46 protein-coding genes and 1 pseudogene (1 of these 47 only partly in view) are annotated in these 57,671 nt (G+C 70.7%); 27 read left to right on the top strand and 20 right to left on the bottom strand.

From position 1 onward, the window contains the following. From ABD355_RS39675 to ABD355_RS39660, 4 genes are all read left to right on the top strand, one after another. On the top strand, positions 1-1,110 hold the 3' portion of the coding sequence (locus ABD355_RS39675) for a hypothetical protein (RefSeq protein ID WP_344406007.1). It extends 474 nt beyond the left edge of the window; 1,110 of the gene's 1,584 nt are visible here — the last part of the coding sequence; its start codon lies off the left edge, out of view; it ends in the stop codon at positions 1,108-1,110. An 88-nt stretch (positions 1,111-1,198) separates the two neighbouring features. Next, complete coding sequence (locus ABD355_RS39670) at positions 1,199-1,699, top strand: GNAT family N-acetyltransferase (RefSeq protein WP_344406006.1); 501 nt, start codon at positions 1,199-1,201, stop codon at positions 1,697-1,699. Positions 1,700-1,741: 42 nt separating this feature from the next. Continuing rightward, complete coding sequence (locus ABD355_RS39665) at positions 1,742-2,947, top strand: cytochrome P450 (protein ID WP_344406005.1); 1,206 nt, start codon at positions 1,742-1,744, stop codon at positions 2,945-2,947. A gap of 87 nt (positions 2,948-3,034) precedes the next feature. Beyond that, positions 3,035-3,628 (top strand): Uma2 family endonuclease, encoded by a 594-nt coding sequence (locus ABD355_RS39660; protein ID WP_344406125.1) that lies wholly within the window; start codon positions 3,035-3,037, stop codon positions 3,626-3,628. 10 nt (positions 3,629-3,638) lie between these two features. Here the strand turns inward: ABD355_RS39660 and ABD355_RS39655 are convergent, their stop codons facing one another. Then, positions 3,639-5,207, bottom strand: coding sequence for an ABC transporter permease (locus tag ABD355_RS39655; RefSeq protein ID WP_344406004.1), 1,569 nt, complete (start codon positions 5,205-5,207; stop codon positions 3,639-3,641). After that, a complete protein-coding gene (locus ABD355_RS39650; protein ID WP_344406003.1) occupies positions 5,204-6,103 on the bottom strand; it encodes an ABC transporter ATP-binding protein in 900 nt (299 codons plus the stop codon). Before ABD355_RS39650 ends, ABD355_RS39655 begins: the two co-directional genes overlap by 4 nt. Before the next feature lie 84 nt (positions 6,104-6,187). On the opposite strand from ABD355_RS39650, the gene ABD355_RS39645 reads away from it, so the two are divergent. Continuing rightward, entirely contained in the window at positions 6,188-6,685 is a 498-nt protein-coding gene (locus tag ABD355_RS39645) for a GbsR/MarR family transcriptional regulator (protein ID WP_344406002.1), read from the top strand. Here the strand turns inward: ABD355_RS39645 and ABD355_RS39640 are convergent, their stop codons facing one another. Then, on the bottom strand, positions 6,686-8,197 hold the full coding sequence (locus ABD355_RS39640; protein ID WP_344406001.1) for an APC family permease: 1,512 nt from the start codon (positions 8,195-8,197) through the stop codon (positions 6,686-6,688). It lies immediately after the preceding gene. Between the two features lie 149 nt (positions 8,198-8,346). Between ABD355_RS39640 and ABD355_RS39635 the strand changes: the two genes are divergently transcribed. From ABD355_RS39635 to ABD355_RS39625, 3 genes are read left to right on the top strand one after another with little or no spacing between them, the layout of a single operon-like run. Beyond that, a complete protein-coding gene (locus ABD355_RS39635; protein ID WP_344406000.1) occupies positions 8,347-9,729 on the top strand; it encodes an ethanolamine ammonia-lyase subunit EutB in 1,383 nt (460 codons plus the stop codon). Then, positions 9,726-10,541: an ethanolamine ammonia-lyase subunit EutC gene (gene eutC / locus ABD355_RS39630; protein ID WP_344405999.1), complete on the top strand. Its 816-nt coding sequence runs from the start codon at positions 9,726-9,728 to the stop codon at positions 10,539-10,541. Before ABD355_RS39635 ends, eutC begins: the two co-directional genes overlap by 4 nt. Then, the gene (locus tag ABD355_RS39625; RefSeq protein WP_344405998.1) at positions 10,525-11,145 is read left to right on the top strand and encodes a Uma2 family endonuclease; all 621 of its coding nucleotides are present in this window, start codon (positions 10,525-10,527) and stop codon (positions 11,143-11,145) included. Before eutC ends, ABD355_RS39625 begins: the two co-directional genes overlap by 17 nt. 101 nt (positions 11,146-11,246) lie before the next feature. On the opposite strand, the gene ABD355_RS39620 is transcribed toward ABD355_RS39625, so the two are convergent. Next, positions 11,247-12,074, bottom strand: coding sequence for a diacylglycerol kinase family protein (locus ABD355_RS39620; protein WP_344405997.1), 828 nt, complete (start codon positions 12,072-12,074; stop codon positions 11,247-11,249). Positions 12,075-12,269: 195 nt separating this feature from the next. Between ABD355_RS39620 and ABD355_RS39615 the strand changes: the two genes are divergently transcribed. After that, positions 12,270-13,553, top strand: a complete 1,284-nt coding sequence (locus ABD355_RS39615) for an adenylosuccinate synthase (protein WP_344405996.1) — start codon at positions 12,270-12,272, stop codon at positions 13,551-13,553. A 216-nt stretch (positions 13,554-13,769) separates the two neighbouring features. Then, positions 13,770-15,602 (top strand): bifunctional metallophosphatase/5'-nucleotidase, encoded by a 1,833-nt coding sequence (locus ABD355_RS39610; RefSeq protein ID WP_344405995.1) that lies wholly within the window; start codon positions 13,770-13,772, stop codon positions 15,600-15,602. Positions 15,603-15,660: 58 nt separating this feature from the next. On the opposite strand, the gene ABD355_RS39605 is transcribed toward ABD355_RS39610, so the two are convergent. Continuing rightward, positions 15,661-16,527, bottom strand: coding sequence for an NAD(P)H-binding protein (locus tag ABD355_RS39605; RefSeq protein WP_344405994.1), 867 nt, complete (start codon positions 16,525-16,527; stop codon positions 15,661-15,663). Between the two features lie 190 nt (positions 16,528-16,717). On the opposite strand from ABD355_RS39605, the gene ABD355_RS39600 reads away from it, so the two are divergent. Further along, positions 16,718-17,008 (top strand): hypothetical protein, encoded by a 291-nt coding sequence (locus ABD355_RS39600; RefSeq protein WP_344405993.1) that lies wholly within the window; start codon positions 16,718-16,720, stop codon positions 17,006-17,008. On the opposite strand, the gene ABD355_RS39595 is transcribed toward ABD355_RS39600, so the two are convergent. The 4 genes from ABD355_RS39595 to ABD355_RS39580 all read right to left on the bottom strand — a co-directional run bounded on the left by ABD355_RS39595 (position 17,005) and on the right by ABD355_RS39580 (position 22,427). Then, complete coding sequence (locus ABD355_RS39595; protein ID WP_344405992.1) at positions 17,005-17,655, bottom strand: hypothetical protein; 651 nt, start codon at positions 17,653-17,655, stop codon at positions 17,005-17,007. The genes ABD355_RS39600 and ABD355_RS39595 overlap by 4 nt on opposite strands. 147 nt (positions 17,656-17,802) lie before the next feature. Then, complete coding sequence (locus ABD355_RS39590; protein ID WP_344405989.1) at positions 17,803-20,235, bottom strand: glycosyltransferase; 2,433 nt, start codon at positions 20,233-20,235, stop codon at positions 17,803-17,805. Continuing rightward, complete coding sequence (locus ABD355_RS39585; RefSeq protein ID WP_344405988.1) at positions 20,232-20,933, bottom strand: GntR family transcriptional regulator; 702 nt, start codon at positions 20,931-20,933, stop codon at positions 20,232-20,234. Before ABD355_RS39585 ends, ABD355_RS39590 begins: the two co-directional genes overlap by 4 nt. 138 nt (positions 20,934-21,071) lie before the next feature. Beyond that, complete coding sequence (locus tag ABD355_RS39580) at positions 21,072-22,427, bottom strand: aspartate aminotransferase family protein (RefSeq protein ID WP_344405987.1); 1,356 nt, start codon at positions 22,425-22,427, stop codon at positions 21,072-21,074. Positions 22,428-22,637: 210 nt separating this feature from the next. Here ABD355_RS39580 and ABD355_RS39575 point away from each other — a divergent pair, with 210 nt between their 5' ends. Then, positions 22,638-24,518 (top strand): serine/threonine-protein kinase, encoded by a 1,881-nt coding sequence (locus ABD355_RS39575; protein ID WP_344405986.1) that lies wholly within the window; start codon positions 22,638-22,640, stop codon positions 24,516-24,518. Between the two features lie 166 nt (positions 24,519-24,684). Here ABD355_RS39575 and ABD355_RS39570 read toward each other — a convergent pair whose 3' ends face one another. Next, positions 24,685-25,437: an SLATT domain-containing protein gene (locus tag ABD355_RS39570; protein WP_344405984.1), complete on the bottom strand. Its 753-nt coding sequence runs from the start codon at positions 25,435-25,437 to the stop codon at positions 24,685-24,687. Between the two features lie 280 nt (positions 25,438-25,717). Between ABD355_RS39570 and ABD355_RS39565 the strand changes: the two genes are divergently transcribed. From ABD355_RS39565 to ABD355_RS39555, 3 genes are read left to right on the top strand one after another with little or no spacing between them, the layout of a single operon-like run. Then, positions 25,718-26,062 carry a YbaB/EbfC family nucleoid-associated protein gene (locus ABD355_RS39565; RefSeq protein WP_030942250.1) on the top strand — a complete coding sequence of 115 codons (345 nt, stop codon included), beginning with the start codon at positions 25,718-25,720 and terminating at the stop codon, positions 26,060-26,062. Between the two features lie 60 nt (positions 26,063-26,122). Further along, positions 26,123-26,722, top strand: a complete 600-nt coding sequence (gene recR / locus ABD355_RS39560) for a recombination mediator RecR (RefSeq protein ID WP_099930378.1) — start codon at positions 26,123-26,125, stop codon at positions 26,720-26,722. Next, entirely contained in the window at positions 26,715-27,377 is a 663-nt protein-coding gene (locus ABD355_RS39555) for a DUF5063 domain-containing protein (RefSeq protein WP_344405983.1), read from the top strand. Before recR ends, ABD355_RS39555 begins: the two co-directional genes overlap by 8 nt. A gap of 18 nt (positions 27,378-27,395) precedes the next feature. On the opposite strand, the gene ABD355_RS39550 is transcribed toward ABD355_RS39555, so the two are convergent. After that, entirely contained in the window at positions 27,396-28,121 is a 726-nt protein-coding gene (locus ABD355_RS39550; RefSeq protein WP_344405981.1) for a sulfite exporter TauE/SafE family protein, read from the bottom strand. Between the two features lie 144 nt (positions 28,122-28,265). Between ABD355_RS39550 and ABD355_RS39545 the strand changes: the two genes are divergently transcribed. Continuing rightward, positions 28,266-28,775, top strand: a complete 510-nt coding sequence (locus ABD355_RS39545) for an SgcJ/EcaC family oxidoreductase (protein ID WP_344405979.1) — start codon at positions 28,266-28,268, stop codon at positions 28,773-28,775. Here ABD355_RS39545 and ABD355_RS39540 read toward each other — a convergent pair. From ABD355_RS39540 to ABD355_RS39525, 4 genes are read right to left on the bottom strand one after another with little or no spacing between them, the layout of a single operon-like run. Further along, on the bottom strand, positions 28,741-30,096 hold the full coding sequence (locus tag ABD355_RS39540) for a sensor histidine kinase (RefSeq protein ID WP_344405977.1): 1,356 nt from the start codon (positions 30,094-30,096) through the stop codon (positions 28,741-28,743). The genes ABD355_RS39545 and ABD355_RS39540 overlap by 35 nt on opposite strands. Then, on the bottom strand, positions 30,093-30,782 hold the full coding sequence (locus tag ABD355_RS39535; protein WP_344405976.1) for a response regulator transcription factor: 690 nt from the start codon (positions 30,780-30,782) through the stop codon (positions 30,093-30,095). The genes ABD355_RS39540 and ABD355_RS39535 overlap by 4 nt, the downstream gene beginning before the upstream one ends. 55 nt (positions 30,783-30,837) lie before the next feature. After that, complete coding sequence (locus ABD355_RS39530) at positions 30,838-32,040, bottom strand: cytochrome P450 (RefSeq protein ID WP_344405975.1); 1,203 nt, start codon at positions 32,038-32,040, stop codon at positions 30,838-30,840. Further along, the gene (locus tag ABD355_RS39525; protein WP_344405973.1) at positions 32,030-32,758 is read right to left on the bottom strand and encodes a cyclodityrosine synthase; all 729 of its coding nucleotides are present in this window, start codon (positions 32,756-32,758) and stop codon (positions 32,030-32,032) included. The genes ABD355_RS39530 and ABD355_RS39525 overlap by 11 nt, the downstream gene beginning before the upstream one ends. A gap of 250 nt (positions 32,759-33,008) precedes the next feature. On the opposite strand from ABD355_RS39525, the gene ABD355_RS39520 reads away from it, so the two are divergent. The 4 genes from ABD355_RS39520 (at position 33,009) to ABD355_RS39505 (ending at position 37,589) form a co-directional block, all read left to right on the top strand. Next, complete coding sequence (locus tag ABD355_RS39520; protein ID WP_344405972.1) at positions 33,009-34,286, top strand: aspartate kinase; 1,278 nt, start codon at positions 33,009-33,011, stop codon at positions 34,284-34,286. Then, the gene (locus ABD355_RS39515) at positions 34,286-35,344 is read left to right on the top strand and encodes an aspartate-semialdehyde dehydrogenase (RefSeq protein ID WP_344405971.1); all 1,059 of its coding nucleotides are present in this window, start codon (positions 34,286-34,288) and stop codon (positions 35,342-35,344) included. The genes ABD355_RS39520 and ABD355_RS39515 overlap by 1 nt, the downstream gene beginning before the upstream one ends. A 485-nt stretch (positions 35,345-35,829) precedes the next feature. After that, entirely contained in the window at positions 35,830-36,435 is a 606-nt protein-coding gene (locus ABD355_RS39510; RefSeq protein WP_123966511.1) for a SigE family RNA polymerase sigma factor, read from the top strand. 113 nt (positions 36,436-36,548) lie between these two features. Further along, positions 36,549-37,589, top strand: coding sequence for a hypothetical protein (locus ABD355_RS39505; protein WP_425585838.1), 1,041 nt, complete (start codon positions 36,549-36,551; stop codon positions 37,587-37,589). 889 nt (positions 37,590-38,478) lie between these two features. Here ABD355_RS39505 and ABD355_RS39500 read toward each other — a convergent pair. Both ABD355_RS39500 and ABD355_RS39495 read right to left on the bottom strand, forming a co-directional pair. After that, positions 38,479-39,258 carry an SURF1 family protein gene (locus ABD355_RS39500; protein ID WP_344405968.1) on the bottom strand — a complete coding sequence of 260 codons (780 nt, stop codon included), beginning with the start codon at positions 39,256-39,258 and terminating at the stop codon, positions 38,479-38,481. Positions 39,259-39,311: 53 nt separating this feature from the next. Next, a pseudogene (locus ABD355_RS39495) lies at positions 39,312-40,157 on the bottom strand (class I SAM-dependent methyltransferase). 114 nt (positions 40,158-40,271) lie between these two features. On the opposite strand from ABD355_RS39495, the gene ABD355_RS39490 reads away from it, so the two are divergent. After that, the gene (locus ABD355_RS39490; protein WP_344405967.1) at positions 40,272-42,086 is read left to right on the top strand and encodes a S9 family peptidase; all 1,815 of its coding nucleotides are present in this window, start codon (positions 40,272-40,274) and stop codon (positions 42,084-42,086) included. A 656-nt stretch (positions 42,087-42,742) separates the two neighbouring features. Here the strand turns inward: ABD355_RS39490 and ABD355_RS39485 are convergent. Continuing rightward, entirely contained in the window at positions 42,743-44,611 is a 1,869-nt protein-coding gene (locus ABD355_RS39485; protein ID WP_344406123.1) for an NAD-binding protein, read from the bottom strand. A 198-nt stretch (positions 44,612-44,809) separates the two neighbouring features. Between ABD355_RS39485 and ABD355_RS39480 the strand changes: the two genes are divergently transcribed. From ABD355_RS39480 to ABD355_RS39470, 3 genes are all read left to right on the top strand, one after another. Continuing rightward, the gene (locus tag ABD355_RS39480) at positions 44,810-45,892 is read left to right on the top strand and encodes a permease (RefSeq protein ID WP_344405966.1); all 1,083 of its coding nucleotides are present in this window, start codon (positions 44,810-44,812) and stop codon (positions 45,890-45,892) included. Beyond that, the gene (locus tag ABD355_RS39475) at positions 45,889-46,638 is read left to right on the top strand and encodes a TIGR03943 family putative permease subunit (protein WP_344405965.1); all 750 of its coding nucleotides are present in this window, start codon (positions 45,889-45,891) and stop codon (positions 46,636-46,638) included. The genes ABD355_RS39480 and ABD355_RS39475 overlap by 4 nt, the downstream gene beginning before the upstream one ends. A 105-nt stretch (positions 46,639-46,743) precedes the next feature. After that, positions 46,744-47,214, top strand: coding sequence for a hypothetical protein (locus ABD355_RS39470; RefSeq protein ID WP_344405964.1), 471 nt, complete (start codon positions 46,744-46,746; stop codon positions 47,212-47,214). Between the two features lie 173 nt (positions 47,215-47,387). On the opposite strand, the gene ABD355_RS39465 is transcribed toward ABD355_RS39470, so the two are convergent. Further along, entirely contained in the window at positions 47,388-51,401 is a 4,014-nt protein-coding gene (locus tag ABD355_RS39465; protein ID WP_344405963.1) for an nSTAND1 domain-containing NTPase, read from the bottom strand. A gap of 503 nt (positions 51,402-51,904) precedes the next feature. Between ABD355_RS39465 and ABD355_RS39460 the strand changes: the two genes are divergently transcribed. From ABD355_RS39460 to ABD355_RS39450, 3 genes are all read left to right on the top strand, one after another. Further along, the gene (locus ABD355_RS39460; protein ID WP_344405962.1) at positions 51,905-53,902 is read left to right on the top strand and encodes an Ig-like domain repeat protein; all 1,998 of its coding nucleotides are present in this window, start codon (positions 51,905-51,907) and stop codon (positions 53,900-53,902) included. Between the two features lie 65 nt (positions 53,903-53,967). Beyond that, the gene (locus ABD355_RS39455; protein WP_344405961.1) at positions 53,968-55,812 is read left to right on the top strand and encodes a trypsin-like serine peptidase; all 1,845 of its coding nucleotides are present in this window, start codon (positions 53,968-53,970) and stop codon (positions 55,810-55,812) included. A gap of 28 nt (positions 55,813-55,840) precedes the next feature. Next, complete coding sequence (locus tag ABD355_RS39450; RefSeq protein WP_344405960.1) at positions 55,841-56,353, top strand: hypothetical protein; 513 nt, start codon at positions 55,841-55,843, stop codon at positions 56,351-56,353. A 527-nt stretch (positions 56,354-56,880) separates the two neighbouring features. On the opposite strand, the gene ABD355_RS39445 is transcribed toward ABD355_RS39450, so the two are convergent. Continuing rightward, on the bottom strand, positions 56,881-57,288 hold the full coding sequence (locus ABD355_RS39445) for an NUDIX hydrolase (RefSeq protein ID WP_344405959.1): 408 nt from the start codon (positions 57,286-57,288) through the stop codon (positions 56,881-56,883). Positions 57,289-57,671: the final 383 nt, after the last annotated feature.

Raw genomic sequence — 57,671 nt, 5'->3', positions numbered from 1 at the left:
GAAGGCGCCCTGTACGCCATCCCGAACTCGTCCAGGCTGCTGCAGTTCGGGTATCTGGCGCAGTGGTCGGGCAACGACAGCTACGTCGCCGTGAAGAACAGCACGGGTATTCCGACCGCGCCTGGTGGGTCGTTCAAGCGGTCGCAGCTGGCGACGATGCGCTTCTCGGTGCGCAGCGGCACCCAGATGGCCGGCCAGAACGACACCGCGCTCCACGCACACCCCAAGACCGACGACTGCACGACCGACCTGATGGCCACGGTCCGCGACGACGACGCGCCGTACAACGCCACCGTCCATGTGACTCCCGGGACCTGGCAGCCGCGTGACGACATCATGGCGGGCAACGGCGACGACGTCGGCGGCGGTTTCCCGAAGCTCAGGACATTGAAGGCGGGGCAGAGCTTCACCCAGTCCTTCGGGCGGGCCGTGTGGAGTCCGATGCACTATCTGCCGCTGCTCGGGGAGAACTCCGTCGCCTTCATGCCGGAGGCCCTGATCGGCGACCCGGACGTCGGCCCGAACGGCGCCGATCCGACGAAGGAAACGGTGGTCCTGTCCAAGGGAAGCACCACGATCAAGAAGAAGTCCCTGACCAACTGGGGCAGCGGTGACGCCGAGTTCTCCGCCGGCATCCGCTCGGCCGGCTGGTACCGCCTGACCGTCGACGCCCAGCGCTACCGTCCGGGCATCACCTTCCCGGCCGGCATGCTGTCCCCGCGCGCCACCCTCGACTGGTACTTCAAGGTGGCCGACCCGGCCCGGGCGATCGTCGCCCCCGTCTTCCTGACCCGCTTCCTGCCCACCGGGCTGAACAGCCACAACCAGGCCGCGGCGAACAGCACCACGACGGTCGACGTGAGCGCCGGGCGCGGCTCACAAGGCCCCGATGTGCAGTTCACCGAGGTGACCGCCAAGTCCGTCCGCGTCTGGTCGTCCGCCGACGGCGGCAGGACCTGGCAGACGGCGACCGTCAAGCACGTCGGCTCGGCCTGGCAGGCGACCGTCCACAACCCCGCCTCCGGCGCCGTCGCCCTGCGCTCCGAGGTGACCGACTCCGCCGGGGACCGCTCGGTGGAGACGGTGTACCGGGCGTACGCCGTCAGCTGAGGCCGTCGCAGACGTCGCACGTTGTCGTCGTGGGCCGCCGGTGGAAAAACCGGTGGCCCCCGCGTACCACCTGAGTAGGGTCGGGCAGATGCCCGAGCTGAAACGGCTGCAGGCCGGTCATGCACCGGCGGTTCTGGCTTTCGAGCTGGCGAACCGCGCCTACTTCGCCGCCTCGATCACCGACCGCGGCGACGCCTACTTCGAGCGGTTCACCGAGCGGTTCGACGCCTTGCTGGCCGAGCAGGAGGCCGGTATCTGCGCCTTCCACGTGCTTGTCGCGGAGGACGGTTCGGTGATCGGCCGGTTCAATCTGGTCGACATCGAAGACCACAGCGCAGAGCTCGGCTACCGGGTAGCGCAGCATGTCGCAGGCCGGGGCGTGGCGACCGCGACCGTGCTGGAGCTGTGCCGGCTGGCGGCGGACCGGCACGGGCTGCGCACGCTGCGGGCGGCCGTAGCCCACCGCAACGTGGCGTCCCAGAAGGTGCTGACCAAGGCCGGTTTCGTCCCGGTCGGCCCGGCCGACCCGGCGCACATCGGCGGTGAGCCGGGCACCTGGTACCGGCGCGACCTCCTGACCAGGGACTGACATCCCTGGTCAGACGGGCGGATGCCGGGTTAGCGTCCGTCCATGACCGCCTTCGACCCCTGGGATCCGGAGTTCCTGGCCGATCCGTACCCCGCCTACGCAGAGCTGCGCGCCAAGGGCCGCGTGCACCACTACGAGCCCACGAACCAGTGGCTCGTCCCGCACCACGCGGACGTCTCCGCGCTGCTGCGCGACCGGCGGCTCGGGCGGACGTACCAGCACCGGTTCACGCACGAGGACTTCGGGCGGACCGCGCCCCCCGCCGAACACGAACCGTTCCACACGCTCAACGACCACGGGATGCTCGACCTGGAGCCGCCGGACCACACCCGGATCCGGCGCCTGGTGTCGAAGGCGTTCACACCTCGGACGGTCGAGCAGCTCAAGCCCTACGTCAGCAACCTCGCCGGGGAGCTGGTGGACCGGCTGGTCGAGAACGGCGGCGGAGACCTGCTCAGCGATGTCGCCGAGCCGCTGCCGGTGGCCGTCATCGCCGAGATGCTGGGCATCCCCGAGGCGGACAGGGCCCCTCTGCGGCCATGGTCGGCCGACATCTGCGGGATGTACGAGCTGAACCCCTCCGAGGACACCGCGAGGAAGGCCGTACAGGCCTCCGTCGAGTTCTCCGACTACCTGCACGACCTGATCGCCGAGCGGCGCAAGCAGCCCGGCGACGACCTCATCTCCGGTCTCATCGCCGCCCACGACGAGGGCGACCGCCTCACCGAGCAGGAGATGATCTCCACCGCCGTCCTGCTCCTCAACGCGGGCCACGAGGCGACCGTCAACGCCACGGTGAACGGCTGGTACGCCCTCTTCCGCAACCCGGAGCAGCTGGCCGCCCTGCGCGCGGACCACTCCCTCGTCCCCACCGCCGTGGAAGAGCTCATGCGCCACGACACCCCGCTCCAGCTCTTCGAGCGGTGGGTGCTGGACGAGATCGAGATCGACGGGACCGTCATCCCGCGCGGCGCCGAGATCGCCATGCTCTTCGGCTCCGCCAACCACGACCCGGAGGCCTTCCGGGACCCCGAGCGGCTCGACCTGACCCGCACGGACAACCCGCACATCTCCTTCAGCGCGGGCATCCACTACTGCATCGGCGCCCCGCTGGCCCGGATCGAACTGGCGGCCTCGATGACGGCGTTGCTGGAGAAGGCCCCGGCACTCGGCCTGGCGGCCGAGCCCAAGAGGAAGCCGAACTTCGTGATCCGGGGGTTGGAGGGGCTGAGTGTCGCGGTGAGGTGATCACCCGTTCGGCTGATCACCGACCGATTCCGGGCGATGGTCGTGAACGCCTCGTCAAGCTGGTGCCTGCCTGCGAAGGGAGGCACCATGACGGTTATGGCAGAACGCGCGTCGTCTCAGTTGTCGGTCGACATGTTCGAGCGGATCGCCGAATTCGCCGAGCGGGAGGACGAGACCGTCAGGTTCGAATTCATCGACGGACGGATCGGGCTCAAGAAGGTGACGAACGGCAACCACGGGACGATCACGATGTGGCTGATCCGTCAGTGCATGCGTGCTCGGCCCGAGCTCGATCTCAATCCGTTGCAAGGCCTGAAGGTGGAGGCTTACCGCAAGGGCCGGGCGCGGCCCGACGGTGTGCTGGCACCAGTCGACCACTTCGTGGGGCAGGGTGACTGGGCTGAACCTCACGGCGTTCTGATGGCGGTCGAGATCACGTCGTACGACTCGGACACCCACAACCGCGACCGTGTGGACAAGCCCCGGGCGTATGCGGAGGCGGGTCTCCCCGTCTACTTGCTGATCGACCGTGACAACCTTTCGGTTCTCGTACACAGCAACCCGCATCCGGAGGTGGGATACCGCGACATCCACGTGTCCCGGCTCGGTGACAAGGTCAGGCTCCCCGACCCGGTCGGCATCAAGCTCGACACCGAGGAACTCAGGCAGTACGTCGACTGAGCGGTTCGCGTCAGGTCGTCATGTCCCGCCGCCGCAGCCCCGTAAGTCCCGCACCCACCAGTACCACCGCCAGCACGGTCAGCAGCGCCACCGGCCCCCACTCCATCCCCCCACCCGGCAGCTTCGGCAGATGCCCGAACGGCGACAGATCCAGCACCACCCGCGGAGCATCCAGCGCCGGACCCACCCAGCCGATCAGCAGGACCGCCCCCGCGACGCCCCACGCCGCCGTCGCCACCCGCGGGAACACGCCGTAGAGCAGGACCGCCACCCCGCCGATCACCCACACCGCGGCCACCTGCACCAGGCACGCCCCGAGGATCGGCCCCGCCTCCTTGCCGTAGCCGACGATGAAGCCCAGCCCGGCGAGCAGCATGATCAGCACCGCCCCGCCGAACGCGACCGCCAAGTGGCCACAGCCCCACCGCAGACGCCCCACGGCATTCGCCAGCACCGGCTCCGCCCGCCCCGACGTCTCCTCGCCGTACAGCCTCAGCACGCTCGACACGATGTAGAGGGCCGCGATCAGGCCCATCATCCCCACCATGGAGGCCAGGAAGGCGTCCGTCAGCCCTTTCTGCCCGCCCATCCGCTCGATGATCTTCCGGGCGTTCTCGTTGCTCCCGACCAGGTCCGTCACCCCGTCCGTGAGGCCGCCGTAGACGACGCCCACGACGAAGAAGGCGATCGACCAGCCGGTGGCGGCGCCCCGTTGCAGCCGCCAGGCCAGCGCGCCCGCCGAGCCCAGGCGGCCGGACGCGGGTCCCGGGCGCGTCGGCAGGAAACTCATGCCGACGTCCCGGCGGCCCGCCAACTCGTAGGCGACGAAGGCCTGTAGTCCCACCACCGCCGCGAACAGCACCAGCACCCACCAGCGTTCGTCGGCGTACGGGCGCAGGTTCTCCAGCCAGCCGAGCGGCGAGAGCCAGGTCAGGGCCGACGAGCCGTCGTCCGTCGCCGCGTCGCCCGCCGCGCGAAGCACGAAGGCCGCGCCCAGGACGCCCGCCGTCAGCGCACGGGCCAGCCGCGCGCTCTCCGTCAGCTGGGCGACGATCGCCGCCATCGTCGCGAAGACCATGCCTTCGGCACCGAGCCCGAGACCGAAGGCCAGCGCCCCCACCGCCCCCTGGCCCGCCAGCCCGGCAGCGACCAGCAGTGCCAGTACGGCATTTGCGACTCCCGCCGCAAGCAGTGCGGCCGTCAGGGAGGCCCGGCGCCCCACCGCTCCGGACGCCACCAGCTCCTGCCGCCCGCTCTCCTCCTCGTCCCGGGTGTGCCGTACGACGATCATCAGGCTCATCGCGGCCGCCAGCGCACCCGCGTACACACCGACGCGCCAGGCCGTCAGCGCGCCGATGGAGGTGTCGAAGACGGGGCCGATCAGGGCACGGAAGGAGGCGTTGGTCGCCACCTGGTGGATCAGGTCGGCGCGTTCGGCGGGGGTGCCGTAGAGGTTCTTCAGGGTGTTCGGCATGGAGAGGACCATCAGCGCGTTCACGCCGACCCAGACCGGGATCATCAGCCGGTCGCGGCGGAGCGAGAAGCGCAGCAGCACGCCCGTGCCCGCGAACGACGTCATCGCGCCGCCACCTCCTCGTCCTGGTAGTGGCGCAGGAACAGCTCCTCCAGCGTGGGCGGGGTCGAGGTCAGCGACCGTACGCCCGACTCGCTCAACTGCCGCAGCACAGCGCCGAGTCGGTCCGTGTCGACCTGCAGCCGTACCCGCCTTCCCTGTACGTCGAGGTCGTGGACGCCGGGCAGATGCGCCAACCCGTCGGGCGGACCGGCGAGTTCGGCCGTCACGCTCGTCCGCGTCAGATGGCGCAGGTCGGCCAGCGAACCGCTCTCCACCGTCCGGCCCTTGCGGATGATGCTCACGCGGTCGCAGAGCTCCTCGACCTCGCTGAGGATGTGCGAGGACAGCAGCACCGTGCGGCCGCGCTCCCGTTCCTCCTCCACGCAGCGCTGGAAGACCTCCTCCATCAGCGGGTCCAGGCCCGACGTCGGCTCGTCCAGGATGAGCAGGTCCACGTCGGAGGCGAAGGCGGCCACCAGGGCGACCTTCTGGCGGTTGCCCTTCGAGTAGGTGCGGCCCTTCTTGGTGGGGTCCAGCTCGAAGCGGTCGATCAGCTCGGCCCGGCGGGACGGGTCCAGCCCGCCGCGCAGACGGCCGTAGAGGTCGATGACCTCGCCGCCCGACAGGTTCCGCCACAGGGTCACGTCCCCGGGGACGTACGCGATCCGGCGGTGCACCTCCACCGCGTCCCGCCACGGGTCGCGGCCCAGCACCTGCGCGGCGCCGGAGTCGGCGCGCAGCAGGCCGAGCAGGACGCGGAGGGTGGTGGACTTGCCGGCGCCGTTCGGGCCGAGGAAGCCGTGGACCTCGCCGGACTCCACCTCCAGGTCGAGGCCGTCCAGGGCCCGGGTACGGCCGAACGACTTGTGGAGGCCGGAGACGCTGATTGCCTTCGTCATGCTTCAGAACGTACGCTTCTTTCAGAAATTTGTGAAGTTAAGGAAACATATAAAGCCTTTGAAGCCCCGGTTAGGGTGGTGACCATGACGGAGTCGAAGGCGGTGGGGCGGGACCCGGAGGCGGTCTCCAAGTTCGTGGAGAGCTTCGCGGCGCAGCTGGTCGAGGCCGGGATGCAGCGGATGCCCGCTCGGGTCTTCGCGGCCCTGCTCTCCTCCGACGAGGGCTCGATGACCTCCGCCGAGCTGGGGGAGCAGCTGCAGATCAGCCCCGCCGCCGTCTCCGGAGCGGTGCGCTATCTGACCATGACGCACATGGTCTCGCGGGAGCGTGAGCCCGGCTCGCGCCGGGAGCGCTACCGGGTGCACGGCGACCAGTGGTACGAGGCCCTCACCAACCGCGAGGCCATCCTCAAGCGCTGGGAGGGGGCCCTGAGGGAGGGCGTCAGCAGCCTGGGCGCCGAGACTCCCGCAGGACGCCGCATGGCCGAGACGCTCGCCTTCTTCGAGTTCGTCGAGGGCGAGGTCGCGGCCATGATGGAGCGGTGGCGGGTGCACCGCCGACAGGTGTTCGGGGACGGGTAGTTACCGCTCCTTGGTCTCCTCGAGGACCGTCCGCCCCAGCAGCGCGTACCGCTCGGGCGCCCGGTGCTTGAGGTACTGGGCATAGCCGATGCCCGTCGCCGCGACCAGGGCCACCAGCCACGGTGTCGCCTTCAGGACCAGCGATCCGGACTCCGCGCCCGCCGCGACGCCCATGTTCGACACCAGCAGGGCGACCACGCCGAGCATCGCGACACCGCCGACGAGCGGGGCGGCGAAGGTCTTGAACCAGTGCCGGCTCTCGGGGTGGTTCTTGCGGAAGTAGACGAGGACCGCGAAGGAGCAGACCGCCTGCACGATCAGGATCGCCATCGTGCCGAGGATGGCCAGCAGCACGTAGAGGGCGTTGTACGGGTCCTTGCCCGCGACCCAGAACGCGCCGATCAGGACGGCGGAGACCACCGTCTGCACCAGGCCCGCTATGTGCGGGGAGCCGTGCCGGGCGTGGGTGCGGCCGATGGTGTTCTTCAGCGACGGCAGGACGCCCTCGCGGCCGAGCGCGTACATGTAGCGGGCGGCGCAGTTGTGGAAGGCCATGCCGCAGGCGAGCGAGCCGGTGATCATCAGCCACTGCATGACGTCGACGGCCCAGTGGCCGACGTAGTGCTCGGTGGGGTTGAAGAAGAGCGCGAGGGGGTTCGCGGACGAGGCCGCCTTCACGGCCTCCGCCTCGCCGTTGCCGATGATGGCCATCCAGGACACGAAGACGTAGAAGACGCCGACGCCCAGGACCGAGATCATCGTCGCCTTGGGGATGATCTTCTTAGGGTCGCGGGACTCCTCGCCGTACATCGCCGTCGACTCGAAGCCGACCCAGGACCAGAAGGCGAAGAAGAGACCGAGGCCCGCCGATGTGCCCTTGAAGGCGTTGACCGGGTTGACCGGGCCGAAGGTGAAGCCGTGCGGGCCGCCGCCGTGCAGGGCGACCGAGATCGCCATGGCCGCGAGGACCGTCACCTCCGTCGCCAGGAGCACGACGAGCAGCTTCTCGGCGACCGAGACGCCGAACCAGGTGCCCATCGCGTTGACGGCGAGCATCAGGATCGCGAACGCCCACCACGGGATGTCAAGGCCCGTCTGATCCTTGAGGGTTGTGGTGGCGAAGGTCGAGAAGATGCCGATCAGGGCCGGCTCGAACACGACGTACGCGAAGGTCGCGAGGAGCCCGGAGGCGAGACCGACGGTGCGGCCGAGACCGTAGGAGATGAAGCCGTAGAAGGCGCCGGTGGAGGTGATGTGCTTCGCCATCGACGTGAAACCGACGGAAAAGATTGCCAGTACGACCATTGCGACGAGATAGCTCGCCGGGGCTCCGATGCCGTTGCCCGCCGAGACCATGAAGGGCACGTTGCCCGTCATCGCGGTGATCGGGGCCGCGGTGGCGACGGCCATGAAGACCACCCCCAGCAGGCCCACGGCGTTGGGCTTGAGCCGGTGAACCGTGCCGTCGCCGTCCGTCTTCGTCGCCGGGGCGACGCCCTCATCCACTGCCATCGGGTGGCCCCTCTCCTGGTGGTCCGTTGCTGTACTGGACCGGAACTCTGTAGCCCGAATGAGTCGGTCAAGGGTGTCGGGGCGTTAAATGTTTGTCAACCAGACCTTTAGAAATCTGGCGGCAACAACGTCCTCGTACGGTCGCCGTCATGAGCACCTACACGGCCACCCTCGGCGGCGAGCGCCACCGCTTCGACTCCCTCGCGCGCCTGCTCGCCGCCGCGAGCCCCGAGCGCTCCGGCGACCGTCTCGCCGGGCTCGCCGCCGGCAGCGCCCGGGAGCGGGTGGCCGCGCGCTGGGCCCTCGCGGAGGTGCCGCTGGCGACCTTCCTGACCGAGCCGGTGATCCCGTACGAGAGCGACGACGTGACCCGGCTGATCCTCGACACGCATGACGCGGCCGCCTTCGCGCCGGTGGCCGGGCTGACGGTCGGAGAGCTGCGGGAGTGGCTGCTGGCGGCGGACGGCCAGGCGCTGACGGCGCTGGCCCCCGGGCTGACGCCGGAGATGGTCGCGGCGGTGTCCAAGCTGATGGGGAACGCGGACCTGGTGGCCGTGGCCCGGAAGGTGCGGGTGGTCACGGCCTTCCGCTCGACGATCGGGCTGCCGGGGCGGCTCGCGACGCGCCTGCAGCCGAACCATCCGACCGACGACCCGGCGGGCGTGGCGGCGGCGCTGCTCGACGGGCTGCTGCTGGGCTCCGGCGACGCGGTGATCGGCATCAACCCGGCGACGGACAGCCCGAAGGCGGTACGGGACCTGCTGGAGCTGCTGGACGGAGTGATCGGCCGGTACGCGATCCCCACCCAGTCCTGCGTCCTGTGCCATGTCACCACGAGCGTGGACCTGATGGAGCGGGGCGCCCCGGTGGACCTGGTCTTCCAGTCCGTCGCGGGCACGCAGGCCGCGAACGCGTCCTTCGGCGTGACGCTGGGCCTGCTCGACGAGGCGTACGAGGCGGCGCTCGCCCTGGACCGCGGGACGGTCGGCCGCAACGTCATGTACTTCGAGACCGGCCAGGGCAGCGCGCTGTCGGCGGACGCGCACCACGGGGTGGACCAGCAGACGGTGGAGGCGCGGGCGTACGCGGTGGCGCGCCGCTACGACCCGCTGCTGGTGAACACGGTGGTGGGCTTCATCGGACCGGAGTACCTGTACGACGGCCGGCAGATCCTCCGCGCGGCCCTGGAGGACCACTTCTGCGGCAAGCTGCTCGGCCTGCCCATGGGCCTGGACATCTGCTACACGAACCACGCGGACGCCGATGACGACGACGTGGCGACCATGCTGACGATGCTCGGCGTCGCGGGCGCCTCCTTCGTGATCTGCACGCCGGGCGGCGACGACATCATGCTCAATTACCAGTCGGCCTCGTACCACGACGCGTTGTACCTCCGCGAGGTCCTCGGACTGCGCCCCGCACCGGAGTTCGAGGCCTGGCTGGAGTCGAGCGGGCTGCTGGACGAGCGGGGCGGGATCCGCGAGGTGGCGTCCCATCCGCTGACGGCGATCGGAAGGGAACTGGCGGCATGACGGACACGCACATCGCTGTACCGCTGGGTGACTTGTGGGTCGCCATGCGCCGGCACACCCAGGCCCGTATCGGACTGGGCCGCGCGGGCTCGGCGCTGCCGACCCGTCACCGCCTCGAACTCCAGACCGCGCACGCGGCGGCACGGGACGCGGTGCACTCGCCGTTCGAGCCGGAGGTGGTCGCGGCGGGGCTGGGCGGGATGCCGACGGTAAGGGTGCGGAGTGCGGCGCGTGACCGGCTGACGTATCTGCAACGGCCCGATCTGGGGCGGCGGTTGGATGCGACGGACCGCGCCCATCTCCCGGCCGGCGACTGGGACGTGGTGTTCGTGGTGGCGGACGGGCTGTCCAGCCGGGCGGTGCACGAGCACGCGGCGGCGGTGCTGCGGGAGACGGTGGCGCGGCTGCCGGGGTGGAGCATCGCACCGGTGGTGCTGGCGGAACAGGCCAGGGTGGCCCTCGGTGACGACATCGCGTCCGCGATGGGCGCGACGATGGTCGTGGTCCTGCTCGGGGAGCGGCCGGGCATGTCGGCGGCGGACTCCCTGGGGGCGTATCTGACGTACCGGCCGGCACCGGGCGTGACCACGGACGCCGACCGCAACTGCCTGAGCAACATCAGGCCGCCGTCGGGGCTGTCGTACGAAGTGGCGGCGGGGAAGTTGGCGGGGTTGATGGGGAGGGGGCGGGAGCTGCAGGTCACCGGGGTGGAGCTGAAAGATGAATCCGATCACGAGCGCGTAAGCGATCAGCTACGTGAGTTGCGGATGGTCTGCATCTGCGGGAGGGCGCATCATGACGATGATGACTGAGCGACTGGCGATAAGCGGCATCGAGCCCGAGAGCTTCGAGGAACTGCTGGACGTCCTCGACGAGCTGAACCTGCGTGACGGCTTCAAGGCGGAGATCTACAGGGGGAAAATCGTCGTGTCGCCGTGGTCGAAGGGGTACTACCACCGCGTGATGGAGCAGGTCTGCGATCAGCTGCGGCCTGGCCTTCCTCTCGACCATCGCCTCAGTATCGGCCCATTCCTGTACGTCTTCCCCGGCGACGAAAGTGCGTACGGGCCGGATATCCACGCAGCCCACCAGCAGGCGTTCGAGACGGTGAGTAATCACCTGGACGGTGAAGCCTTGGTGTTCGTCGCAGAATTGACCTCTCGGGCGACTCGCACCGACGACTTGACCGACAAGGTCGCGGTCTATGGGCGGGCTGGTGTGCCGATCTACCTGCTCCTGGACATGCAGGAGCAGCAGTCGACCGTGTACTGGGCGCCTTCGGCTTCGGGGTACGAGGCACACTGCACCCAGCCGTTCGGCGAGGCACTCCACATCCCCAAGCCCTTCGACTGCACGCTTGACACCACCGGTTTCCGGGTCCCCCAGGGGGGAGCCGACGACCAGCCCGGGACCTGACGCACTCAGCCCGCCATCACCCCCCCGAAGCTCCCCCACCAGCCCCCGCACCATCTCCGCCCACCCCTCGACCTCGCTCCGCTCGCCCGTGGTTTTCCGGCTCACGCCCCGGGCAGCACCAGCCCCAGCGCACCTTCCCGCACCGTCCAGGTCCGCCTCCGTACCGGCCCCCACACGCCCGCGTCCGCCCGGTAGCGGAAGTCCGCCCCCGACACGCTCACGGTGCGCCCCTGGGCCCGTACCGGCGAGGCCTCCGCGCCCACCGACAGGGGCCGTACCTCGACCTCGGCCACCCCCGAGTCACCCGGCGTCACCGACACCGCCTCCACCGGCTGGTCCAGGTCCAGCACGGTGACGCCGTCGACCTCCACCCGCAGACGGGCGGCCCGGGGTGCCGGAACGGTCGTCTCGCGGGCGGGGACCAGGGTGCGTACGAGGGACTGGGCCGTGCGCAGCCAGGGGCGGCCCGCCTCCACCGACGGGGCGTGCCCGGTCACCGGAGGGATGTGCAGCGCGCCAAGCACCACCCCGTCGCTGTCGTCCACCAGCAGGTCCAGGCGCCGCTCGGCCCCGTCCAGGACCGCCCGCGCCGCCGCGACCGCCCCCGTGGGCACCCCCAGGGAACGGGCCACCGACAGCAGGCTGCCCACCGGCACCATCGACAGGGCACATCCGGCCAGCTCCCGCCGCCGGTGCAAAACGGACACCGCCCGGACCAGAGCACGGTCGTCGCCCACCACCACCGGCCGCCGCGATCCCCGGCGGGCCAGTGCCCGGGCGAACTCCTCCGGCCCCTCCGGCAGACACACCTTGGCGTGCGCACCCGCGCTGAGCACGTCTTTTGCGATGCGTACCGACTCCCCGTCCGTCCGCCGGGCGACCGGATCGATGACCACCAACAGCTGATCGGAAGTCGCGGAAGTCACCACCTCGGTCCTGCCTCGCTTCCTCGGGTAGCATCTTTGTGCAAGAGCCCCTTGCGCTATTGCGCCAGGGGCTTCGTCTATTCCGGGGCATCCGGTCCGACGGTTTGCGGCCAACGACGGCCGCGGTGCACGCGGCGGTGAACCTTACGCGTACGCCCCTGACCTTGGACATGCCCCGCCCGGAAGGGGTGTACGCGCGTGCCCGCACTTGTGCTGCTCGGTGCTCAGTGGGGTGACGAAGGCAAGGGAAAGGCGACGGACCTGCTAGGCGGATCCGTCGACTACGTGGTGCGCTACCAGGGCGGCAACAACGCCGGCCACACGGTAGTCGTGGGCGATCAGAAGTACGCCCTCCACCTGCTCCCTTCCGGAATCCTGTCCCCGGGGTGCACCCCGGTCATCGGCAACGGTGTCGTCGTCGACCCGTCGGTCCTGTTCTCCGAGCTGAACGGGCTGAACGAGCGCGGCGTCGACACGTCCAAGCTCCTGATCAGCGGTAACGCTCACATCATCACGCCGTACAACGTGACGGTGGACAAGGTGACCGAGCGCTTCCTCGGAAAGCGAAAGATCGGGACCACCGGACGCGGTATCGGCCCGACCTACGCGGACAAGATCAACCGCGTGGGCATCCGGGTACAGGATCTCTACGACGAGTCCATCCTCACCCAGAAGGTGGAGGCGGCCCTCGACGTCAAGAACCAGATCCTCACCAAGCTCTACAACCGCCGCGCGATCGCCATCGACCAGGTGGTCGAGGAGCTGCTGGGCTACGCCGACAAGCTCGCCCCGTACGTCGCCGACACGGTTCTCGTCCTCAACCAGGCGCTGGAGCAGGACAAGGTGGTCCTGTTCGAGGGCGGCCAGGGCACGCTGCTCGACATCGACCACGGCACGTATCCGTTCGTGACCTCGTCCAACCCCACCGCGGGCGGTGCCTGCACCGGCGCCGGTGTGGGCCCGACGAAGATCAGCCGGGTCATCGGCATCCTCAAGGCCTACACGACCCGCGTCGGCTCCGGCCCCTTCCCGACCGAGCTCTTCGACGAGGACGGCGAGGCGCTGCGCCGCATCGGCGGCGAGCGGGGCGTGACGACCGGCCGCGACCGCCGCTGCGGCTGGTTCGACGCCGTCATCGCCCGCTACGCCACCCGCGTGAACGGCCTGACCGACTTCTTCCTCACCAAGCTGGACGTCCTGACCGGCTGGGAGGAGATCCCGGTCTGCGTGGCGTACGAGGTCGACGGCAAGCGCGTCGAGGAACTCCCGTACTCGCAGTCGGACTTCCACCACGCTAAGCCGGTCTACGAGACCCTGCCCGGCTGGTCCGAGGACATCACCAAGGCGAAGTCCTTCTCCGACCTGCCGAAGAACGCCCAGAACTACGTCAAGGCGCTCGAGGAGATGTCGGGCGCACCGATCTCCGCGATCGGCGTGGGCCCGGGCCGGGACGAGACGATCGAGATCAACTCGTTCATCTAGCGTTTCCCACAGGGCTGTTCAAGCGCCTTTTCAACGCCCCGGTGCGGCTTCGGCCGCGCCGGGGCGTTGTCATGTCATGCCCATCCTTGACCTGGACATGGTCTTTTCCTGGTTTCCGCCGGGGCAACGGCCGACCACGATCTACGCGTGTAGTGCCCGCGCAGTCCCCGCACGACTCCTCCGTAGCCCGAGTCACCCCAGCCCAGGAGACCCCATATGCCCGTCAATCCGCTGAACCGCCGGGAGTTCGTGAAGAAGTCGGCCGTGACCGGTGCGGCCGTGGCCGTCGCGGGAACGGCGGCGGCGCCTGCGGCCCAGGCCGCCGACCGGACGACGCCGGGGAAGACCCCCAAGGCACCCAAGACCTGGACCTTCTCCATCCTGGGCACCACCGACCTGCACAGCCATGTCTTCGACTGGGACTACTACAAGGACGCCGCCTACAGCGACAAGGCCGGCAACTCCGTCGGTGTCGCCCGCGTCGCCACGCTCATCAAGCAGCAGCGTGCGGCCAAGGGTGAGGAGCACGTCCTGCTCGTCGACGCCGGTGACATCATCCAGGGGACCTCGCTCGCGTACTACTTCGCGCGGGTCGACCCGATCACCGGCAAGGACGGCAAGAAGGGGCCCAAGCACCCCATGGCCGTCGCCATGAACCACATGCGCTACGACGCCGCCGCCCTCGGCAACCACGAGTTCAACTACGGCATCGAGACCCTGCGCAAATTCGAGAAGCAGTGTCACTTCCCGCTGCTCGGCGCGAACGCCCTCGACGCGAAGACCCTGCGGCCGGCCTTCCACCCGTACACCGTCAAGCGCATCTGCGTCCCCGGCGCCCCCGACATCAAGGTCGGCATCCTCGGCCTGACCAACCCCGGTATCGCGCTGTGGGACAAGGACAACGTCAGCGGGAAGATGGTCTTCCCGGGGCTGGTCGAGCAGGCGAAGAAGTACGTGCCGCGGCTGCGTGCGCTGGGGTGTGACGTCGTCTTCCTGACCGACCACTCCGGGCTCGACGGGTCGACCTCCTACGGCGACGCGCTGCCGTACGTCGAGAACGCCTCCAACCTCGTCGCCGAGCAGGTCCCCGGCATCGACGCGATCCTGGTCGGCCACACGCACGTCGAGGTGTCCTCGTACACCGTCAAGAACGAGGAGACCGGCGAGGACGTCCTGCTCTCCGAGCCGTACTGCTGGGGCTACCGCCTCACCGTCTTCGACTTCGAGCTCGAACTGCACCACGGGCAGTGGAAGGTGACGAAGAAGACGGCCCAGACCCTCAACCCGAAGGACGTCGAGGAGGACCCGGAGATCACCAAGCTCCTCAAGGCCGACCACGACCTCGTCGTCAAGTACGTCAACACGGCCGTGGGCACCTGCACCCAGGACCTCTCGGCGGCGGACTCCTGCTGGAAGGACGTCCCCATCATGGACTTCATCCACGAGGTCCAGATGCAGTCGGTGAAGGCGGGCCTGTCGGCGAGCGATGCCGCGCTGCCCCTGATCTCGGTCGCCGCGCCGTTCAGCCGCACCGCGGACATCCCGGCCGGGAGCGTGACCATCAAGGACATCGCCGGGCTCTACATCTACGACAACACGCTGTACGGCAAGAAGCTCACGGGCGCCCAGCTGAAGGACTACCTGGAGTACGCGGCGAAGTACTACCACCAGGTCCCGGCGGGAACGAAGGTCGACACCGCGACGCTGACCAACGCCAACAACTTCTGGGACTACATGTACGACACGGCCGCCGGCGTCTCGTACGACATCGACATCGCGCAGGCGGAGGGTTCGCGGATCAAGAACCTCACGTACAACGGCGCCCCGGTCGCCGACGACCAGGTCTTCGTCGTCGCGGTCAACAACTACCGCGCGAACGGCGGCTCCGGCTACCCGCACATCGCCACCGCCGAGATCGCCTACAGCTCGACCAACGAGATCCGCCAGCTGATGATCGACTACGTGACGTCCAAGGGCACGCTGGACCCGAAGGACTTCGCGGTCACCAACTGGAGGCTGACGCAGGACGGGACGGCGGTGTTCTCCTAGGTCTTCCCGGACCGTGGCTCAGGGGGCGCCCGTTCGCCGGGCGCCCCCTTGTGCGGCCTCATCCCGAGAACGCTCCCGCATGCGCCCGCGCCCACTCAGCGAACGTCCGTGCCGGTCGGCCGAGCAGCTTCTCCAGCGTCGGCAGGACCTCCGCGCCCCGGTCGCTCTCCCGCGTGCGCTGCATGATCGCGTCTACGACTTCCGGGGGGAAGCCGTAGGCGGACATGCCTGCGCGGGCCGCCTCGTCGGGAAGGGGGCGGATGTGCAGGTCACGGTCGAGGACGTCGGCGAGGATCGACAGTTCCTGGGTGGGGGTCAGGGATTGAGGGCCGCTCAGTTCGTAGGCCGCCGCCGCGTGTTCGTCGGACTCGTTCGGGGTCAGGGCGAGGGCCGCCACCTCCGCCAGGTCCGCCGGGTCGATGCTCGCCGCCGGGCGGTCGGCGAAGGGGACGGTCACCTCGTCGCCCGCGCGGAGTTGGCCGGCCCACTGCAGGGCGTTCGACATGAAGCGGCCGGGGCGGAGCAGGGTCCATGCCCAGTCCCGGGACGGGTCCGTCACCGCGGCCTCCGCCTCGGCGTGCCAGCGGGCGATCACGTCGGAGCCCGCTCCCGCGTCCAGGACGGACAGCTTCACTACGCGTCGGACCCCCGCCCTTGCCGCCGCCTCGGCGAGGGCGAGGTCGTGGGTCGGGCCGGGGGCCGTGCCGACGCCCTGCGCCGACATCAGGAAGGCCCCGCTCGCCCCCGCGAACGCCGCGTCCAGGCTCGCCGGGTCGTCCGCGTCGCCGTACACCGCCTCGACGCCTGCCGACAGCCGTGCCACGGCCGGGCGGCGGGTCATCGCCCGTACCGGGTGGCCGGCGGCCGTCAGCCTTCGTACCAGCTCGCCGCCCACATGGCCCGTCGCCCCGGTCACCAGGATCATCGCCGTCCCCTCTCGTCGTGCCCCCAGCCTGCGCGCACCGGCCGCAGGCCGCGTCGCACGCGGGGATGCAGCCCTTCTGCTCCCCGGGGAGTACAGGAGAGCACCCGCCGTGCATAACAGGGCATGATGCGCAAGTCGGGCATACGGTGGAGCTGTACACGTGTGCGTCGACCAGAAGAAGGTGAGAGCTATGCGTGTACTGCTCAGGGCGCACTTCGACACGGAGAAGTCGAACGAGGCCATCCGGAACGGCACCCTCGCGAAACTGATCCAGTCGTCGGTGGAGCAGATCAAGCCGGAAGCTGCCTACTTCACCGCCGACGAGGGCGAACGCACCGCCTTCCTGGTCTTCGACCTGCAGGACGTCTCCCAGATGCCCGTCATCAGCGAGCCGTTCTTCCTCAACCTGGGCGCCAGGATCGATTACACCCCGTTGATGAACCTGGAAGACGTCGAGAAGGGCATCTCCCAGGTGCACTAGCTGAAGACGATCATCGACCCCTGCGCCAGGCTCCGCGTCGCCGCCGCGTGCAGGCCCAGCCACACATGGCGTTCGCGGGCGAAGGGGCTGGGGTCGTACGGCGCGGGGACGGCGGGCTCCTCCAGCTCCGTCGGGGCGCGCGGTGGCTCGGGCGGCGCCGGAGGGTTGGCCGGATCTATGCCGATCGAGGGCGCCACGTACTCCAGTTCGCGCAGCAGGGCCTGGGCGGAGCCCAGCGGGCCGCCGCCGGCGAGGAGTTCGTCGTTCGACAGGGGCTGGGGGAAGTCCACGGGGACGTAGGCGCCCGCGTGGTCGTAGTGCCAGACGAGGTGCGACTGCTGGGCCGTCGCCTCGAACATCTCCAGCAACTGCTCGTAGTCCCCGCCCAGTTCGTCGACCGGGGTGACCGGCAGCCCGCACACCTGGAGCAGGTAGACCCGGCGAAGGAAGTGCAGCGCGTCGTAGTCGAAGCCGGCCACCGGGGCGACCTCGCCGGACAGGCCCGGCATGTACTGGTACACCGGCACCGGCGGCAGTCCGGCGGCGGTGAGCACGTTGTTGTACTGCGCGAGTTCCTCGGCGAACGGATTGTCGGGAGTGTGGCACAACACGTCGACGAGCGGTACCAGCCACAGGTCACAGGCCAAAGAAGGCTCCTCACACGGCAAGTCGGTCAAGGCAGGGTAATCGGTACGGCTGCGTCCGCGCCCTGAAGGGGCGCGGGGAACTGCGCGACCAGCCACGACGAAGCCGCAGACAACCGACGGCCCATCGCGGCGCACCCAGCGGAGCGCCTAGTGCAGGTCCCATACCCACACCCCGGCCACCCACTTCCCGTCCCGGCCCACAAGTTCCGCGACGGCCCTGCGCAGGGCCTCCTCGTGTGGTCCTGGGGCCACCACCAGGGCCCCTGCCTTCCAGTACGCGAAGTCGCGCCGGGCCTGCGCCCGCCAGGTCGCGTCGAGCCTCGGGACCACGCCCGTGTCGCCGATGTCACTCAGCAGGTCGGAGGTGTAGCGGGGGGAGGCGCCGTAGATGCCGATGCGGTCGGCGCCGTAGGGGCCGTTGAAGTAGCCGCCGGGCAGCTTGAAGCCGAGGCCGGCCTGCTGCTGCCAGTGCAGCGCCTGAGCGTCGCCGGCGTCGGGCAGCGGCACGGTGACGAGGGACTCGCCCTTGTGGACGTACGGCCGCCATGCCCCGGCGGTGAAGAAGGCGGGCGTCGCGGGGCGTTCGACCGTCTTCAGCGGGGCCGGGACCAGCGGGAGCAGGGCGAGCCAGATGCCGAGCAGGCCGAGGTACTGGGTGCCCGGGGCGCGGGTCGCCGTCAGCCGGTCCAGGGCGAGGGCGAGCAGCATGCCGAGCGCGGGGGCGCAGATCATCGCGACCCGGCCCTCGATGACCGACTCGAACAGCGGCAGCCTGGCGAGGAGCGCCCAGGGGCCCGGGTAGACCTTGTCCGTCATCGGGATGCGGAACTCGGGGCCGAGCGAGAGCAGCGCCGCGCCGACCGCGGTGACCGCCAGCGCCTTGACCAGGGCCTGCTCCCACAGCCGTACGACGATCGCGAAGGCGAGCAGGACCAGCGGCCAGCCGTAGAAGGCGTTCTGCTCGGTGGGGTTGGGCGAGAGGGCGTTCGCGCGCTGGGCGTTGCCCGCGATCAGGGAGCGTTCGGCGAAGGAGAGCAGTGCGAGGGGGCTGTTGCCCGAGTTGTCGCCGTGCGGCATGTGCGCGTAGCTCTGCGGGCCGGTGAACTGCCAGACCAGCGGGTACGCGACGAGGGGAAGACAGACCGCGGCCGCGATCGCCAGGCCCCGCAGCAGCGGCCGCCAGGCCTGCCCGGCCACATCCCTGCGGACCACGCCGTAGGCGCCCGCGAACAGCACCAGGCCGATCGCCGCGAGCAGCAGGGGCTCCTCGCCGAGGAAGACCTGGTACGCCGTCATCAGGCCCAGGACCACCCCGTCCCGCACCACCCGGGCGCCCGTGCACAGGCGCAGGGCCCGGTCGATGATCAGCGGGATCATGAACAGCACCACGAAGTTGGGGTGCGCGTTGGCGTGGCTGACCATGGGCGGCGCGAAGGCGGCCAGCGAGGCGCCTACGAAGGCCGCGGTCCGCCGCCGTACGACCCGTTTCACGATCAGCCGGTACCAGGCGGCTGCGGTGGCGGCGAGGCCCAGGGTCATCACGACGCTGAGGGAGACCGCCGGTCCCGCGAGGAGCGTGAGCGGGGCGAGGGGGACGGTGAGGCCGAGCATGACCGTGTTGGCCATGAGGTTCACGCCGTCGGGGAAGCCCTGCAGGTCGGAGAAGAGCGGATTGCGCAGATGGGCCAGGTTGTGGGCGGTGACGTCGAAGAACCACTCCCACTGGTTCTGGTCCTGGAGGGAGTCGGGGAGGTAGCGGTGGTCCGGGTCGAACAGACGGCCCGAGTACAGGGCCATCGCCATGAGCAGGAAGAGGAGCGCGGCGAAGAGGTCGGCGGGGCGCAGGGAGCGGGCGCGCAGCCGGGCGAGTTCGGCGAGGACGCGGACGTAGTCGAGGTGGCGCAGTTTCGAGCCGGGCCGGTGGGACCAGTGGACGGGGACCTCGGCGACCTGCCAGTCGGCGCGGTGGAAGTGCCGCAGGACCTCGACGTCGATGCCCCACCCGTGGATCCGGGAGGCGGCGAAGGCCTCGCGGGCCTTCTCGCCCTCGAAGAGCTTGAAGCCGCACTGGGTGTCCCGTATGCCCGGCACGGTGGTGCGGCGTATGAGTAAGTTCCCGGCACGGCCCAGCAGTTCGCGCACCGGGTGCTGACGGTCGCCGATCGTCGCGCCGGGCACGGAACGGGAGCCGATCGCCGCCGCGTTCCCCTCGCCGAGCGCCTTGTCGAGCTGCTCCAGCTCCTCGATCGGGGCCGCGAGATCGGCGTCCGTGACCAGCACGCGCCGCCCGCGGGAGGCGGCGACGCCCAGACGCAGGGCGTTGCCCTTGCCGCGGTGGCGGGGGCTGGTGACGAGCCGGACGCGGGGCTCCTCCAGGCCCGTGACGACGTCCCGGGTGCTGTCCGTGGACCCGTCGTCGGCGACGACGACCTCCCACTCGCCCCAGCGGCCCTCGTTGTCGCGCAGATAGCGGGTGACGGCGTCGAGGGTGGGGCCGAGGCGCTGCTCCTCGTTGAAGGCGGGGATGACGACGGTGAGGTCCACGGCCCAGGCAGGCGTGGCCCTGGCCGGCTTGCTCACTCGTCCGCCAGCCGCTCGATGAGGGCCAGCGAGTGCTCGTTGTACGAGGCGACGATCGCCCGTGCCGTCCTGGTGTCCCGCTTGGCCAGGGCGTCGACCAGGTCGGTGTGGCCGGACCACAGGGCGCCGCGCAGATCGGACAGCCGGCGCAGATGCTGTACCGCGCACACCCAGGACTGGACGCGCAGCCGGTGCAGGAAGTCGGCCAGATAGGGGTTGCCGAAGAGGGTGCCGAGCTCGTGCCAGAAGCGCAGGTCGTAGCCGATCAGCACGGTGAGGTCACCGGCCAGCGAGGCCCGCTGCGCCTCCTCGCCGCGCCGCCGGACCCCGGCCAGGGCGGCGACGGCACGGGGCTCGTCGTGCGGCGGGAAACGGTCCTGGTCCCGGTCCAGGGCGATGAACATGCCGTCGGTGACCAGGCTGCGGGCCTCGATGATGCCGCGGTAGTCGGCGACCGAGTACTCGTGGACATGGAAGCCGCGGTGCTGGTCGGCGTCGAGGAGGCCCTGCGCGGACAGGTCGACGAGCGCCTCGCGCACGGGCGTCGCGGAGACCCCGTACTGCTCGGCGATCTCCTTCACCGTGAACTCCTGACCCGGCTGGAGCCGTCCCGCGAGGACCTCGTCGCGTAGCGCGTCGGCGATCTGCTGCCGCAGGGTGCTGCGGGTCACGGAGCCGTTGCCGCTGCTGCCGGGCATGTGTCGGGCGTCTCCTCGTCGCGTTCGGGTGGCGTGCACGTACCTATCTACGAGCACGCCACCTTACGCGTTCGGCCTCCCGCTGTTTATCCGCGTAGCTGTGGGGGTCCGGTGGGGCACCTGAGCGGCCGCAGATCGCTACCGCGTGTACTCGTCGGCCACGGACAGCGCCGAGTCCAGCGCCGCGAGGCCCTCCTTCAGCTCGGCCTCGCTCACGTTGCACGGCGGCACCACATGGGTGCGGTTCATGTTGATGAAGGGCCAGATGCCGTGCTTCTTCGCGGCGGCGCCGAAGGCGGCCATCGCCGCGTTCGCCTCGCCGGTCGCGTTGTACGGCACCAGCGGCTCGCGCGTCTCCCGGTTCTTCACCAGGTCCAGCGCCCAGAACATGCCGACACCGCGCACCTCGCCGACGCTCGGGTGCCGCTCGGCGAGCTCCCGCAGCGCGGGTCCGAGGACGGTCTCACCCAGGTGCCCGGCGTTCTCGACGACGCCCTCCTGCGCCATGACGTTGATCGTCGCGACGGCGGCGGCGCAGGCCAGCGGGTGCCCCGAGTACGTCAGACCACCCGGGTAGGCCCGCTTGGCGAAGGTCTTGGCGATCGCGCCGGAGATCGCGACACCGCCGAGCGGCACATAACCGCTGTTCACACCCTTGGCGAAGGTCATGAGGTCGGGCACCACACCGAACAGGTCGGCCGCGAACCACTCACCGGTCCGCCCGAAACCGGCCATGACCTCGTCCAGGATGAACACGATGCCGTACCTGTCGCAGATCTCCCGCACACCGGCGAGATAGCCGGGCGGCGGCACCATGATCCCGGCGGTGCCCGGAATGGTCTCCAGGATGATCGCGGCGACGGTGGCCGGCCCCTCGAGGGCGATCGTGGTCTCGAGGTGCTCCAGCGCCCGCGCGCACTCCTGCTCCTCGGTCTCGGCGTAGAAGCGGGAGCGGTAGAGGTACGGCGCCCAGAAGTGCACGACACCGGCGGCAGCGCCGTCGGAGGCCCAGCGGCGTGGGTCCCCGGTGAGGTTGATCGCCTGCTGGGTGCCGCCGTGGTAGGAGCGGTAGGCGGACAGGACCTTCGGCCGGCCGGTGTGCAGCCGCGCCATCCGTACCGCGTGCTCGACGGCGTCCGCGCCGCCGTTGGTGAAGAAGATCTTGTCTAGGTCGCCCGGTGTCCGCTCGGCGATCAGCCGGGCCGCCTCCGAGCGGGCCTCGATCGCGAAGGCGGGCGCGAACGTCGTCAGGTGTGCGGCCTGCTCCTGGATCGCGGCGACGACCTTGGGGTGCTGGTAGCCGATGTTGGTGTAGACGAGCCCGCTGGTGAAGTCCAGGTACCGCTTGCCGTCGTAGTCCCAGAAGTACGACCCCTGCGCACCGGCGACGGCGAGCGGGTCGATGAGCTCCTGCGCGGACCAGGAGTGGAACACATGAGCACGGTCCGCGGCCTTCACGGCGGCGCCGGCCCGGGGGTCTGGCTGAGGGGTCATGGCGGCGAGCATAGGAGCCCGCGGTGCCCGCTCGGTATCGGCTTCCTGTCTGGCATGTGGGGGTTTCCGCGACAGGTTGTCGGGCCTGGGGGGGGCTTGGCGGAGTGCCGCCCGCGGCGTTACGGAACCGTAGACACCGCTCCGGGCGACTACCCCCGCGACCGCACTATTCTCGGTCTGTTGCACATACGGGGGGAAGGCGGCGCGGCCATGGAGAAGCTCGGAGCGGGGGACCCGCAGCGGATCGGGGCGTACCGGCTGCTGGCCCGGCTGGGTGCCGGGGGCATGGGGCATGTGTATCTCGCCCGCTCGGACCGCGGCCGTACCGTCGCCGTGAAGCTGGTGCGCAAGGAGCTGGCCGCGCAGGAGGAGTTCCGGGCGCGGTTCCGGCAGGAGGTGCAGTCCGCTCGGCAGGTCGGCGGGCACTGGACGGCGCCCGTCCTTGACGCCGACACGGAGGCCGCGGTGCCGTGGGTGGCCACGGGGTACGTCGCCGGGCCCAGCCTGCAGCAGGTCGTGGGGCACGACCACGGGGCGCTGCCCGAGCGCTCGGTGAACATCCTCGCGGCCGGGCTCGCGCACGCGCTGCAGGACATCCACGCCGCCGGGATCATCCACCGGGATCTGAAGCCGTCCAATGTGCTCGTCACCATCGACGGGCCGCGGGTCATCGACTTCGGGATCGCGCGGGCGCTGGAGACCGTCACGGACGGCGGTCTGACGCGGACCGGCGCGCTCGTCGGGTCGCCCGGCTTCATGGCCCCCGAGCAGGTGCGCGGCGACCGGATCACGCCCGCCTGCGACGTCTTCTGCCTGGGCTCCGTGCTGGCCTACGCCGCCACCGGCCACCTTCCCTTCGGCAGCGCCAACAGCGGGGTGCACGCCCTGATGTTCCGCATCGCCCAGGAGGAACCCGACCTGGAGGGGGTGCCCGAGGGCATCGCCGACCTCGTACGGGGCTGCCTGAAGAAGGAGCCGGGCGCGCGGCCGACGCTGGACCAGGTGCTGGAGCGCACGGGCGCCGAGGACACCGTGCTGGGCGGCCGCTCCCGCGACCCCTGGCTGCCGAGCGCGCTCGTCGCCCAACTCGGCCGTCACGCCGTGCAGTTGCTGGACGCGGAGGACCCTGAGGAGGGGGCGGAGGGCGCGGCGGCGCCCGCCGGGCCCTCGCTGCGCAAGGCGGCACCCGAGGCCCCGCCCGAGCACGCCCCCGCCGCCGACGACTTGGCACCGGAAGCGGGCACCCCCGCCGGACCGCCCCCGCCCGGTCAGCCGGGCGGCGCCGTCCCGCTGAACCACCTCCCCACCATGGTCGCGGGCCAGGCCCCGCCGACACCCCCGCCCGCCCACGCGCAGACACCCCCGGCCTACGGCTATCCGCAGCAGCACCCCCAGCAGCAGGCCTACGGCTACCCGCCGCAGCAGCCCGGCGCCTACGGCTACCCGCAACAGTCCGGCGGTCTCGGCTCAACCCCGCCCTACGGCCCGTCCTACGCCGGCCCGGTCCCGCCCGCCCCGCAGGAGCCGCCCCGCCGGAGCGGCCGTTCCACGGTGGCGCTGATCGCGGTCGCCCTGGTCGTCGCGCTCGGCGCCGGCGGCTCGGTCTACGCCCTGATGAACGGCGGCGACAAGGGCGACAACAAGCCGAGCCCGGCCCCGACCAGCAGCGCACCCTCGAATCCCGAGCCGAGCCGGACGAGCCCGACGACCGCGGAGCCCAGCACCTCCGCGCCCTCCGACGGCGCGATCCCCACCGGCTATCTGGGCACCTGGACGGCCACCATCACCAACGCCGACGGCCAGAACACCCGCGAACTCACCATCCAGCAGGGCAAGGTGGGCGACACGGTCCTCTCCCTGGTCGCCGACGGCCCCACCAGCAGCGGCACCTACCACTGCGTGTTCCAGGCCGATCTGACCGCGGCACCCGGCAGCAGCGGCCCCCTGGAGATCGGCCCGTCCACCGTGACGTCCGGCGACCCCGGCTACTGCAAGCCGGGCGACGCCACCGAGCTCAGCCTGCTGCCGGACGGCAGCCTGCAGCGCGAGAACACCAGCAACGGGGAGAAGCTGAAGTACACCAGGCAGTGAGCCGGGTGACGGGCCGGCGGGCGCGCTTGTGCCGTAGTGGCGTGTCCATGACGATGAAACGGGTGTCGGCGTCGGCCGCGACGGCAGCCGGCGCGGCAGCGCCCGGCGGGCGACAGAAGCCCGGTGGCGTTTCCGAGCCCGCAGTCGTGACCGGGCCGGGGTGGGATCACCTCGGCTCGGGCGGCCGCTGGCGCGGCATGTTCGGGCGTGAGCCCGCCCCCGGCGGCAGCGGGAAGCGCCCCGGCGCACTGCCCATCTCCGTCCGCGCCGCCCCGGTCGGCGCGGACTGGATCCCCATCGGAGCCGAGCCGCCGGTCCGGAACTCCACCATCCAGTCGGCCGTCTCCGCGCGCACCAGCTCCGTCACGTCCTCCGAGAAGCGCCGCAGCACCGCAAGGCACCGCTCGACGGCCTCGCTCGCCGTGCCCTCCGCGGGGCCCAGCACCTCCCGCACACTCTCCGAGGCCCAGTCGAACTGCAGCACCTGCAGCCGTCGCTGCACGGCCTGCGCGGTCGCCACATCCCTTATCCAGCCCGAGGTCACACCGAAGAACCGGTCCACGGCCACGCACGCCACCGCGAACAGCAGTGCCAGATACCCCCAGGCGGCCATCCCGGCGATCACCCCGGTCAGATCCAGCAGCGGCAGCGCGGCCCCGGTCACCGCACCCAGCGCCGCCCCCGTGCGCAGCGCCCGCGCCCCCCGCCGCTTCCACACCCGGTCCGCGAGATACCAGGCCGCCGTCTGCAGCGCCCCGCGCTCGACCCACAGATACAGCTCGTGCAGCCGCTCGGCCGGCTCGCCCCAGTCGCCGAGCGGGAACGAGCGCCCGATCAGATCGCCCGGCCGCAGCCCGGCCGCACCCTCGCCCCACCCGTCCTGAGCCGGCCCCTCGGGCTGCATCTCCGGCTGACCCACACGGCACTCCCTACTGATCACGAGACTGATCACGAGGCTGACCACGACCGAACACGTTGCGTGACACCCGATCCTGATGTGCCCGACCTTCCTACCGCCCAATGGGTGGCTCAGCCCCCGAATTCACCTCTATTCCGCTCGTAAGTGGGTCTTGATCAGGTATAGGACTCGGCAACACCTCACTCGAAAGAGTGCTGGGGCGATGCCTGGCTGGACCACGTAGGCTCGTGCCAGGCGGGAAAACCTCGCCCATACAGCCGTACGAAACCAGGAGCTGATCGTGATTCCCGGTGGTGGCCAGCCCAATATGCAGCAGCTGCTCCAGCAGGCCCAGAAGATGCAGCAGGACCTGCAGCGGGCGCAGGAGGAGCTGGCGCAGACGGAGGTCGACGGGCAGGCGGGCGGCGGCCTGGTGAAGGCCACCGTCACCGGCTCCGGCGAGCTGCGCGCGCTGAAGATCGACCCGAAGGCGGTGGACCCCGAAGACACCGAGACCCTCGCGGACCTGATCGTCGCGGCGGTCCAGGCGGCCAACGAGAACGCCCAGAACCTCCAGCAGCAGAAGCTGGGTCCGCTGGCCCAGGGCCTGGGCGGCGGCAGCGGTATCCCGGGCCTGCCTTTCTAAGAGAGGCGTCCGCCAACTACCGTACGTACTTGCAAGGAACCCCGGGAAGGACGGCAGTCCGTGTACGAAGGCGTGGTGCAGGACCTGATCGACGAGCTGGGGCGGTTGCCCGGCGTCGGTCCCAAGAGCGCCCAGCGGATCGCCTTCCACATCCTGCAGGCGGAACCGACGGACGTACGGCGCCTCGCGCAGGCCCTGATGGAGGTCAAGGCGAAGGTCCGCTTCTGCGCGACCTGCGGCAATGTCGCACAGGAAGAGCTGTGCAACATCTGCCGCGACAGCCGCCGCGACCCCTCCGTCATCTGTGTGGTGGAGGAGCCGAAGGACGTGGTCGCGATCGAGCGGACCCGCGAGTTCCGCGGCCGTTACCACGTCCTGGGCGGGGCGATCAGCCCCATCGAGGGCGTGGGCCCCGACGACCTGCGGATACGGGAACTTCTCGCGCGGTTGGCCGACGGGACGGTCACGGAACTGATCCTTGCCACGGACCCGAACCTGGAGGGCGAGGCCACGGCGACGTACCTCGCCCGCATGATCAAGCCCATGGGCCTCAAGGTCACCCGCCTGGCCAGCGGCCTCCCGGTGGGCGGAGACCTGGAATACGCGGACGAGGTGACCCTCGGCCGCGCCTTCGAGGGGAGACGACTCCTAGATGTCTGACGCCACGCTGCATGACGCGACGCAGGACCCGGACGACTTCGCGGTCCAGATCGCGGACCAGGTGGAGAGCTTCCTGGTGGCGGTGACGGAGGTGGCGAAGGGTGACGAACCCGACTCCGCCGTGCCCTTCCTCCTCCTGGAGGTGTCCCAGCTGCTGCTGGCCGGCGGCCGCCTCGGCGCGCACGAGGACATCGTCCCCGACGAGCGCTACGAGCCGGACACCGGCCCGGACGCCGACGTGGACGAACTCCGCGAGAACTTCGCCCGCCTCCTGGACCCGATCGACGTCTACTCCGAGGTCTTCGACCCCTACGAGCCGCGCAAGGCCCCGGTCCCGGCCCGTATCTCCGACGACCTGACCGACGTCATCACCGACCTCCGCCACGGCATGGCCCACTACCGCGCGGGCCGCACCACGGAGGCCCTGTGGTGGTGGCAGTTCTCCTACTTCTCCAACTGGGGCTCGACGGCCTCGGCCACCCTGCGTGCCCTGCAGTCGGTGGTGGCCCATGTCCGCCTGAACCAGCCCCTGGAGGAACTGGACGGCCTGGACACGGACCAGACCCCGATGGGCGACGAGACCCTGGAGTTCGAAGCCGGCAAGGTGATGCAGGAGGAGATCGGGGGGCCGCTCGGGATGCAGCCCGGCATGTAGGCGGCGGGGGCGGCCGGCTCACGGCAGCCCCCACAGCCCCTTCCCCACCGCAGTGACCCCGCCTGTCAGAGCCAGCGACAGCACCAGCAGGCGGGCCCGTTTCTCCGGTATCCGCTCGGCGAGTGCCCGGCCGATCAGCGCGCCCACCGCCATCGCGGCGACGACCCATCCCCAGCGGGCCCCGCTCAGCTGCGGCACCCCGTTCGCCGCCACCGAGAACGCGTTCACCATCACTCCGTAGAACTGCGCGTTCGGTACGAACTCCCGTACCGTCCAGCCCGCGTTGACGGCGTACAAGGAGACGGGCGGGCCGCCCACGCCCGCGGCCGAGTTCATGAAACCGCCCACCGCGCCCGCCGCGACGGCTCCCTTCGTGCCGCGCAGGGCGGGCACTCGGGCGCCCCGCATCACCAGGAGGACGGCTGTCGTCACCAGCCCGCCCATCACCAACAGGAGTGCGGGCTCGGGGAGTTGACGGGTCAGCCAGACCCCGGCAGGCACCGTGCAGGCGGCCGCCGCGCACAGCGGCACCATCGCGCCCGGCCGCACCCGACGCCAGCCGCCGGCCAGCCCCACGACACTGATGGCGCCCGCCGCGCAGTTGGCGAGCACGACGCCCTCGGCGGGCCCGAGCAGCAGCACGAGCGCGGGCACCGCGACCAGCGCGAACCCCATACCGGTCAGCCACTGCACACAGGACCCGAGCAGCACGATGCCCGCCAGCAGGACGTCCGTCGTGGTCAAGTCGTCACTCCCCGTGAGTTGGAGGGGTCTTGGACCTGCGCTGTACGACGGCTGCACGGCCCCTAACCGGTGAAAAGCGAATCTGGAGTCACTTCCCCAGCAGGGAGGCCCAAGAACAAGAACCGCACGAAACCGGAGACAGCGATGACCCGTCGTTCCACAGCCAAGCGCGCAGCCATCGTCACCGCCACCGCCGTCGTCGCCCTCGGCACGATCGGTACCGTCGCTGCCACCGCCGGGCCCAAGCCCGCCGTCAAGCACACCGAGCCGACCAGGGCACAGATCGCCGGCCTGTTCGACACCTGGAACAAGGCGCTGCAGACCGGTGACTCGGAGAAGGTCGCGAGCCTGTACGCGAAGGACGCGGTGCTCCTGCCCACCGTCTCCAACAAGGTCCGCACCAACCACGCCGAGATCGTCGACTACTTCGACAAGTTCCTGCAGAGCAAGCCGGTCGGCAAGAAGGTCCAGACGATCGTCGACGTCCTCGACAGGAACACCGCGATCGACACCGGCATCTACGAGTTCACACTCACCGACAAGGCCACCGGCAAGAAGAGGGTGGTCGAGGCCCGCTACACCTACGCCTACGAGAAGATCCACGGCAAGTGGAAGATCGTCAACCACCACTCCTCGGCGATGCCCGAAGGCTGATCCGTACCTCCAGCCCGCCTCCGGGAGCGTCCCGCAGGGTCACGGTCCCGCCGTCGTCGGTCACCAACTGCTTGACGACGGCGAGGCCGAGGCCCGAACCGGAGCGCCCGGTCAGGCCCTGGCCGCGCCAGAAGCGGTCGAAGGCGCGGGACTTCTCCGCGTCGGTCATGCCGGGGCCCTGGTCGAGGACGGAGAGCACCACTTCCTCGCCCTTCTCCTCGATCCGGACGGTGATCGTGGCGCCGTCCGGTGAGACCTCCAGCGCATTCGAGAGCACGTTGTCCAGTACCTGGTCCAGATGACCGGGACTGGCCAGCACAGACGGCCGGCCGTCGACACCACTCCCCCCGAGCGCGATGGTGACTCCGCGCTCGTCGGCGGCCGGTCTCCACACCGACAGCCGTTCGGCCACGATCTCCCCGAGGGACAGCGGCTCGGCGGCCGTCACCTTCGCCTCGGCCCGTGCGAGCACCAGCAGTCCGTTGACCAGCCGGCTCATCCGGACCACCTCGGCGGTCGCCTGCTCCACGTCCTCCCGTACGAACTCGTCGTCCACCCCGTCCGCGATGTTGTCCAGCGACAGCCGCAAGGCCGTCAGCGGCGTACGGAGCTGGTGCGAGGCGTCCGCCACGAAGATGCGCTGCGAGGCGACCAGCGTGTCCAGTCGCTCCGCGCCCTGGTTCAGGGTGCGGGCGAGGGTCTGGGTCTCCGGCGGGCCCGTCACCGGGGAGCGGGCGGTGAGGTCGCCGTCGCTGAACTTGCTGGCCATGTCGTTGAGTTCGCGCAGCGGGGCGGTGATCCGGCGGGCGGCGACCGCGCCGATCAGCGCCGCGACGGCGAGCACCGCCACCGCGAGCCCCGCCCGGAAGCCCCAGATCGTCCATAGCCTGTGGGTGAGGTGGGAGGTCGAGTACACGATCCGCACGGCCGCCCGCCCCTGAGCGGGCACGGTGACCTCGAGCCGCTTGCCCCAGATGACGTCGGAGCCCCAGTCGGTCGTGGACCGGTTCTGCTCCACGGCCCGGGTCAGCGCCGCGTTCGCGGTCGGCCTGGGGAGGTTCGGGGAGCAACTGCCGGTAGGGGTCACCTGGACGTCGCCGGGGGTCTCGTCGCTGTACGCCCTGGCCACCTTCTCCAGGGCGTCGCACGAGATCCGGTCGTTGCCGCCGAGCAGCAGCGCCATCGTCCTGGCCTCGCGCAGGACGGACAGCTCGGTGTCGTCCCGCAGCTGCTTGGTGAGCGTGAACGCCACCGGCACGGTGAACAGCAGGATGGCGACGGCGACGAGCAGGATGTAACTGCGGATGAGCCGGCGGTTCATGACGCCCCGGGGTCCTTGACGATCTCCAGCCGGAAGCCGACCCCGCGCACCGCCTCGATGGCGACGACCCCGCTGAACTTCCGCCGCAGCGCCGCCACATGGACGTCCAGCGTCTTGGTCGGCCCGAACCAGTTCGCGTCCCAGACCGCTTCCATGATCTGCTCCCGGGACATCAGCGCGCCCGGCTCCTCGGTGAGGAAGGCCAGCAGGTCGTACTCCTTGGGCGCGAGGGCGACCTCCGCGCCGTCCACATGCACCCGGGCAGCCTTGCGGTCGATCGTCAGCCGGGACCCGTACCGGTCCGGGCCGCCCGCGGCCGCCTCCGGCGCACGGGCCTGCACGCGTCGCAGCACCGCCCTTATCCTCGCGATGACCTCCCGGACCCCGAACGGCTTGGACACGTAGTCGTCCGCGCCGAGCTCCAGGCCCACCACCCGGTCCGTCTCGTCGCTGCGTGCGCTGATCACGATGATCGGTACGTCACCGCGCTCGCGCAGCGCCTTGCACACGTCCAGGCCGTCGGTGTCGGGCAGACCGAGGTCGAGGAGTACGACGTCGTACGGGCCCTGGTGGCGCAGCGCGGCGCCGCCCGTGGTGACCCACTCGACCTCGAAGCCGTAGCGGACGAGCCCGCGGCGAAGGGACTCGGCGACCGGCTCATCGTCTTCCACCAGAAGTACGCGCACAGGCGAACCCTAATGCTTGAAATTTAAAGACGATCGGTCGCCGAGTCCGGGTGGATCACCACATGGCGGGCAGCCGTTCCGGGATCCGCTTCATGAACCCGGTCCGCCACACCAGCTGCTCGATCGGCACCGCGAGGCGCAGCCGGGGCATCCGCTCCAGGAGCCGCTCCAGTGCGATCTCGGCGTGCTTGCGGCCGAGGGCGGTGGCGGGGCAGTAGTGGCTGCCGCCGCCGAAGGAGAGGTGGGCCGTGGCGTTGGCGCGGGTCAGGTCGACGGTGTGCGGGTCGGGGAAGGCGGACGGGTCGAAGTTCGCGCCCTCGACCAGCACGAGGACCAGCTCACCGGCCGCCACCCGCACGTCCCCGAGCAGGACGTCCTCGGTCGCCAGCCGCGGCAGCCCGTCGCCGATGGAGAGGTTGATGCGCAGCAGCTCGTCGACGGCCGCGGGGATCTTCCCGGGGTCCGCGACCAGCTCCTCCTGCAGCTCGGGGTGCTGGATCAGCGACACCAGGGCCATGGTCAGGAAGCCGGACGTCGAGATGACGCCCGCGCCGAACATCGTCACGCCGACCGTCGCGAGCATCTCGTCGGTGAGGTGGGCGTAGTCGGGGTCGGTGCGCAGGGCGGCGAGCTCGGCCATCAGACCCGTGGTCGCCGGGTCGTCCAGCCGCTCGGTCATGTACGCGATGTCGCGGTCCCAGTTGAGCCGGGCGCCCGTGACGGGACAGGCCGAGTTCATGAACGCGATGTCCAGGCTCCGCATCAGAGCGGGCGCGTCCGCCTGCGGGATGCCGAGGATCCGGCAGTGCATGCCCGCCGAGTACGGATCGGCGAAGCCGCCCCGCAGGTCCACGGGAGCGCCCTCGCGGACCAGGCCCTCGACGAGCTCGTCGGCGTACGACCGCAGCCACTCCACCAGCCCGGGGCTCTTCGGATTGAGGGCCTTGAGTACGGCCTTGCGCAGTCCGGCGCCGGTGATGTTCCCCATGTTGTTGACGACCTCGGGCGGGATCGTCAGCGCGTACTGGCGGGGCACGCCCGGGGCCGAGGTGTCCTTCAGGCTGAACCGCGGGTCCTCCAGGACCTGCTTGCACAGGTCGTACGAGGACACCAGCCAGGCCTCGTCACCCGCGATGGTGCGCACCCGCCGTACCGGGGTCGATGCCCGCAACTCCTCGACCTCGGCCGGGAGTTGGTCGCCCCGCCAGGAGAACGGGAAGTCGATGAGTTCCTCGGTGGGCATGGTCTCAGCGGGCATCGGTGGCTCCCTCGGCCGGCGTGACGATGGCGTGGCCCTGGTTGCGGGAGGCACGCAGCCCCGCGCCGGGCGAATAGAGCAGCTCGGCCATCGGCAGGAGCTGGTGGTAGCAGTTGAGGGAGGAGGGCACGCCCAGGATGGCGGGGGTGTCCAGGAAGAGGGGCGCCTCCGCGGTGACGTACTCCATGCACACTTCCCGCTGCCGCGCGGTCACCTCCCCTGCCTTGGTCGACAGGAAGGAGTCGACGAGTTTCTCGCAGGTCGTACGGAACTCCTCGTCGCCGGACAGCCGGGTGCGCAGGTCCTCGTGGATCTCCCGGTACGCCGGGTTGTCGCGCAGGTCGGACATGGCGTGGGCCCTGAGCCGGGTGCCGCCGGGGTCGGCGGCCTCGACGGCGGCGAGGACCTTGGCGCGTACGCCCCGCAGGTTCTTCACCGCCTTGCGGCGCGCGTCGTCGGCCGTATAGCCGGAGGCCTCGTACATCTCGGCCACGTGCAGATCGGTGTAGACGAAGTCCACGCGTGCGAAGAGGGCGAGGCCCCAGCGGGCCAGGTCGTGTATGCGTTGTGCGGAGAAGTAGCTGTTGCCGGGGGAGACGCCGATGACGGCGTGGTCGGCGGCGGTGCGGATGACCTCGCAGTGCGGGGTGAAGGGGCGGACCAGGAAGAGGTCGGCCGGTGTGACGTGCTGGATCTCGGAAACGGTCGCAGTCGTCAAGGAAGGAGAATCCTTCGCGTCGCTAGTCCCGATGGAGCCTTGTGCTCCTGGTGTGGCGACGACGACGCGAAGTTATCGGTCGGCTACTCAGAGCGTCAACGGGTGACCTGAACCACTTTGCGGACTGTTCATGTGCCAGGTGGGCAGGGGCTGGGCTGGAGCGCCGGGTCTCACCATGTGGTTTCACGGAGGCCATGACCGGGCGCTCGGTAAAATGAGCCGACACATACGGGACGAGCGAGGAGCGCACGTGGGCCTTGTCGTGCAGAAGTACGGAGGCTCCTCCGTAGCCGATGCCGAGGGCATCAAGCGCGTCGCCAAGCGAATCGTGGAAGCGAAGAAGAACGGCCACCAGGTGGTCGTCGTCGTTTCCGCGATGGGCGACACGACGGACGAGCTGATCGATCTCGCCGAGCAGGTATCTCCGATGCCGGCCGGGCGTGAGTTCGACATGCTGCTGACCGCCGGAGAGCGGATCTCCATGGCACTGCTGGCCATGGCGATCAAAAACCTGGGCCACGAGGCCCAGTCGTTCACCGGCAGCCAGGCAGGCGTCATCACCGACTCCGTCCACAACAAAGCCCGGATCATCGACGTCACGCCCGGCCGTATCCGCACGGCCCTCGACGAGGGCAACATCGCCATCGTCGCCGGCTTCCAGGGCGTCAGCCAGGACAAGAAGGACATCACCACGCTCGGCCGCGGTGGTTCCGACACGACGGCCGTCGCGCTGGCCGCCGCACTCGACGCCGAGGTGTGCGAGATCTACACCGACGTCGACGGCGTGTTCACCGCCGACCCGCGCGTGGTGAAGAAGGCGAAGAAGATCGACTGGATCGCCTTCGAGGACATGCTGGAGCTCGCCGCATCCGGCTCCAAGGTGCTGCTCCACCGCTGTGTGGAGTACGCCCGCCGCTACAACATCCCGATCCACGTCCGCTCCAGCTTCAGCGGGCTGCAGGGCACGTGGGTCAGCAGTGAGCCGATCGAGCAAGGGGACAAGAAGGTGGAGCAGGCCATCATCTCCGGTGTCGCGCACGACACCTCGGAGGCCAAGGTCACGGTCGTCGGCGTCCCGGACAAGCCGGGCGAGGCCGCCTCGATCTTCCGCGCCATCGCCGACGCCGAGATCAACATCGACATGGTCGTGCAGAACGTGTCCGCCGCCTCCACCGGGCTGACGGACATCTCCTTCACCCTCCCCAAGACCGAGGGCCGCAAGGCCATCGACGCCCTGGAGCGGGCGAAGACGGCCATCGGCTTCGACTCGCTGCGCTACGACGACCAGATCGGCAAGATCTCCCTCGTCGGCGCCGGTATGAAGACCAACCCGGGTGTCACGGCGTCCTTCTTCGAGGCGCTGTCCGACGCGGGCGTCAACATCGAGCTGATCTCGACCTCCGAGATCCGCATCTCGGTCGTCACCCGCGCCGACGACGTGCCGGAGGCCGTGCGCGCCGTGCACTCCGCCTTCGGCCTGGACTCCGACACCGCCGAGGCGGTCGTCTACGGAGGCACCGGACGCTGATGTCGGCGTCCCAGCGCCCGACGCTCGCGGTCGTGGGGGCGACCGGAGCCGTCGGCACGGTCATGCTCCAGATCCTGTCCCAGCACGCGGACATCTGGGGCGAGATCCGTCTGATCGCCTCACCGCGCTCGGCCGGCCGCAAGCTGGCCGTGCGCGGTCAGGAGGTCGAGGTGGTCGCCCTGACCGAGGAGGCCTTCGACGGGGTGGACGTCGCCATGTTCGACGTACCCGACGAGGTGTCCGCGCACTGGGCGCCGATCGCCGCGGCCAAGGGCGCGGTGGTGGTGGACAACTCGGGTGCCTTCCGGATGGATCCCGAGGTGCCGCTGGTGGTCCCGGAGGTCAATCCGCACTGCGCCCGCCGCCGGCCCCGCGGGATCATCGCCAACCCCAACTGCACGACCCTGTCCATGATCGTGGCCCTGGGCGCGCTGCACGCCGAGTTCGGGCTGCGCGAGCTGGTGGTCTCCTCGTACCAGGCGGTCAGCGGTGCGGGCCGGGCCGGGGTGGAGACCCTGCGGCAGCAGCTGTCCCTGGTCGCCGGTACGGAGTTGGGGACCAGCCCCGGTGATGTGCGGCGGGCCGTCGGCGACAACACCGGGCCGTTCCCGGAGCCGGTGGCACTGAACGTCGTGCCGTGGGCCGGGTCGTTGCGCGAGGACGGCTGGTCCTCGGAGGAGATGAAGGTGCGGGACGAGTCCCGCAAGATCCTCGGCCTGCCCCGGCTGCCCGTCGCCGTGACCTGCGTACGGGTGCCGGTGGTCACCACGCACTCCCTCACGGTCCACGCCCGCTTCCAGGGCGAGGTCACCGTCGACGGCGCCCGGGAGATCCTCGCGACCGCCCCCGGCGTCGTCCTCTTCGACGATCCGGCGGCCGGCGAGTTCCCCACGCCCGCCGATGTCGTGGGCACCGACCCGACCTGGGTGGGCCGGGTGCGGCGCGCGCTCGACGACCCCACGGCGCTCGAACTCTTCGTTTGCGGTGACAACCTCCGCAAGGGCGCGGCCCTCAACACGGCACAGATCGCGGAGCTGGTGGCGACCGAGTTCAGGTGACGGGGCGTCACGATGGTCGCGCTCCCATGACATGCCGTGTTGCGTGCAACACATCCCGAAGCAAGGGGTTACCACCGGAAAAGCCCTGGCCGTGGCCTGTTTCGTTTATAGGATCTGTGGGCGGCACGGGGTCGGGCGAAGGTCCGTACCACTTGCCCCGGACCCCTGCGGCATCCGAAGATTTCCCTCCCCGCCCTCCGCAACCGCGCGAAGGGCGGGGAGCGTCTTTGCGAACGCCCTTCGGGGGCGCGGGGATGCGCGGTGAGGCGTGGGGACGCCTCGGACATTCGGGATATAGGGGAAGAGCGGGTAGGCATGAGGGCGTTTGACGCACGGTCAGTTGCGCTGCCTGACACCAGACGGCCGGCTGCGGCACATGACGCAAAAGTGACGCCCGGCACGTACAACCCTCACGGGGGGAAACGTGTCCAACTGGCGTGGCTCAGGTTCTCGACTTCCCTGCCGCGACTCGCGGCCGACCCCGCATGCCCGGCGCGCCCGGCGGCATGCCGGTGATCGCGCCCATGCCCGCAGCGCGGCCCGCCCGCATACCGAATCAGCGTGACGGCGCCGACTACGCCGAGGACACCGCGGCCGCCGGTACGACGGTCGATCACCTCACCGAGACCTACCGCGCGCACTACCGTTCGCTGCTCGGTCTCGCCGCCCTCCTGCTCGACGACACCGCCTCCTGCGAGGACGTCGTCCAGGAGGCCTTCATCCGCGTGCACTCGGCACGCAAAAGGGTCCGCGACCCCGAGAAGACGCTCGCCTATCTGCGTCAGACGGTCGTCAATCTCTCCCGCTCCGCCTTGCGGCGCCGCATCCTGGGCCTCAAGCTCCTGTCCAAGCCGATGCCGGACATGGCGAGCGCCGAGGAGGGGGCGTACGACCAGCTGGAGCGCGACTCCCTGATCAAGGCGATGAAGGGGCTGCAGCGCCGCCAGCGCGAGGTCCTGGTGCTGCGCTATTTCGCGGACATGACCGAGGCGCAGGTCGCCGAGACGCTCGGGATATCGCTGGGCTCCGTGAAGGCGTACGGCTCCCGCGGTATCGCGGCCCTCCGCCTCGCGATGGAGGCACCGGCATGAACAAGGACGGCGAGGGACGTGGTTCCCATGACCGCCATGAGCCCTACGCATGGCACGAGCCGACGGCAACGCAAGAGCAAGAACACAGGCAATCGCACGCTGGGAACGGAACTGTGAACCACGGCCCCGACGACCAGAGCCCCGAGGACGGGCTCGACTCGGACGAGCTGGCTCTGCGCAGGATGCTGCACCAGGCGGTGCAGACGGTCGAACCGCGCGACGGCACACTGGACCACCTGCGGCGCGCCGTACCCGCACGGCGCGCCCGCAAGCGACAGGCCGTCGTCGGCATGGCGGCCGCCGCGCTGTTCATCGGCACCGCCGTCCCGGCCCTGGTGCACGTCTCCAACTCCACCGGCTCCGACGTCAACCCGTCCGTGGCCGGCCAGGCCTCGCAGGCACAGGGCGGAGCGAGCCAGGGAAAAAACACGGACGGCAGTGAGAGCACTGCCGGCGGCAACTCGGGCAAGTCCCCGGGCAAGGGCAAGGGTGACCCGAAGGGCGACGGCAAGAGCAAGGGAACCGGTACGGGCACGGGCGGCGCCGGCACCGACCCCTCGGCCACCAGCGCCTCCGGTGCCCCCGTGTGCAGGTCCGACCAGTTCGGCTCGCCCACCGAGTCCGTCGCCGCGCCGGACGCCCAGGGCGCGGTCTACGGCACCTTCCGCGTCGTCAACGTCTCCACCTCCGCCTGTACCGTCGGCGGCGTCGGCACCGTGAGCGCGCTCGCGCAGGGCGCCGCGGACGCCACCAAGATCTCCACGGCACGGCATGTGCTGGGGGACGCCGCGGCCGGCCTGCCCGAACCGTCGACCGAGATCACCGGGCTGCAGTTGCAGCCGGGTGCGGCCTACGAGGTGAAGTTCGCCTGGATCCCCTCGGCGACCTGTCCCACCACGGGCGGGTCCACCGACGGCGGCTCCAGCCCCAGCCCCAGTCCCACCCCGACCCCCGACGCCGGCACCTCCTCCGGCACCACCTCCACCGGCACGGACAGCGGCGTCACCACCCAAATGATGACGGCGGACGGCACAGCCCAGGGCAGCGTGGTCGTCTCCCACACCACGGCAGCCGGCTCCCCAACGATCTCGGCGACCGTGTCCAACGCGTGCGCGGGGACGGTCATCTACACAGGGGTGCTGCCGGGGGCATAGAGCCTTCGCCGTAGCCTGCCAGGGCAGTCGCGCCGCTCCGCCTTAGCCTGCGGGCAGTCGTGCCCCCGGCCATAGCTTGCAGGGGACAGCCCGCGCCCCAGCCTTAGCCTGCTGGGGTAGTGGTGCCACTTCGCCGTAGCCGGCGGGCAGTCGTGCCCCCAGCCTTAGCCTGCTGGGGTAGTGGTGCCGCTCCGCCGTAGCCTGCGGACAGTCGTGCCCCCCGCCGTAGCTTGCAGGGGACAGCCCGCCGCCCCGCCGTAGCCTGCCGGGGCAGTGGTGCCACTTCGCCTTAGCCTGCTGGGGTAGTGCTGCCGCTCCGCCTTAGCCTGCCGGGCAGTCGTGCCACTTCGCCGTAGCCTGCCGGCCGTAGCTTGCAGGGGACAGCCCGCGCCCCGCCGTGGCCTGGCCGGGGCAGTGGTGCCACTTCGCCGTAGCCTGCCGGGCAGTCGTGCCCCCAGCCGTAGCATGCTGGGGTAGTGGTGCCGCTCCGCCTTAGCCTGCGGGCAGTCGCGCCCCCGCCGTAGCTTGCAGGGGACAGCCCGCCGCCCCGCCGTAGCCTGCCGGGCAGTCGTGCCACTCAGCCCTAGCCTGCGGGCAGTCGCGCCACCCCGCCCTAGCCTGCCGGGCAGTCGTGCCACTCCGCCGTAGCCTGCTGGGGCAGTCGTGCCACTCAGCCCTAGCCTGCGGTGCAGTCGTGCCACTTCGCCGTAGCCTGCCGGGCAGTCGTGCCACTCAGCCCTAGCCTGCCGGGGCAGTTGCGCCGCCCCGCTCTAGCCTGCGGGCAGTCGTGCCGCTTAGGGCGGCACGGGTGGGCGCAGGCGGCACCCCGCGAGCGCGGGCAAGTGACACCGCCCCCGAGGCCGCAGCGCCGGTGCAGCCGAAACCGGGCTCAGGCGGCAACGCCCTCTTCCTCGGCCACCAGCCCCATCTCCGCATCCCGCGCGAACTCCGCCTCACGCCGCAGCAACCGGAACCACATGAAGACCACAAACCCGGCGAAGACAAACCACTCCCCGGTGTAACCAAGGTTCTGGAACGCCTTCAGGTCGAGCCCGGAGTCCGCAGGCGCCGTCGCCGGCACGGCAGTCATCCCGCCGTCGGCCTTGTCCAACGTGACCCACGCGTCATACACGTCGTACGGCACAAGATTCACCAGCGAGGCCGAACTGATCGCCGCGGTCTGCCCGGCCGGCAGCCCACCCTGAGCGCTCACCCCGTTGTCCCCGGGCGTCTCGGACGCCTGCAGCGCACCGGTGACGGTGACCTCACCGGCGGGCGCGGCGGGCGCCTTCGCCGCGTCGGCGGCACCCGGCAGCCAGCCCCGCACCACGGGCAGCGCCTTTCCGCCGTCGGTGCGCAGCAGCGTCAGCACGTAGAAACCGCGCTTGCCGTCGAGCTGCCGGTCGGGCACGAGCAGCTGCTTGCCGTACCGCCCGGTCGCGGTGACCTGCCGGCCGGACGTCGCCTTGTTCACCGGCAACAGCTCCCGCAGCGGCCGCGCCGCCTCGTGCCGGTCCGTCGTGACCTGCTCGGTCGCGTCCCGATGGGCCTGCACCCGGTCCTCGAACCGGCTCAGCTGCCACGACCCCATGAAGATGCAGAAGGGAATGGCGAGCAGCACGAAGACGTTGATCCCCCACCAACGGGGCGTCAGCAGAAACCGGTACACGCTGTCAACGGTACGGGGCGGCCGCGCCGGCCTCGGCCGCGGGGTTCGGACAATCAGCCCCTGGCCGCCCGCAGCGGGTACATCAGCGGAATCCGCGGCCGGTCCGCCGGAAGCCGGAAGTACCCGTCCCGCTGCTCGAAGGCCTCGAACCGCCGGAACAGCGAGACGTCGTGCTCGTGCAGGAACTCGATGCGCAGCCCCGCCGCCACGAGCGCGGAGACGACCTCGCCGAGCGGGTGCGTCCACTCCACGGTCCGGTTGTGGACGGTGGCGGTGCTCTCCGCCGCATATGTGCCGGGGAGGTCTTGGACCTGCGGCCCGCGGTCGAAGTAGTCCCGCACGACCCGCGAGCCGGTCTCGTCGTTTCGAGGACGTCGGTCAGCGGATGGAACTCGGCGAGATAGAGGAACCCGCCGGGCGCCACGAGCCCCGCGGCCGTCTCGACCCAGCGCCGGATGTCGGGCAGCCGGCACGGCGCACCGGTGCCGGTGCCGGTGCTAGACGATTTCGTACGTGGAATCCGGCAGCGCGCAGGCCGCGTCGTACACGTCGGACGTGACGAACTCCGCCCGCTCGGGGCCGAGGCCGAGGTCGGCGGCGAGACCGCGGGCGACCGCCACGGCCGGTTCGGAGAAGTCCAGGCCTACGACGCGGGCGGCGCCGTGCCGGGCCCAGGACAGGGTGTCGGTGCCGAGGTGGCACTGCAGATGCAGCAGCGACTTGCCGGTCACGTCGCCGACCTCGGCCAGCTCGAACGCACGCAGCGGGTCCTTGCCGGCCCGGAATCCGTCGAGGCCGTAGTAGCTGCCTGCGGTGTGCAGCGGCACTCTCTCGTCCCAGTTGGCGCGATTGCTCTCGCGCCAGTCGGCGGGGGTGGGGCAAGGGCTGCGGGAGGACATGAGCCGAGCTTTCTGACCTGCTTGGACGTGCGTTCGGTAAATGCCCGGTAGAAGTTATCCACAGGCTGGGGGCCTCGCCAGCGGATTGTCTGTGGGGGCAGGCACTATGGGGCCATGACTGAGAGCAACGCCTCCGCCGCGCCGGAGCGGAACGAGGACATGCCGGACTGGGAGAAGCGCTTTCGGGCGCCGCGGGTGTCGCTGCCCGACTGGGCGGAGGACGCACCGGAGCGCTCCCTGTTCGTGTCGAATGCGACGGGGACGTACGAGCTGTACGCCTGGGACCGGGCCACGGGCGGACAACGCCAGGTCACGGACCGTCCGAACGGCACGACGGAGGGCCTGCTCTCGCCCGACGGCGCATGGATCTGGTGGTTCGACGACAAGGACGGCGACGAGTTCGGCGTCTGGCGCAGACAGCCCTTCGACGGCGGTGAGAACGAGCTGGCGGCGCCCGGCCTGGAGGCCTCCTACCCGGCGGGGCTGGCCCTCGCCCGGGACGGCCGCACGGCGATCGTCGGCCGCTCCACGGACGAGGACGGTACGACGATCCATCTCGCGCGCACCGGCGAGGACCCGGTGGAGATCTACCGCCACCGCGAGTCGGCGGGCGTCGGCGACCTCTCCCACGACGGTTCGCTGATCGCCATCGAGCACACGGAGCATGGCGACGCCATGCACTCCGCCCTGCGTGTCCTGCGCCCCGACGGCACGGCGGTCGCCGAGCTCGACGACACCAAGGGGGGCACGGCCGAGCTGGGCCTGGAGGTGCTGGGCTTCGCCCCCGTCGAGGGCGACGCCCGGCTGCTCATCGGCCACCAGCGCCGCGGCCGCTGGGAGCCCCTGGTGTGGGACGTGGCGACGGGCGAGGAGACCGACCTGGCCCTGGAGCTGCCCGGCGACGTGAGCGCCGAGTGGTACCCGGACGGCACCGGCCTGCTCATCGTGCACAGCTTCGAGGCCCGCAGCGAACTGTTCCGGTACGACCTGGCGAGCCGCGCCCTGACGCAGATCCCCACCCCGCCCGGCACGGTCTCCGGTGCGACGGCCCGCCCCGACGGCAGCGTGGAGTACCTCTGGTCCTCGGCCGCCGAACCGTCGGCGGTCCGCTCGACCACGGGCGCGGTCGTCCTCGACCCGCCGGGCATGAAGTCCCCGGGCTCGGTGCCGGTGGAGGACGTGTGGGTGGACGGCCCCGGCGGCCGTATCCACGCCCTGGTCCAGAAGCCGCAGGGCGTCGTCGGCCCCCTGCCCACGGTCTTCGACATCCACGGCGGCCCCACCTGGCACGACAGCGACGCCTTCGCGGCGGGCCCGGCGGCCTGGGTCGACCACGAGTACGCGGTGATCCGCGTCAACTACCGCGGCTCCACCGGCTACGGCCGCGCCTGGACCGACGCCCTCAAGCACCGCGTCGGCCTCATCGAACTGGAGGACATCGAGGCGGTCCGCGCCTGGGCGGTCGACTCCGGCCTCGCCGACCCCGACCGCCTCATCCTCACCGGCGGCTCCTGGGGCGGCTACCTCACCCTCCTCGGCCTCGGCACCCAGCCGAGCGCCTGGACGCTCGGCATCGCGGCGGTCCCGGTCGCCGACTACGTCACGGCGTACCACGACGAGATGGAGGCCCTGAAGGCCATGGACCGCACCCTCCTCGGCGGCACCCCTGAGGAGGTCCCCGAACGCTTCGAGGCCTCGTCCCCCCTGACCTACGTCGACCAGGTCAGAGCCCCGGTCTACATCTCGGCCGGCGTCAACGACCCCCGCTGCCCCATCCGCCAGATCGAGAACTACGTCAAACGCCTCGAAGCCCGCGGCGCGACCCACGAGGTCTACCGCTACGACGCGGGCCACGGTTCCCTGGTGGTGGACGAGAGAATCAAGCAGGTCCGCCTGGAACTGGAATTCGCGGAACGCCACTTGGCGTAGCGAGGACAATCGCGCCACCGTGGCTGCTGGCGTTCACCCCGCCGCAGCCTGCGGCCGGTCGCGCCGCCGTGGCCTGAGGGCAGTGGTGTTGCGTGGCGCGCGGCCGGTCGTGCTGCTGTGGCCTGCGGCCGGTCGTGTGGCCGTGGCTTGCGGGCGTTCGTGTTGGCGTGGCCTGCGGCCACTCGTCCCGCCGCAGCCTGCGGCCGGTCGCGCCGCCGTGGCCTGAGGGCAGTGGTGTTGCGTGGCGCGCGGCCGGTCGTGCTGCTGTGGCCTGCGGCCCGTCGTGTGGCCGTGGCTTGCGGGCGTTCGTGTTGGCGTGGCCTGCGGCCACTCGTCCCGCCGTGGCCTGCGGCCGGTCGCGCCGCCGTGGCCTGAGGGCAGTGGTGTTGCGTGGCGCGCGGCCGGTCGTGCTGCTGTGGCGTGCGGCCGGTCGTCCCGCCGTGGCCTGCGGGCAGTGGTTGCCGTCGCGGCGCCGCTCCCGCTGACGTAGCTGCGGGCAGTCGTGCCGCTAGGGCGGCACGGGTGGGCGCAGCGGCACCCGGCCGGCGCCGGCCAGCGAACCCACCCCGCCCCAGCCCCCGCGCCGGCCAGCGAACCCAGCCCCGCCGCCGGGTCCCGCGCCGGCCAGCGAACCCAGCCCCGCCGCCGGGTCCCGCTCAAGCCCCCGCTCGCTCCCGCGGCCGCCGCCCCAACAGCTCCGCCAACCCCCGCCGAGTAGCCGCCAGCACCACCCGGTCCGACCCCTTCAGCACCCGCCCGTCCGGCAGATCCCACACCAGCCCCGACCCCGAAACCGCCCGCACGTCCTCATACCCCTCCCCGGCGGCCGCCCCTCCGTCCAAGACCCTCGTATCCAGCGCCAACACCCGCCAGGCCCCCGCCCGAAACGCCTCCGCCACCGTCTTCCCCTCCAGCTGCGGATGCCCGGCCACATCCATCGCGGCAAACAGCAGCACCCGCCGCTCCACCGGAATCGCCCCCAGAATCTGCCGCCCCATCATCGCCCCGGCAAAAGCGGGCGCCGCCAGATGGGACACACTGCGACTCCGTGTGGAGGCACGCGGATGAGCAGCCCGCAGCGTGCGGTACACGGCGGTCGCGAAGTCGTCGTCGTACAGCCGCAGCACGACCCGCAGATCGGGCCGCACGGACCGTGCATACAGCGCGGCCTCGAGATTCGTCGTGTCCGCACTGGTCACCGCCAGCAGCGCATGCGCACGGTGGATCTTGGCGGCCTCCAGAACGCCCTCCTGGGTGACGTCCCCGAGCACCACAGGAACCCGCAGCCGCCGCGCCGTGGCCAGCCCCCGGGCATCCGGGTCGGACTCGACGCACACCACGGGGATGTTCAGCTCCCGCAGCCTGGTCAGCACCCGCGTACCGATCTTGCCGAGCCCGAGGAGGACCACATGCCCACCCAGCCCCCGCGGCGGCTTCCGCAGCGCGGACGCCGTCCGGAAGGTGCCCAGCGCCTCCAGCACCGCCGCCAGCAGCACCGGCAGCAGCAGCAACCCCGTCAGCCCGGACAGAAGCTGAAGGATCTGCCGCCCGACGGGCTCCCCGATGGCGGGGTTGTCGATGGCGAAGAGATCGAGCAGCGTCAGATAGAACGCGCTCAGCGGATGCACCCCCGTCACCAGCCACAACGCCACCGCGAGCGCGACCACGCACCCCACCATGCCCGCCAGCGACCACCGCAGCCGCCGCGAGAACAGCGAGGAGAACGCCACAGCCCCGCGGGCCGGGGGCAGTTGGGGCCCGGCGTACGACACCTGCTCCAGTACGACGGTCCCGCGGCCGGTCGCGGCGCGGACCGCCGCCGCGTCGGGCAGCAGCTCCGGCCCCTGCTCGGCGCCGCTGTCGGCGCCGTCCGTGGACAGCAGCGCCAGCGTGGCCAGCCCCGGCCGGGCCAACTGCCCCGCGAGCGGCGTCCGTTCCACCGCCCGCAGCAGCAGCCCGTCGGTCTGTACGACCTTGCTGGTGCCGGCGACGGCGGTGGCGGCCAGCGCGGGCGCGGCCGTATCGGCGTCGGAGAGCACGGTGGTGGAGGTGTCACTGCCTGCGGAGCCGCCGTCGCCGGTCGCCAACGCGGCCGCCTGGTCGAGGAGTTCCTCGATGTGCTGGCCGAGCCGGCGGTTGTAGAGCCTGAGGACGAGCCGCAGCCGGGGGTTGAGCCGGCGGGCGGTGAGGGCGGCACGGATGTTGGTCTCGTCGTCGTCGTACACGAGCGCCAGCGCGGCGGCCCGCTCCACGCCCGCCGCGCCGAGCACCTCCTCGGTCGCCTCGGCGGCCTCCACGACCTGGGCGTTCGCGACGGGTTCGGCGGCGGCGCCGTTGGCCCGGCTGACGGCCGCGTTGACCATCCGGTCGAAGAGTGCCGCCGTGGTCGCCCGCGCGCGCCCGACCACCGGCGGTCGCACCCCGCGGTCGGCGGGCGGCACGACGAGCGTGACCTGTTCGCCGTACACACCCCGCAGTTCGGCGGCCAGCCGATGCGCCAGTCCGTCGTCACCGCACACCACCATGTGCGCCGACACGTCACCACTCGCCACACCTTGATTCGGAACGCTCCCCACGAGGGAGAAGAGTGCCTCACCGGGAGAGGTGGTTCCAGCAGCAACCGAGCGCAGTCACCGAACAGTCACTGAACGAACGCCCCTTCCCCGCCGTATGGATGGGGAGGGAAACCAGCGCCCTCACGCACCACCGGAGGTACCACGCCCGTGGCCATCACCAAACCAGCCCCCACGGGGGCGGACAGCCATGAGCCGGTCGCCGGCCTTCCCGCCACGAGGCCACCCGACCCGAAACCGTCCGACCCGAAACCGTCCGAGTCGAAACCTTCCGAGTCGAAACCGTCCGAGTCGAAGTCCCCGCTCGTCCTGACGATGCTGCTGCTCCTGCTGGTGCTGCTCCAGGGCCCCATCCGCGGAGCGCTCTCCGCACCCGTCATGCAGAGCTGGATGACGGTGTTCGTGGCCGTGCTCGTGCAGGCGCTGCCCTTCCTGGTGCTCGGGGTGCTGCTCTCGGCGGCGATCGCGGTGTTCGTGCCGCCGGCGTTCTTCGCGCGTGCCCTGCCCAGTCGGCCCGCCCTCGCGGTGCCGGTCGCCGGGATGGCGGGCGCGATGCTACCGGGCTGCGAGTGCGCGTCGGTGCCGGTGGCCGGAGCGTTGGTGCGCCGGGGTGTGACCCCCGCGGCGGCCCTCGCCTTCCTCCTGTCCGCCCCGGCGATCAACCCGATCGTGCTGACGGCGACCGCGGTGGCCTTCCCCCGCAACCCCGAGATGGTCGTGGGCCGTTTCGTCGCCAGTCTGCTCGTGTCGTGCGTGATGGGCTGGCTGTGGCAGCGCCTCGGCCGCACGGACTGGCTGCGCACACCGGAACGCTCCCACTACGAAGGCCCGAGCAAAGGCGCCGCCTTCTGGAACTCGGTCCGGCACGACGTGATGCACGCGGGCGGTTTCCTGGTGCTGGGCGCGATGGCCGCCGCGACGCTCAAGGCCGTGGCCCCGGCGAGCTGGCTGCGCACGGCCGCCGAGAACCCCCTGGTGGCGATCCTCGCGCTCGCCGTCCTCGCGGTCCTGCTGTCGATCTGCTCGGAGGCGGACGCGTTCGTGGCGGCATCGCTGACCCAGTTCTCGCTGACGGCCAAGCTGACGTTCCTGGTGGTGGGCCCCATGATCGACCTCAAGCTGTTCGCGATGCAGGCCGGCACCTTCGGCCGCGGCTTCGCCCTGCGCTTCGCCCCCGCCACCTTCGCCCTCGCGATCGCCGGCGCGGTCCTGACCGGGGCGGTGCTCCTGTGAACCGGCAAGCCCAGGCGGCGGTCTTGTTCCTGACCGGCGCGGCCCTGCTGCACGCCGGTTTCACCAACCTCTACCTGCGCTACGTCAAGGCCGGACTGCAACCGCTGCTGCTGGCCTCGGGCGCGATACTGATCGTGACGGCGCTGGCGACGGTCTGGTACGAGTGGCGCAGCCGCAAGAGCGGCGAAACCCACGAGCACGGCGGCGAGGCCCATGACCATGGAGAGGGTCATGTCCACCGCGAACCCCGCATCTCCTGGCTCCTCGTCCTCCCCCTCCTCGCCCTGATCCTGGTCGCCCCGCCCGCCCTCGGCTCCTACAGCGCGATGCGCACGGGTACGGCCCTGCAGCAGCCGTACGGCTTCGACAAGCTGCCCGCCTCCGGCCCGCTCGACCTCAACGTGGTCGACTACGCGACCCGCGCCGTCTACGACCGCGGTCGGCACATAGCGGGCCGCCCGATCAGGATCACCGGCTTCGTCGCTCTCGACCGCACCGGCGCCCCCTACCTGGTGCGCATGGCCCTCAACTGCTGTGCCGCGGACGCCCAGCCGGTGAAGATCGCCCTGACCGGCACCATCCCGCCGGTCCTGCAGCCGGACAAGTGGCTCCAGGTGACCGGGACCTATACCGCCCAGCAGACCAAGGACCCCGTCAACAACGGCCCCATACCGTACTTCCGCGTCACGGCGGCGACACCGGTGCCGACGCCGAAGGATCCGTACGACGAGTCGTGGAACAACTGACCCTGGACAACTCACTCTGGATATCTGACGGGTCGTCAGTTACCGTCGCCTGCTGTGCAGCCTGACAGCAGGCGAGGGAAACGGGTGAACGAAGGGGTGAGCGCAGTGGAGACCACGACACGTCCCGCCAGTCCGCAGCCGACCGGGGCTCCCCGCTGGGTCGCGCAGTTCTACCGGCCCTCCTCGGCCTCCTGGGGGGTGTGCGCCGAGGCCTCGCAGCGCGCTCCCGTGCAGTACGCGCTCGGCGAGATGGCCCACACCGTGCGGGCGCGCGGCGGTGACTTCGCGGTCGACCTGTGGGGTCCGAAGGACGGTGGGTGGCAACGCTTCGACGTGTCGACCGCGACCACGAACGCCACGACGCCAAAGCCGCCGTCCGCCGGCCCCGAGGAGCCGAGGACGCTGACGGACCGGATGAGCGGCCGAAGGCAGCAGGTGCTCATGGCCGGGCTGGGTAAGGCGGGGCTCTACGACCTCGCACCGGACGACCATGCAGCCGTACAGGCCCTCGTCGAGCGGCTCGACGAGACCACGGTGCGCAAGGTCGCCCAGTGGCTGAGTGCCGGGAGGGCATGAGAATGCCCGACCGCTGGCGACGGGGGATGCACCAGCGATCGGGCTGTGGCCAAGCGTAACAAGGCCGCGGGCCCGACGGGAGTCGGCTGTTCTGCCGCGTCGCGGGGATGTGGCCCAGATCACTGGGTCGGCCCCGTTGACCAGGGCTGCCACCAGCACTTCCACGGATCGGACTACGGGCCGCACGGAGGCTTGTACGAGAGCCGTGGCAGATATTCGTGCCATTTCTCCGGTGTCAGCACGCCCTGTGTGGCCGAGCAGATGTGCCGGATCGCGTCGTCCGTGTCCAGGTTCCACAGCCGCACGGTGTCGGCGCCGCTCGACACCCCCAGCAGATGGCTCCTGGGGCTGAACGAGAGGAAGTTGCCGGTCTTGGCGTTGGGGCTCATGGACTGCCCGATGGGGGCGGCATCCGAGGGGTTCGCCACGTTCCAGAGGCGGACGGTGTTGTCGTTGCCGCCGCTGGCCAGGGTGCGGCCGTCCTGGCTGAGGGTGAGCGACATGACCGCTTCGGTGTGTCCGGTCAAGGGGTCGCCGACCTCGGTCGCCTCGCGGGGGTCGGTGACCTTCCACAGCCGGACCGTGTCGTCGTCGCTGCCGCTGACCAGCGTGGAGCCGTCCGGGCTGTAGACGAGGACGTTGACCGGTCCGTCGTGCCCCGTGAGGGGTGTGCCGAGGGCGGAGACACGGCGGGGGTCGGTGACGTTCCAGAAGCGGATCGTGGCGTCCGCGCTGCCGCTGGCGAGGGTGTGGCCGTCCGGACTGAAGACGAGGCTGTTGATGAAGCCCTTGTGACCGGTGAGCGGTGGGCCGAACCTGCCGGCACGGGACGGGTCGGCGACGTTCCACAGCTGGATGGTGCGGTCGTCGTAAGGGCTCGCCAGGATGCGTCCGTCCGGGCTGAAGGCCAGGGCGTGGGTGCCTGTGAAGCGGGTCCGCATGGCAAGGGGTGCCCCGTAGGGGACCGGCCGGGCCGGGTCGGTCACGTTCCACAGGTACAGCTGCTTGCGGCCGCTCAGTACGGCGAGCGTGCGGCCGTCGGGGGAGAAGGCCAGCTGGCGCTGGCCCCCGTCCGCGGGCATGAACGGTTTGCCCATCGCCACGGGCCGGCCGGGGACCTTCACGTTCCACAGCCGGATCCGCCCGTCGCGCGCGGCCATGGCGAGCACCCGCCCGTCCGGTCGGAACGCTCCGAAGGCGCCGATCATGTCCGAGGTCGGCACGGACCACAGGCGGACCTTGCTGTCGCCGCTGCCAGTGGCGAGGGTGCGGCCGTCGGGACTGAAGCCCACGGCGTACATCTCGCCGCTGCCGCCCGCGAGCGGCTCGCCGACCTGGGAGGGGGAAGCCGGATCCCTGACGTTCCACAGGCTCGCCGTGCTGTCCGCGCTGCCGGCCGCGAGCATGCCGCCCTTCGGGCTGAAGGCCACCGACCACACGGGACCGGTGTGGCCGGCGAGCGGCGAGCCGAGCTCGGTGGCATTGTGCGGGTCGGTGACGTCCCAGAGCCGGATGGTGTCGTCCGCGCTGCCGCTGGCGAGGGTGTGGCCGTCGGGGCTGAAGGCCACCGAGTGCACGGTGTCCGTGTGGCCCTTCAGCACCCTGTCGACGGGCTTGGGACGGTGCGGATCGGACATGTCCCAGAGCATGATCGTGTCGTCGTCGCCGCCTGCTGCCAGCAGCCGGCCGTCGGGGCTGAAGGCCACGGACCGCACGGCGGCGGAGTGCCCGGTCAGGGCACCGAGCGCCGTGGGCCGGCCCGGGTCGGTCATGTCCCACAGCCGTACGGTGTGGTCCTCGCCGGCAGCGGCGAGCGTGCGGCCGTCGGGGCTGAAGGCGAGCAGATAGATCGTGCCGGTGTCGGCGGCCGGGGGCGTGCCGAGCGGTCTGGGGTGCGCCGGATCCCGGACGTCCCACAGCCGGACGGTGCCGTCGTCGCCGGCGCTGGCCAGCAGCTTCCCGTCCGGGCTGAAGAGGGCGGTGCTCACCCAGCTGGTGTTGCCGGTGAGCGGCTTGCCCAGTGGCTTCGGGTGCGAGCGGTCGCTGACGTCCCACAGCCGGACCGTGCGGTCGTAGCTGGCGGTGGCGAGGACCTTGCCGTCGGGGCTGAAGGAGGTGAGGTAGACGGCGCCGGTGTGGCCGAGGAGCGGCGTGGCCAGCGGCGCGTTCACGATCGAGACCAGCCGGTTGTTGGTGCCCGCGTCGTCCGGCCGCAGATCGTGGGCGACCAGGTCCAGCTGGGCGGAGAGCGAGGGGTCGGTGTACTGGACACGGTCGGCCTCCGCGACCACCTGCTCGAACACCGCGTCATTGCGCTGCTGCCAGGCCATGACCGCCGCGCCGACCGCCAGCACCGACATGACGACCAGCGCGGCCACCGCCCCGCGCCGCATCACCAGGGTGCGCTTGCGCAGCCGTACCGAAGCGGCCAGGAACTCCACCGCGCTGCGGGTGAGGAAGGTGTCGCCGGCGGTCTTCGCCCAGGTGCGGGCCTGGGCCAGCCGCGAACCGCGGTACAGCAGCGAGGAGTCGCGGTCCGAGCCCTCCCAGGCCCTGCCGTCCTCCTCCAGCTGCTGGCGCAGCAGATGGTCGTTGCGGCCCTCGTCGATCCAGTCGCGCAGCCGCGGCCAGGCGGTCAGCAGCGCCTCGTGGGTGATCTCCACGGTCTCCGCGTCGAGCGTCACCAGCCGGGCGCGGACCAGCGCCTCCAGCGACTCCTCCGTCTTGCCGGGGTCCGTCGACTCCTGCGCCAGCTGCCGCCGGGTCCCCCGACGGCGGGTGGCCTGGGTGTCCTCGCCGAGCCGGACCAGCCGCAGCAGCAGCAGTCGCGCGGCCGTACGGGCGGGCGGGTCCAGGCTCGACCAGGCCCGCTCGGCGGTCGCGGCCACCGCGCCCTGGATGCCGCCCGCCGCCCGGTAACCGGCCAGCGTCAGCCGCCCCGCCTTCCGCCGCTGCCAGGTGGCGAGCAGCGCATGGGAGAGCAGTGGCAGCACCCCGGCGTCGTGCGCCCCGCGCGGCCCGTCGGCGCTCACCTCCCGGACGATCAGCTCCGCGAGCCCCGGTTCGAGTTCGAGGCCCACCGCCTTGGCCGGCCCGGTCACCGCCTCGCGCAGCTCGGCGGTGCTCAGCGGCCCGAGCACCATGTGCCGGTGCTGCAGCGCGTCGGCCAGTTCGGGATAGCGCAGGCACTGCTCGTAGAAGTCGGCGCGGATCCCGAGGACCACGAGCAGGGCGGCCGGGTCTTCCGCTCCCGCGGACGAGCACGCGGCGTGCAGGAGCTGCACGAACGCGTGCCTGCCCGCCTCGTCGGCGCAGAGAGTGAAGGCCTCCTCGAACTGGTCCACGATGAGGACCGGCCGCTCACCGGAGGGCGCCTCGCGCCGGGCCCACTCGGCGACGGCAGCCCGGACGGCGCGCGCGAACGCCGGAGTGCCGGGTTCCGCTGCCCCGGAGCCGTCCGCTTCGGACATGACGGGGCCGAGTTCCGGGATGCACCGGGTCAGCTCCCCGACGGGATCTGCTCCCGGCACGAGCTGTACGACCGTCCTCGGCCGGCTGTCGTCGCCGCCCAGTGCGCCGTTCTGCGCGGCGGGCACCAGCCCGGCGTTGAGCAGGGACGACTTCCCCGCCCCAGAGGCACCGACGAGCATGACCAGACCACCGGTCTTCTCCGCCGTCTGCAACTGGTCGACCAGGGCGTTGGTGCTGCGCTCCCGGCCGAAGAACCACCTGGCGTCCTCCTGCCGGTAGGAGGCCAGCCCCCGGTACGGGCACACACTGGGGACTGCCGGATCCTCCACCGGAGGCCGCTCATCCACTTCGGCTGTCGCGGCGGGACGGTCACCGGCGGGGTCGGCCAGGGCACGCTCCCACAGCCGCTGCCACTGCCCCAGGTCGTACAGACCGGCGGAGACCGGCGTCGGACGCGCCCGCCGGGCCTGCGGGATCAGGACGTGCAGCACCGCGGTGAGCGCGGCGAACTGGGCCGGCACGTTCTTGGCCCGCCGCCAGTCGCTGATCCGCTGGGCGGAGACCCGTACGGGCCGCCCCCGCTCGTCCACCCGCTGAAGCTGGACGACCGCCTCGGCCACCCGCGCGAGAGGAGGGTTGCCCGCCTCCTTGTAGAGCAGAGCGAGCCGCTCCGCGAAGGCAGTACGTGCCCCTGAGTCGGAACCCAAGGCCTCCACCCCTTACTCCCCCCGCGCTTGGACATCCGGACCGGAAAACTCACTTTATACGGCTGACCTGCGGCGAAAGCCTCCGGACCGGCACCGGAATCTCCTCACGCGAAGCCACAAATGGCAGGATCACGACGCAAGGGCGAACCCGTCGGGCACCGTCCGTGCAGGCCATCAGCTCAGCGCTCAGGACGACAGCGCACGGCGCCGAACCTTCTCCGCCAGGCTTTTGCGGAAGCCACGGGACGGCGGCGCCGGACCCATCGCCCGAGCCTCAGAGATCCGCGCCGTTCGACACCGGTCCCCACGAGGGGAGGGACCGGAGCCGAACGGCGCGGAGTGCTTTTGATCACCGTGTGGCTGATTCGCTGTCATGTCGATCACTTTCGGGGACTATTTTGATCATCATTGACCCTCTCTTGCATCAGCCGTCACCGACGTGACCTACGCTCCGCTCACTTCCCCAGTTCCGCAGGGGCTCTTTTTTTCGTTCCGGGGGGTTCGAAACCACCGTGCGCACCCGCACTCTGACCGCCGCGAGCGCACTCGCGGTCCTTTTCGGCTCGACCGCGCTGGCTCTCACCTCGGCCGCACCCGCGCTGGCCGACTCCAGCACCGTCCTGCCGGTCACCTCGACCGGTGACGTCGTCGTGGACGGCGTACACCAGCGGGTGTTCATCAGCGACCCGAAGAGCGGCAAGGTCGTCGCGACCGACTACAGCGGCACCGTCGTCGGCACGGTCGAATCGCTGCCCGGCGTCCGCGGCCTGGAGCTCTCCGCCGACTCCGGCACCCTGTACGCGGCCGTCGCCGGCGCGAACGCCATCGTGGCCATCGACACGGCTACCGCCACTGAGACCCACACCTACCCGACGGGTGACGGCACCGACCCCGAGTACGTGGCCTACACGGGCGGCAAGCTCTGGTTCGGCTACGGCGGCGCGGCCAACGGCAACATCGGCTCGCTCGATCTGAGCGGCACCGACCCGGTCGTGGCCCTGAACCAGGACGGGAACACCTTCTACCAGGCGCCGATCCTGGACGCCTCGCCCGGCGCTCCGGGCACTGTGGTGGCGGGCGCACCTGGCCAGAGCCCGGTCGAACTCGCCGTGTACGACGTCTCGTCGGGCACCGCGAGCCGTACCGCGTACGCCTTCGACCCGGGCAGCACCGGCGGCGGCAACCTGCGCGACCTCGCGGTCACACCGGACGGCAAGGACGTCGTCACGGCCAGCGGGTCGCCGTACTACCAGGCCGTCTACAAGCTCTCCGACCTGACGGCGGACGGCAAGTACGAGACCACCAACTACCCCGACGCCGTGGACATCGCGCCGAACGGTGATGTGGCCGCGGGCACCGACTCCGTCTACGGCTCCGACGTCCACCTCTTCAAGGCGGGCGCCTCGACGCCCACCCGGGAGTACGACCTCCCCAGCTCCACCGGCGGCACCGCCTCGGACGAGCTGGCCGGCAGCGGCCTGGCCTGGGCACCGGACGAGAGCAAGCTGTTCGCGGTGTCGTACGACAGCAACAACACCTACTCGCTGCGGATCTACGACGACCCGCTGAAGGCCGCCGCCACCCTGACGGCCACCGCCCCGGCCACCGCGCCCCGCGCCAAGCCGCTGACAGTCACGGGCAAGCTGACCTCGGACGTGTCCTTCCCGCCCGGCACGACGGTCTCCGTCCGCCGCACGGACGACGAATCCCCGTCCGGGAAGCTGCTCGGCGCGGCGACGGTCGGCGCCGACGGCTCGTACTCCTTCGCCGACACCCCGCCGGCCGGCGGCCAGGTCACCTACACGGTCGGCTACGCGGGCGACGACTACCACGCGAGCGCCACCGCCACCAGCACGGTGGACGTCACGAAGACGACGACCGCCCTGACCCTGGACGACAACGGCAAGGTCTACTCGTACAACACCCAGGTCAAGTTCACGGCGCACCTGGGGACGACGTACAAGAACCGGACCGTCGAGATCTACGCCGACCCGTACGGCGGTGACAAGCCCAACAAGCTGGTCGAGTCCGGCGCGGTCGACTCCTTCGGGAACCTGTCCGTGAGCCTCTACCTGACCCGCGACACCAAGCTGACCGCCAAGTTCACGGGCGACACCCGCTCCGCGCCCGCGACGGTCACGAGCACGGTGGGCGCTCGGGTCCGGGTCTCGACCGCGCTCAGCGGCTACTACAAGACCCAGACGGCGTGGAACCAGACGTACCGCTACTTCCACAAGTCCAAGGAACCCGTCTTCGACACGACGATGACGCCGTACCCGAACCGCAAGTACCGGGTCGAGGTGCAGGGTTACTACCAGGGCGCCTGGCGCGCCACGCACAGCGCGTACCTCGTCCTCGGCTCGGACGGCCGGGACACCCTCGAACTCAGCGGCACCCCGCCGACGGGCGTCCGCTTCCGCATCCGCTCGTCCTACATCGACACGGCGTCGGGCGACAACGTGAACTCGACGACCTACGGGACGTGGAAGTACTTCATCTTCACGAGCTGAGACCGGCCGCTTCTCGCCACACGTGTGCTGACAGACCCGCACGTGTGCTGACAGACAAGGAAACCGTGCGAATACCCCCCCTTCGTGACACGTTCGGAACCTGTGCCGCGATAGCGGTCTCCGTTCTCCTCCTCGCGGCGGCGTCTCCCGCCTCCGCCCGCCCCGACGCCGCGCCCGGGACGGCGCCGGCCGCGTCGCCCGGGCCCGACGCGGGCCGGGGAAAGGCATGGACGAGTGCGGAGGCCGAGAAGTTCTGGACCCCCGAGCGGATGGCCCGGGCCACCCCGGACAGCCCGCGCGGCGAGGCCCCGGCCGGAGGGAAAGCCGAATCCCTCGTGCAGGGTGCGGCCGCGCCGAAGAACGGCGTCTACTTCGCCGGTGTCCCCACGGTCGGCACCTTCTTCCACTACGTGAGGGACCCGGCCACCGACCAGCTGACGGGACGTTTCTGTTCCGCGAGCGTCGTCGACAGCCCGCAGGGCGACGTCATCCTGACCGCCGCGCACTGCTCCGGCGGCTCCAAGGGCATGTTCGTGCCCCGCTACGACGGCAGCGCGAACAACCCCGCCCCCTACGGTCGCTTCGCGGTGCAGAGCTGGGTCCGTGACGCGCGCTGGTACCAGGCCGCAGGCCACCCCACCCGCGACGCCTACTCCGACTTCGACTACGCCTTCGCCGTGGTCGCCGCCAACGGGCGAGGACAGAGCGTGCAGAAGGCCGTCGGCGCGGCGCTCCGACTCGGCCAGGTGAACGGCCAGTACAAGCAGAACGTCACCGTCATCGGCTACCCCGGCAGCCACAACCCGCAGAACCGGCCCTTCATGTGCGCCGGTGTCACCACCCGCCAGCTGCCCGGCTACCACCAGATGCGCATGGACTGCGGAGGCTTCTACGGGGGCACCTCCGGAAGCCCCTGGATCACCGGCCTGAACAAGAGCACCGGCAGCGGAACCGTCATCGGCAACCTCGGCGGCTACTACGGCGGCGGCCTGGAGAACAACAGCGACCGCATCTCGTTCTCCACGACCTTCGACCAGCGGGCCCTCGAGATCTACTCAGCCGCGCAGAACAACACCACTCCGACCCAGTACCCGCGCGGCTACAGCATGTACCCGACCGGCGGGGGCCGATGGCAGCAGGCCATGAAGACCGCCTCCGGCGACTACACCGGCGACGGCAGGACCGACATGATCGTCGTCTGGTCGGACGGCGAAGTCACCCTCTACACCGGAGACGGCAACGGCGGCTTCTCCGGCGAACACCAGATCGCGAAGTCCTCGACCTGGACCCACGCCAAAACCATCGCCGGCGGGGACTTCGACGACAACGACGCCTCCGACCTCATGGTGGTCTGGTCGGACGGCGAAGTCACCCTGTACACCGGGGACGGCAAAGGCGGCTTCGCCGGGGAGACCCAGCTGGCCAAGCCCAGCAGCACCTGGAAGAGCGCCGTCCAGATCACCGCCGGACGCTACAGCGCCAACCCGTCGCCCGACGACGTCATGGTCCGCTGGACCGACGGCGAGACCACCCTCTACACCGACGTCGACAGCCGCGGATTCCTCAACGAACGCCGGCTGCAGCCGCCCAACGACACCTGGCGCCACGCCACCCTGCTCGCCGCCGGAAACTTCACCGGAGGCGCCAACTGGGACGTCCTGGTGCGCTGGTCCGACGGCGAACTGAGCCTCTACCGCGACTCCTCCGCCTCCGGCGTGGGAACGGAGATCCAGCTGAAGTCGTCCAACACACTGTGGACCCACGCCGCCGTCATGACCGCCGGCGCCTACACACCCGGCGAACCCGACGACCTGCTCGTGCGCTGGTCCGACGGCGAGACGAGTCTCTTCACCGACACCACGACGACCCTCGGCAGCGAACACATGCTCGTCCCGCCGAAGGCCGGCTGATCACCTTTCAGGAAGGCGAGGTACCCGGATGCATCTGCGTGTAGTCGGCATCCTGTGCACCGCAGCCGCCCTCGGTCTAGCGGCCGCACCCGGCGCCCACGCAGCCGAGGACCCGGGCCTCGCCGTCAGCACCCCCGACGGGCCGCTGAGGCCGGGAGCGCCCGTCGAGGTCACCTCAGGAGTCGACCTGACGTCGCTGGCCGCCGACGAGAACGGCAGCTTCACGGTGACCTCCCCGGCGTTCCGCCACCCTGTGAAGGTCACCCTGCAGAAGAACAGCTACGGCCAGGGCGAAGGCAGGCTCCGCTGCGGAATCGAGCCGGGCAGCTACTCCGTCGACATCGCCGCCCACCGCAAGGGGCTCACCGCCAAGCAGAGGCATACGACCATCACCGTCGCCGGAGGCGGCTCGTACTGCCCCCATGCGTCCGGATCGTCCGCGGCCACGGTGGCTGCCACCGCCTCCGGCGGCGGCGTCGCCGTACTGGCACTCGCGGGGTTCGCCGTCGCCCGCCACCGACGCGGCAGGACACAGCCGTAGCCCGGCGACCGCTCGCCAGGACACAGCCGTAGCCCGGCGACCGCTCGCCAGGACACAGCCGTAGCCTGGCACCGACGCGGCAGGACACAGCCGTAGTCCGCCACCGACGCGGCAGGACACAGCCGTAGCCTGGCACCGACGCGGCAGGACACAGCCGTAGCCCGGCGACTGCTCGCCAGGACACAGCCGTAGCCTGGCGACCGCTCGCCAGGACGTCAGGGGATGCGGCGAGCCGCAGCCTGTCACGCAGTTGCTGCCGGGCCAGGTTCAAGGTCTCGGCGTGCTCCTCGGTCTTCACCTTGCAGGCCACGTCCACCGTGGCCGCCGCGGCCGCCTCGGGTCCGCCGAGCTTGGCGTCGGTGAATCCGAGTTCCTCGGCCGCCTTTATCGGTTCCTCGGCCTGCTGGCCGGACTTTGCCACGCACGCCGACCAGCGTGCGTTCAGCTGCTCGATGTGACAGTCGGTCGGCGGGGTGCGGGGTGCAGGCCGAGGTCGCTGTGCTTCGCTCAGTCCGGCGGTCGCGAGATCAGGCGAGCCGCCCGGCGTCGAGAAGCGCGTCGAAGACCATCCCGTCGACGGCCGAGACCCGGTCACGATCGGCGTAGCCGAACCACGCCTTCTCGGCGATCTCTCTCGACGGGGTCAGCTCGCCGCGGTGATCGGCGGTGTAACAGATCATCCGGAAAGCGCCGTGCTCCGGATGGCCCTCGCCGATCTCGAAAGTGCCGAAGTGCACCATGGAACTGGGATCGATCACCGCCTGCAGTTCTTCGTCGATCTCCCGCACCAGGGTTTCGCGATCGGACTCGCCCGGCTCACGATGACCGCCCGGGAGGTAGAAGAGATCTCTGCCGTGACTGCGCGTCACCAACACCTGGTCGTCCCGAACGAGGACCCACGCCACTTTCTCCGGCACACCGCCGCCATCCGCCATAGCCCGGGACCGTATCGGAGGGCATCGTCAGCGTCAGCACCCGGTGCACTTGGTTCCCGGGGCAGGAGTAGTAGGGCCGCAGTTGGTGGCAGATGCCTCGCCGCTCCGATGGGCGTCCCCTGAAACGGAGCCAGCCCTACTGGCGCCGCATCAACGTCGCACTCTCCCGCGCCCGCCACGGCCCGATCATCGTCGGCGACGCCGGCTCCTGCCGCAGTAAACCCGGCGCCCTGCGTGATGTCCTCGACTACATGAGCGGCCACCCGGGAAGACTGCGAGATCGGCGGTGATCCGGGCGACGGACAGTGTGCCCTCGACCGCCACAAGAAACCCGTCAGGGGCCTGATCCATTCACTGGATCAGGCCCCTGACCTGATACTTCA

The organism is Streptomyces longisporus (assembly GCF_039532765.1).
GTDB lineage: Bacteria > Actinomycetota > Actinomycetes > Streptomycetales > Streptomycetaceae > Streptomyces > Streptomyces longisporus.
This window is presented reverse-complemented; position numbering and strand designations above follow the sequence as displayed.

What these genes read in the sequence shown, in the direction of transcription:
- ABD355_RS39640 (WP_344406001.1), bottom strand. Translation starts at nt 8,197, where the DNA reads ATGGCAGTGGATGAGGGCGTCGCCCCGGCGACGAAGACGGACGGCGAC.
- ABD355_RS39645 (WP_344406002.1), top strand. Translation starts at nt 6,188, where the DNA reads ATGACGGAGTCGAAGGCGGTGGGGCGGGACCCGGAGGCGGTCTCCAAG.
- ABD355_RS39445 (WP_344405959.1), bottom strand. Translation starts at nt 57,288, where the DNA reads ATGGCGGATGGCGGCGGTGTGCCGGAGAAAGTGGCGTGGGTCCTCGTT.
- ABD355_RS39515 (WP_344405971.1), top strand. Translation starts at nt 34,286, where the DNA reads ATGTCGGCGTCCCAGCGCCCGACGCTCGCGGTCGTGGGGGCGACCGGA.
- ABD355_RS39670 (WP_344406006.1), top strand. Translation starts at nt 1,199, where the DNA reads ATGCCCGAGCTGAAACGGCTGCAGGCCGGTCATGCACCGGCGGTTCTG.
- ABD355_RS39600 (WP_344405993.1), top strand. Translation starts at nt 16,718, where the DNA reads ATGCGTGTACTGCTCAGGGCGCACTTCGACACGGAGAAGTCGAACGAG.
- ABD355_RS39450 (WP_344405960.1), top strand. Translation starts at nt 55,841, where the DNA reads ATGCATCTGCGTGTAGTCGGCATCCTGTGCACCGCAGCCGCCCTCGGT.
- ABD355_RS39490 (WP_344405967.1), top strand. Translation starts at nt 40,272, where the DNA reads ATGACTGAGAGCAACGCCTCCGCCGCGCCGGAGCGGAACGAGGACATG.
- ABD355_RS39555 (WP_344405983.1), top strand. Translation starts at nt 26,715, where the DNA reads ATGTCTGACGCCACGCTGCATGACGCGACGCAGGACCCGGACGACTTC.
- ABD355_RS39530 (WP_344405975.1), bottom strand. Translation starts at nt 32,040, where the DNA reads ATGCCCGCTGAGACCATGCCCACCGAGGAACTCATCGACTTCCCGTTC.
- ABD355_RS39625 (WP_344405998.1), top strand. Translation starts at nt 10,525, where the DNA reads ATGACGATGATGACTGAGCGACTGGCGATAAGCGGCATCGAGCCCGAG.
- ABD355_RS39485 (WP_344406123.1), bottom strand. Translation starts at nt 44,611, where the DNA reads ATGGTGGTGTGCGGTGACGACGGACTGGCGCATCGGCTGGCCGCCGAA.
- ABD355_RS39655 (WP_344406004.1), bottom strand. Translation starts at nt 5,207, where the DNA reads ATGACGTCGTTCGCGGGCACGGGCGTGCTGCTGCGCTTCTCGCTCCGC.
- ABD355_RS39650 (WP_344406003.1), bottom strand. Translation starts at nt 6,103, where the DNA reads ATGACGAAGGCAATCAGCGTCTCCGGCCTCCACAAGTCGTTCGGCCGT.
- ABD355_RS39580 (WP_344405987.1), bottom strand. Translation starts at nt 22,427, where the DNA reads ATGACCCCTCAGCCAGACCCCCGGGCCGGCGCCGCCGTGAAGGCCGCG.
- ABD355_RS39545 (WP_344405979.1), top strand. Translation starts at nt 28,266, where the DNA reads ATGACCCGTCGTTCCACAGCCAAGCGCGCAGCCATCGTCACCGCCACC.
- ABD355_RS39665 (WP_344406005.1), top strand. Translation starts at nt 1,742, where the DNA reads ATGACCGCCTTCGACCCCTGGGATCCGGAGTTCCTGGCCGATCCGTAC.
- eutC (WP_344405999.1), top strand. Translation starts at nt 9,726, where the DNA reads ATGACGGACACGCACATCGCTGTACCGCTGGGTGACTTGTGGGTCGCC.
- ABD355_RS39610 (WP_344405995.1), top strand. Translation starts at nt 13,770, where the DNA reads ATGCCCGTCAATCCGCTGAACCGCCGGGAGTTCGTGAAGAAGTCGGCC.
- ABD355_RS39510 (WP_123966511.1), top strand. Translation starts at nt 35,830, where the DNA reads ATGCCCGGCGCGCCCGGCGGCATGCCGGTGATCGCGCCCATGCCCGCA.
- ABD355_RS39540 (WP_344405977.1), bottom strand. Translation starts at nt 30,096, where the DNA reads ATGAACCGCCGGCTCATCCGCAGTTACATCCTGCTCGTCGCCGTCGCC.
- ABD355_RS39585 (WP_344405988.1), bottom strand. Translation starts at nt 20,933, where the DNA reads ATGCCCGGCAGCAGCGGCAACGGCTCCGTGACCCGCAGCACCCTGCGG.
- ABD355_RS39635 (WP_344406000.1), top strand. Translation starts at nt 8,347, where the DNA reads ATGAGCACCTACACGGCCACCCTCGGCGGCGAGCGCCACCGCTTCGAC.
- ABD355_RS39575 (WP_344405986.1), top strand. Translation starts at nt 22,638, where the DNA reads ATGGAGAAGCTCGGAGCGGGGGACCCGCAGCGGATCGGGGCGTACCGG.
- ABD355_RS39605 (WP_344405994.1), bottom strand. Translation starts at nt 16,527, where the DNA reads ATGATCCTGGTGACCGGGGCGACGGGCCATGTGGGCGGCGAGCTGGTA.
- ABD355_RS39660 (WP_344406125.1), top strand. Translation starts at nt 3,035, where the DNA reads ATGACGGTTATGGCAGAACGCGCGTCGTCTCAGTTGTCGGTCGACATG.